Below are 51,297 nucleotides of genomic sequence, written 5' to 3' on the forward strand. Positions count from 1 at the left end.
GAAGCCAGGAAACCTTCAGACAGAGCAAATGGAAAAGGTCACTCGCGAGTCCGAAGCCGGGTAACCTTCGGACAAAGCAAGCGGAAAAGAGTGAAGCAGGGTCTGAAGCCGAGTAACCTTCAGACAAAGCAAGCGGAAGAGGTCACTCGCAAGTCCAAAACCGGGTAATCTTCGGACAGAGCAAACGGAAAAGGGCATAGCAAAGTCCGAAGCCGAGTAACCTTCAGACAGAGCAAACGGGAATGGTCACTCGCGAGTCCGAAGCCAGGAAACCTTCAGACAGAGCAAATGGAAAAGGTCACTCGCGAGTCCGAAGCCGGGTAACCTTCGGACAAAGCAAACGGAAAAGAGTGAAGCAGGGTCTGAAGCCGGGTAACCTTCGGACAAAGCAAACGGAAAAGGGTGTAGCAGAGTCCGAAGCCGAGTAACCTTCAGACAAAGCAAGCGGAAAAGGTCACTCGCAAGTCCAAAACCGGGTAATCTTCGGACAGAGCAAACGGAAAAGGGCATAGCAAAGTCCAAAGCCAGGTAACCTTCAGACAAAGCAAACGGAAAAGGGCACAGCAGAGTCCGAAACCAGGTAATCTTCAGACAAAGCAAACGCATATGACTCCATCAGAGCCCGAAGCGCCCCAAAAAAATATTAATCAATCGTTTGATTAATCCCAGTTTCCCCTGTTAAAACAACATATTAATAGGAATGAACTCTCCTTTGCAACTCCTGATAAAAATGATATAACGATAGATAAGGTCTATTACCATTTACGGAGGGATGAAGGATGAAGTGGAAGGTTGGCTGTATCCAGATGGATATTGCCTTTGGTGATCCGAAGGAGAACTTGAAGGCGGCTGAGGAGTGGTTTGCAAAGGCTGCAGCGGAGAATTGCACGCTTGTGGTTTTGCCGGAGCTTTGGACAACCGGCTATGATCTAACGCGACTGGATGAAATCGCCCATAAGGAAGGGGAAGACATCATTAAATTTCTCCAGGAGCAGGCAAGAAAGTACAGCTTCCATATCGTTGGCGGTTCGATTGCCAAGCAAACTAATGAAGGTGTGCTCAATACGATGTTTGTAGTGGATAAGGAAGGAAAGCTTGTGCATGAGTACAGCAAGCTTCATTTGTTCCAGCTTATGGATGAGCATCACTATCTGCAGCCAGGCAAGAATGAAACTCTGTTTGCCCTTGATGGCGAGTCTTTATCTAGCTTTATTTGCTATGATATTCGCTTTCCTGAATGGCTGCGCAAGCCGGTATTGCAAGGGGCGAAGGCGATGTTTGTTGTTGCCGAATGGCCAGAGCCTAGACTTGACCATTGGCAGACATTATTAAGAGCACGTGCCATCGAAAATCAATGTTATGTCATTGCCTGCAACCGCGCGGGAAAGGATAAAAATAACGTATTTGCCGGTCACTCCATGATCATCGATCCTTGGGGCGCTGTTATAGCTGAAGGAAGCAATCAAGAAGAGCTTCTCATCGGTGAGGTAGATTTAGGAGAAATCAGCTCGATCCGAAGCCGTATTCCTATCTTTGATGATCGCAGACCAGAGTTCTATTAAGAACGTTTCTGATAGCTAAATACTTTAAAAAGGAAGGGTGCAAAGCTTACCTAAAGCATTGCACCCTTCTCCTATTCCGAAAAACCAGCCAGATATTTAGCATATTTAAAAGGCTGGGTGACCACTTTTTTATATAACAGCTTATCTTTTAGATGGAGAGGGAAACGGTGATACGTATCAAGTGTATTTACCTCAAGAATCCAAACCTTTCCATGAATATCCACCATTAAATCGATTCCAAGATCTCCATAATTGCCATATTGATCAAATACATCGCAGATTTGAAAGGTAATCTCTTTCATCTCTTCAATTTTCCCTAATGCTTTTTCTTCATTCATACTAAATGCAAGCTGGAAGGCATCGATCCCTGAATGAAGAAAACCAGCCCTTGAAAAATTCGTAATAATACTGCCGCTCCTCCCGAATTTTCCGAAGATGCCCGTACACCCCCAAGTACCGGTTTCATCCTTTTGCATAATCACTCGAAAATCAATTGGTCTGTCTTGGTACCTCTGCATCTTAATCGCCTGCTGTGCAAGATACTCTTTACTTTTAAGCCCAGAAAACCACTCCTGCTGTTTCGATGAACTTTCCAAATGCATGACACTTAATCCAGATGCCTGTTTTTTGCGGGGGATTGCAACCATCCATCCAGAATCCGTTTGATCTGCTCGAACTACCCCTCTTGAAAGAGTTCCTTTTGTCGGTTTGATGTAGATGGAATGATATTTATCCAGCATGTCCGATAAAACACTGATATCCGTCAAAAGTTTCGTAGCAGGAAGGTAGGGCAGAAGCTTGGGGTTAGGGGAAAGACGTTTATAAAGCTCCCATTTATTGAATGACCCTCGTGAAAAGCTATTAAAAATACAATTCCCCATCTTACTGGATAAATCATCGAAAACAGCTTTCGGCATGGCTGTCCGATTATAGGCTGCACCTGGATAAGGAAACGTTCCCTTTTTCCATTGGCAAGAGTGGCTGCTTCCAGATGGATCAAAATAGTAGCCTTGAATAAGCTTATTTTTGATATCAATGGAATTCCATGCACAAATATAAATCAGCCCCCCAACATTTAAGTAATCAGAGAAGTAGGACCGATGTTTGTTTAAACTGGACCTGTTCATTTTCTTTTCATGTGAAAAAACAATAAAAGCGATAACCGGACCTAGTGAAAGAGTCCGGCCTTTTACCTTTAAATTGTAGGAAAGTGTATCAGGAATAGTGAATAGATCTTGCCAATGTTCAGGAAGGCCGATTATATCTGATGGAAAATCAGGGTTAACAGAAACTTGAACCATTTGTTCCCATGAACCAAATTGAAATGTCATGGATCCAGCGGAAATTCCGTGCTGATCGGCAATCTGGGGTGGTAATTGGATCTCATTATTTTCTTCTATCCATTTTATATACATGAATACCAACTCTTTTCAAAATGGTTGTCTAAGATAGAATATGAAACTTTGTCCAAAATGCTTTAGACGGCCGCTGAAATTAGACTGGACAAATAAACAAGCAATAAATATGACGAATGAATAAGCTATAGAGGAATAATATTTATGCACTTTTTAACGGGGTGTTATATATGTTGGATAAAAATCAAAGAGTAATTATTCTGGGAAAATGGGCATTCAAACGGATAGAAATGCGTGATAAAGAGATCTATAGTAATTTTATAAAAGATACACAATATCCAGCAGATTTATGGTCATCTAATTTCGATTATCTGTGGGCTGTTTCAAACCCAAAAAGAGAACTCGTATTATGGAAAGTTGTAAGTAATATGTTAGTAATATTTAAGCTTTCGAGAAGGAATGTGCTTCAGATCGCATTCCCGCCTTTAGGGAAAGGCTCTGCCGAAAAGGCTGCCAGAGTTCTGTTAAAATGCATGAAGTTTTGTGATAAATGGAACCAAGCAATAAAAGGGAAAACGCGGGTAAGGGTGGTAACTGAACAGCAGCTTGCATTCATAAAAACATCAAAGCTCTTTGAAAGGAAATTCAGCTATAAAAAGCTGTCCGGGGTTGATCGGCACATTAGTGTTGAAAAGATGATAAGTTTAAGCGGCAAGGAATTTAAGGATTTGAGAAACAACATTAACCGATTCCGCAAAAGCTGTCCCAATGCTATAGTAAGACCGGCTGAAGCTAAAGATTATCCAGCTTTGCTAGGCTTGAAAGAAACATGGAATCAGAGTTTGGGAGTAAAATACAAGCGAATTTGGGATGACCAATTTTATTTGAAGCTCATGAAGTTTTATCAAGAATTGGATCACATTGTACTTGTTGCCGAAAATGATGGGAAAATCATCGGAGTGGTTTCAGGCGGGATTCTTCCTCATGGCCAAGCCTGGGGGGCATTGTTAAAAAAACGGCCGGAATACCCCGGATTGTCTGAATTCCTTAATGTAGAGTTTGCCCGAGAAATTCACAAAATAGATCCATCAGTTGAGCTGATTAATTTAGGGACCGATTCAGGCAATAAGGGGGGCCTGCGGACTTTTAAAGATAAATTCCGTCCGACCCTTAATGCAAGAAGATATTCTTTATATTTAAGGCCACGTTAAAGGCAATGTTGACTTTAACCAAAGAGCGGAAATCAGCTGTCAAATTTAACAGAGAAATATTTAACAAACAGCGCTTAATATAGATCATCTTCCAAAAACTGTATTATTTTTACAGTTGCGCCGATAATATTTACCTTTTTGTTGCACACTATTCTTAATAATACCTTCAACAAAAGGGTAAGGAGCAACAATATGCATGTCGGATTGGCTATTATTACCTTATTAATCATGTATTGGAAGGGCGACTGGAGAAACCTCCCAAAATACGGCCTGACTATTTATTATATGATTGCATGTAATTTGCTGTATAACTTGTTTTGCAGCGATTATTTATTGTGGGAGTATAAGCCTGATGTTTTATTTACCTCACGCATTGTTTTAGAATTGATATATACCTTTATAACCTTACCTTCCGTTACGCTTTTGTATTTAACCCATTTTCCATACAGAAAGAAATTAAGCAAGCAGATGCTATACATGCTGCTATGGATTATTGTGACTTATGTAGTTTTTCTTCCGTTTATTAACGCAGGGGCGCTGGTGTTTCACCACGGATATGAACAATGGATGGACTTATTTTTCTATATAGTAATGTACAGCATGCTGCGGCTGCATCATACTAGGCCATTCTATACTTATTGCTTTTCTATTCTCATCATTATTTTTTTGCTATGGAGATTTAATGTACCATTTTATTAAAAAGATATAAATAAAAGGGGCTGGAGGAATTGGGGAGATCCATACTTGGGAAAAAATTAAAGCAGTGGATAGAAGAGTATCCGCTGCTAGCTGATATCACTCACTTAAAAGAAGTGTTCTGGCTAAATCCAAATTATCAGAAAAACACCGGTCCTTTACCATTTACCAACGAAGATATTAGGGAGGCCGAAGAAAGACTGATTCGATTTGCTCCCTATATCGCACGTGCCTTTCCGGAAACGGCTGAATACGGAGGCATTATTGAATCACCTCTCGTACCCATTCCAAATATGAAGCGGGAATTGGAGAAAATCTATCAAAATGACTTACCGGGCCAATTGCTTTTAAAATGTGACAGTCATTTGCCGATATCAGGCTCAATAAAGGCAAGGGGCGGCATTTATGAAGTGCTGGAATTTGCCGAGGAAGTTGCCATTAAGCATAAGATGCTAGCCTATGAGGATGATTATTCAATCTTAGCAGATCAAAAATTTAAGGATCTTTTTTCAAAGTATTCTATCTCTGTGGGCTCGACAGGTAACTTGGGGCTTAGTATTGGCATTATGAGTGCAAAGCTCGGGTTTAAAGTGTTTGTACATATGTCTGCAGATGCAAAACAATGGAAAAAGGATTTGCTTCGGGAAAAGGGTGTCACTGTTGTAGAGCATAATGCCGATTTCAGCGAAGCGGTCGCACAGGGAAGAAAACAGGCGGAAAAAGATCCAAATATGCATTTTGTAGATGATGAGAGCTCCCGTCACTTATTTCTTGGCTATGCAACAGCGGCAGGAAGGATTAAAAAGCAATTAGAGGATCTGGAGATAACAGTTGATGAGAATCATCCGCTGTTTGTTTATCTGCCATGCGGTGTTGGCGGAGGACCTGGGGGTGTTACCTTTGGCCTTAAGCAAGTCTTTGGGAATCATGTACATTGCTTGTTCTCTGAACCGACACATTCACCGTCCATGCTCCTTGGATTATTAACGGGAATGCATGATAAGGTTTCTGTTCAGGATTTTGGCATTGATAATAAAACAGAAGCGGACGGTTTAGCTGTAGGCCGGCCATCAGAGCTCGTTGGAAAAATCATTGATACACAGATTGGCGGAGTTTGTACGGTAGAAGATAATCATCTATTTGCCTGCCTGTCCCTTCTTGCCGCAGCGGAAGACTTAAATCTCGAACCATCAGCTTTAGCTGGCTTTGCTGGATACATACATTTGCTGCAATCGCAAACCGGAAAAGTTTTTATTGAAAATCAAGGGATGGACAGCCTTTTAGATCGTGCGGTCCATATCATTTGGGGCACAGGAGGCAGCATGGTTCCCGAAAGTGAAATGAAGGCATACATCGAAAATGGCCAGCAGCTGATACATCTGCTGAACTTATAATTCGTTCAATCGCAGGGAGGGAGTTTATTGGAAGACCGGTTATATTACAAAGATCAATATTTGAAAGCATTTACAGCAAGGCTCGTGAAACAAGAAAAGGATCCAAATGGAAGATGGTATGCTGTATTAGATCAAACGGCCTTTTATCCATCGGGGGGCGGGCAGCCTTTTGATACAGGAACCTTGAATGATAAAAATGTCCTTGAAACAGAAGAAATTGATGGGGAAGTCCGCCATTATCTTGAGGAGCCTTTAGAAGATTCCTGTAAAACAGTAGAAGGAAAAATTAATTGGGACAGACGATTTGACCACATGCAGCAGCACGCGGGCCAGCATATTTTAACAGCAGTTTTTGAGGACTATTTCGAAATTTCCACTGCTGCTTTTCATCTTGGAGAAGAGGTAGTCAGCATTGATCTCGACTGCCATGACTTAACTGAACAGCAAGCGCTGGCAGCAGAGGAGATGGCTAACCAGATTATTTTGGAGAATCGTCCCATTGAAACAATCTGGCCAGAAAAGAGCGAATTGCCGAAATATCGGCTAAGGAAGGCTCCTGCTGTTGATGAAAATATCAGACTCGTAATCATTCAAGAGCTTGATTACAACCCTTGCGGAGGCACGCACCCAAGGTCAACCTCTGAAGTGGGATCAATCAAGATCCTTGATTGGGAAAGACAAAAGAAAAAGATCCGTGTTTATTTTGTCTGTGGAAAAAGGGTTTTAACGCAGCTTCATGCAAAACAAAAAGTTCTAAAGGATTTAATCGGGCTATTCAACGCACCAGAACATGGCTTGGGAGCAGCTGCAAGACGAGTAATCAATCACGGTAAGGAACTGGAAAAATCATTGGATGAATTAAGGGAACAGCAAAGCCGATTTCAGGCAAAGGAACTGGCAGATAACGCAGCTGAATTTTATTCAGTGAAATTTATTGGGCATGTGTATCAAGACCAATCTATTCAGGAACTCCAAAAATTGGCGCGTGCAGTGGCAGAAAGTACTGCTGAGTCAGTCGTCTTATTAATTAATGAAAGCAATGAAAAACTTCAATTTGTCAGTGCAAAGGGATCAGCACCTTCCATAAGCATGAAACAGCTTTGTCAAAGCATACTCCCTTGGATTAATGGCAAAGGAGGCGGTTCAGATACATTCGCACAAGGCGGTGGAGAACCTGTATTATCAGGTAAAGAGTTCCTTCAAAGAGCAGAAGAAATCGTAAAGAAGGAATTAGAGAAAAGCCAAATATGTCTTTAGATTAAAAAGGGGTCCGGAATCATTTTTTCGGACTCCATGTTATTTTGGGAGATTTTTTTATCATGAATGCCTTACCAATATGAATATGGTTGTAAGAGAGGAGAAACAACTTTTAAAGGATGTGACATCATGCGGATAAAGCCAGCCCGTCTTAAAAAAGGGGATACGGTCGGGATCATTGCACCCGCGAGTCCGCCGGATTCAGAAAAACTGATGCGTTCGTTTTCATTTTTAGAGGAGCTAGGCTTGAATATAAAGCTTGGGAAACATGTGAATGATCAATACGGATATTTAGCTGGCAGGGATCAAGCCAGGTTAGATGATATTCATGCCATGTTTTGCGACAAAGAAGTAAAAGCCATTTTTTGTGCCCGAGGCGGGTATGGAACAGGGCGAATCGCCGCCCAGATGGATTATGTAGCCATTAAGGAAAATCCAAAGATTTTTTGGGGCTATAGTGACATCACCTTTTTGCACCTAGCTATTCGGAAAAGAACAGGGCTAATTACCTTCCACGGACCGATGCTCGCATCTGATATTGGCTCAGAAGAGGTTCATGAATTATCAAAGGAAGGATTTAAGCAGCTGTTTGACCCAATCATGATTCAATATACAAACGAAACATCCCCATTAGAAACAATAGTTGAAGGCCAGGCAGCGGGTGAAGTGACAGGGGGAAATTTGACCCTTATAACCAGCACACTTGGTACTCCATTTGAAATTGATACATGCGGAAAACTGCTTTTCATAGAAGACATTAGCGAACCGCCAAGGTCAGTAGACCGGATGCTGAACCAGTTGTATATGTCTGGAAAATTGACAGATGCGGCTGGGCTTATTATTGGCGATTTTAATGACTGTGTTCCCGGGAAGGGTCCTTCATTAAGTTTAGAGGAAGTGATCAGCCATTACGCCAAATTAGCCGGACGTCCTGCAATGAAGGGATTTAAAATGGGCCATTGCAGTCCCAATATAGCGATTCCGCTCGGGGCATCAGCAGAGATAGATACTTTCAATCAACGATTAATTGTTGAAAGCGGCATTTGTTAAAGAGGGGTGGTGGTTTCATGAAGATTAATCAAATTGAAACTTTTCGGGTGGCAATCCCCTTAAAAAAGCCTTTTAAAACTGCATTGAGAATTGTTTCAACAGCAGAATCCATTCTTGTTAAAGTAACCTGTGATAATGGGATAAGCGGCTGGGGAGAAGCACCGCCTACCACTGTTATAACAGGTGAAACCTTATCAAGTATTGAGGCGGCGATTCATCAAGTATTTAAACCGTTTTTAATCAATCGCAGCCTTTTGAATTATGAGGAAATTTTTCAAGACCTGCAGGTGATTCTTGTTGGGAATTCCAGTGCAAAAGCGGCTATCGACATGGCATTATATGATTGCCTTTCCCAATACTGCAGACTCCCGCTCTATCAGTTTTTGGGGGGATACCGCAGTGAAATTGAAACAGATTACACAGTCAGTGTCAATGACCCAAAGGAGATGGGGGAGGATGCTGTTTCCTTTGTGCAGCAAGGATTTAATGTATTGAAAATAAAAGTGGGAAAAGATGATATAAAAACTGATATTTACCGGATTCAAGAAGTTAGAAACAGGGTGGGTCACTCGATTAAGCTGCGCCTGGATGCAAATCAAGGCTGGAAGCCGAAAGAAGCCATTCGAGCGATTCGGAAAATGGAGGATTTGGGATTAGAAATTGAGCTTATCGAGCAGCCGGTAAAAGCCTGGGATATTACTGGTCTTAAGCAGGTGACCGAACATACAGACACATTGATCATGGCAGATGAAAGTGTGTTTACTCCCAAACAGGCCTATGAAGTCATCACAACAAGAAGTGCAGATTTAATCAATATAAAACTGATGAAGTCAGGCGGTATTTATCAGGCACAGATCATTAATCAGCTTGCGGAGAATTGCGGGATGGCGTGCATGGCGGGCAGCATGATTGAAACCACCATTGGAATTACAGCCGCAGCCCATTTTGCGGCCAGCAAGAAGAATATTACCCGTTTTGACTTTGATGCTCCGCTCATGCTGGCAAAGGAGATTATCGAAGGAGGTATTCAATACAGAGGCAGAAAAATTACACTGCCAAAGGATCCTGGCTTAGGAATTAGAGGGGTTCAAATAGAGAAAAAGGCAGAATGATTATGAAAATGAGAATTCTTCTCATATTTATTGACACTTTCCATTATTTATTGTTAAATGAAAGTAAGGTTGATAGTGAGATTCATTATCGCCATATTTTTTTGATTGTTAATGAGAATGATTCTTAATTAGGATGATTCTTAAGAAAAAGATGAAACTAAAAATAGAACAAATGCTAAGAATATAGATGATGAGGATTTCAAAATGAGACTATGGATATTAATAATCGCTGGCATTGTCCTCTCGTTCATATCGTTATTTATTGGGGCTATTAATATCACACCGATGGATTTACTAAATTGGGAATCAGATGAGACGCAAATTTTCCTGATTAGTAGGGTTCCTCGTTTAGTAGCGATCATTCTAGCGGGAGCAGGAATGAGTATAGCGGGTTTGATTATGCAAAGTTTAAGCAGAAATAAATTCGTGTCACCAACGACAGCAGGTACGTTAGATGCTGCAAAACTTGGGATACTAATCTCCATGCTGTTCTTTGCAAATGTAACTTATACACAGCAGATTATATTTAGCTTTGCATTTGCATTAATAGGTACACTAATTTTCATGCAAATCTTAGATAAAATTAAATTTAAAGATGCAATTTTCGTCCCATTAATCGGCATTATGTACGGGAATATCTTATCAGCCATTGCAACATTTTTTGCCTATGAGGCAGACCTTATTCAAAATATCTCATCCTGGTTAATGGGGAGCTTCACATTGATTATAGCAGGACGTTACGAGTTGCTATATCTAGCTATTCCTACTGTTATTCTAGCGTACATCTTTGCTAATAAGTTTACAGTTGCTGGAATGGGGGAAGATTTTGCGAAAAACCTCGGGCTAAGCTATAAGGTTGTTTTAAACACAGGTCTTGTCCTTGTAGCTATTATTTCAACAACGGTTGTATTAACGGTTGGGGTCATTCCGTTTTTAGGCTTAATTGTACCGAATATCGTATCGCTATATTTAGGGGACAATTTACGAAAGACGATTCCTCATACTGCTGCTTTAGGGGTTGTGTTTCTATTAATCTGTGATATTTTAGGCAGAATTATTGTCCACCCTTATGAGATTCCAGTCAATGTAACTGTTGCAGTAATCGGCAGTGCGATCTTCCTAATCATGTTATTTAGGGGGAAAGCATATGCGAAATAGCAGAAAACTGATACTCTTAGCCGCAATTGCCATTATTTGTATCTTGTTTTATGGATTTTATGATTTAAAAGGCGGATTTGATTATGCCTTCCCTAAACGAATGACTAGGGTATCGGCAATGGTTGTAACAGGAATTGCGATTGCGTATTCGACCGTTGTGTTCCAAACGATTACGCAAAACCGTATTCTGACGCCTTCCATGATGGGGATTGACTCAATGTATGAAGTCGTCCAAACATTAATCTATTTTTTCGCAGGCTCTATGTCTGTTTGGGTGTTAAATAAATATTTGAATTTTGGTGCATCGATTCTAGCAATGGTATTGTTTGCGCTCATCTTATACCGTTTCCTATTCAGGTCCGACAAACATCCTATCTATTTACTTCTATTAATAGGGATGATTATTGGCACACTGTTAGGAAGCCTCGTTACATTTCTGCAGGTCATGATTGATCCAGTCGAATATTTAAGTCTGCAAAGCCGGCTATTTGCAACATTTACAAATGTTAAGGCAGAGCTATTATATATTGCGATTGGTATTTTATTAATAGCTTTCATTTATGGCTATCTTATTATGGATAAGTTAGATGTTATGTCACTGGGCCGTGAAAATGCGATGAATCTTGGCGTCAATTACGACAAGATGGTCATGAACATTTTAATTTTATCATCGGTGCTCATTGCCACAGCTACCGCATTAGTTGGACCGATTACATTTTTCGGTTTAATCGTAGCGAACCTTGCTTATCAATTTTTAGTTACTTATAAACATTCGATTTTAATTCTTGGGGCAAGCTTAATGAGCGTAATAGCCCTCGTTGGCGGTCAGTTTCTTGTTGAACATATTTTTGAACTGCGTACCACATTAAGTGTCATCATAAACTTTGTCGGTGGTATTTACTTCATTTTCTTACTATTAAAAGAAAGTAGGTCAGCATGATGATTGAAATCAAAGGATTATCGAAGTATTTTGGGAAAAAGCCTGTAGTCGAGGATGTTTCAATTACGATCGAGCCAGGTACGATTACATCGTTTATTGGACCGAACGGTGCAGGTAAATCTACTCTGCTTTCAATGGTAAGCCGATTATTAGATGCTGATACCGGGGAAGTTCTGCTTGATAAAAATAATGTGAAAAAGTGGAAGTCTTCTGAGTTTGCAAAGCGTGTTTCGATTTTGAAGCAATCCAACTACTTAAATGTACGCTTAACTATTCGTGAGCTAGTAGCGTTTGGCCGTTATCCTTATTCAAAAGGGCGCTTTACAGATGAAGATGAAAAGTTCATTGACCAAGCTCTTGAATATATGAATTTAATCGACATCCAGGATATGTTTTTAGATGAACTATCAGGCGGTCAGAGACAACGTGCATTTATAGCGATGGTGATTGCCCAGGATACGGACTATGTCTTGCTTGATGAGCCATTAAATAACTTGGATATGAAGCATTCTGTCCAAATCATGAAGATTTTACGAAAGCTTGTGGATGAGCTTGGTAAGACCGTTGTCATTGTCTTGCATGATATTAATTTTGCATCCGTTTATTCTGATCGGATTGTAGCATTGAAAAATGGCAAGCTTGTAAAAAATGGTCCAACCCACGAAATTATTAATTCAGATGCTTTACGAGAAATTTATGATATGGATATTCCAATCCAAGAACAAAACGGCTGTCGAATTTGTGTTTATTTCAATTCACATGCTATTTGACCTAGGGGATTAGTCTCTAGGTCTTTTCTTATTAATTAGGGACATATCGGCTAATGGGGATTAAAGTTTGATGCGCAAAATGCATTATAAATTTTCCCATTTTTGTATTGACGGCAGGTAGTTATGTCTCTATAATGAGAATTGTTATCAACGATAATGATTCTCATTTTTAATTAAAAAATTTACATATGTATTAAAAGGAGAGGACACAATGAAAAAGTGGAAATTAGCAAGTGCACTGCTGGCACTAACTTTAGCTCTGGCTGCATGCGGAAATGATGATGAGGCAGCACCAGAAAAGGCAAATGAGACCAACGCTGCCGAAGAACAAGGAACGGAGACAGCAGCAGGGCAATATCCAATGACGGTATCTCCAACACTTACTGCAACTGAAACTGAAGAAGCGGGAGCAGTAGACTTTGAAGATGTAACATTTGACTCTATGCCAGAAAAGATTGTTGTATTTGATTATGGTTTTCTAGATACATTAGATGCACTAGGCGTTGAAGGAATTGTTGGGGTTCCGCAAGATTCTAGCTTGCCAGATAGCCTTGAAGCCTATGCTAGCGATGACTATGTAAATGTCGGAACTTTAAAAGAACCATTACTTGAAGATATCGCAGAAATTGGCCCAGACGCTATTTTTATTTCAGGCCGTCTGGCACCGTACTATGAGGAATTAAAGGAAATCGCACCTGTAGTATTTGTTGGAACATCTCAGGATGACTACTGGAATACATTTCTAGCATCTGTAGATGTTGCAGCTAAAATGTTTGGCAAAGAAGCTGAGGCAGATGAATACAAAGCAAAAATTGATTCAGCTTTAGAAGAAGTGAAGGCTTTATCTGGTAACTATAAAACTTCATTAGTTACAATGTACAACGAAGGGAAATTATCAGGTTTCGCATCAAACTCTCGATTTGGTTACATTTATGATATTTACGGCTTCAAACCAGTAACAGAAGATATCGCATCTTCTTCCCACGGCTCTAACTTTGGCTTCGAAGCAATTCTAGAATTTGACCCAGAAGTATTGTTCGTTATCGACCGTACAGCAGCGGTAGGCGGCCAATCAAATATCAATAAAGATATGGAAAATAAAATAATCCAGAAAACACAAGCATATCAAAACAAACGAATCGTTTATTTAGATGGTGTACTTTGGTACCTAAGCGGGGGCGGCTTACAATCTGAGCTTGAAAAAATCGAAGAAATTTTAGCTGAATTAAAATAGTATGAAAAAAGGCTGTTCGGAAAGTCAGTGAAAACTGATTTTCTGGCAGCCTTTTTACTGTCTAATAATTGGAGTGCCTTTTTCGGAGTCACTAGCAGTTCCAGCGTCATTAGCTATATTTTTAATCTTTTCTGGAAAAATTTCTGAAAACGCAGCTGCGGAATAGAAATCCCAATTAAGATGAGAATAATTCCAACGATTTGACCCGCGGTTATTTTTTCACCAAGAATAAGCATGGCAGCCGCAACTGCAGCTGGAAGCTCTGCAGAGCCAAGGATTGTTGCAAGACCTGCTTCGACTTTTGGTGTGCCAATCGCAAAAAGGACGATAGGGAAAATCGCTCCAAAAAAGGCCATTGGCAGACTAAACTTCCAAAGTCCTGAGAATTGGACCCCATTTTTAATAAGGAATGGGCCAAAAATAATCAGTAGGATTAGTAAGCCGCCCAGTGTCATAAAAATACTTCTTTGAAGGCTTGGGACACCTGGTGCCACTTTTCCGCTTGCAAACATGAAAATGGCGTAGCAAAAAGCAGCAAGGATGCCATAAAAAAGGCCGTCTGCTTGAAAATGGTGCTCCGTGCTAGATAAGAGCTTGCTTGCAAAAACTGTTCCTGCAATAAGGAAAATAACTGCAGCGATCTTTCCCTTGCCCGGCAGCTTTCTTTCGTAAATCGACTCTATTAAAATACCAATCCAAGTAAATTGAAATAAGAGGACAATCGCCAGTGAAGCCGAGGTACGTTCAAGACTTAATCCGTAAAAAATGCCTGTCAGACTTAAAGCTGTGCCAGTCAGCATAAGGCCTGCCGCCTGTCTGAAGGGGATTTTAACCCGCTTGATAAAAGGGATTGTTACTAATAATAGGATAAGGCCAAAAAGATATTGGCTACTGATTAATTCGTAGACACTATGCCCGGATTTCAGCCCTAATTTGACAATGGATGCCAAAACCCCGTAGCTGCACGCCCCAATAAATATAAAAAGAGAATACTTTACGTTTAACATTTCATAAGCTCCTTGATAGTGATATCAATGAATATCATATCATTTTTCCAAAAGCACAGTGGAAACGTTTTAGGTTGGGCTTTCAGAGTTATTGGAATCAATGGGTGGCGTTTGTGATTTTCCAAGTTCTCTATTGATAAAATAAAACCCGCTTAATGAAATAATGGTAAAGCCCCAGTTCAGCGCCTGGCGGAGAATAATGCCTTTATCAAAGGCTTCTACTCCGTATTGCTGAATCAGCCAAGTTTTTATGGCAGCAAGAATAATAAATTTAAGGGCAAAGCCCGCGGTGATCCAGTTAAATATGGATAAGATTCTTTTACTATAGAAAAGCTCTTCCATTTCGCCTCGGTCATTTCCTTGCAGCTCCACTAAATCGAGTGTCACGTATAAAAATATTGGCTTTTTCACCATTATGGTTACAAGAAAAATTGACCCAAGTATGTACGCATAAATCACATTATTCCATAAAAGCTGAATGGCTGATCCCGCCAGAACATCGATGAGGAAGGTAATGATTAAATTAGATAACAAAAAGAGTCCAAAGAAATTGACTTTCTTTAGCTCAAAAAAGCGGTACAGGCTATAAAGAATTCCTGGAATGGTGGAAATGATCATGGCTATATAATCACCGAGCAGATCGCGGCCAAGATTCCACACGGCCAAAGGGAGAACTACATAGAAAATGATATCAAGAACAACAACATTATTTTTCAACACTTCACTTCCTTTAATGAAATTCATATTTTAATAGTTCATTTTATAGAACGAAAATTCCTCCCGAAAAGTAAAAAAAAGAGCCAGTGTTTCTCTTCACTGGCTCTTCTCCCATTTCCCATTATTATCCTAAGTAGGCGCTAAGCATCCAAATATGTTTATCAAGCTGTCCAGTTAGTCCCACAGCCAGATCGTTGATGGCATCCTGGCCATTTTTATCTGCCAGTTCAGCCAGATCCTTAACTCCAACCTTTAATTGCTTATAGTCGGCTAAAAGGGCTGCCACCATCTCATTGGCAGTTTGTTCTTTATTTGCTTCCTCAATGACAGCTAGGCTTAAATACTCTTTCATAGTTGCTGCAGGTGTACCGCCGATGGCAAGAAGGGCTTCTGCTAATTCATCGACTGTATTTGCTGATTCATTATACAGCTCCTCGAATTTTTCATGAAGGGTAAAGAACAGTGGGCCCTTAACAAACCAATGATAGTGATGAAGTTTTGTGTATAAAACGCTCCAGTTAGCAATTTGTGTATTCATTGATGCATATAGATTTTCCATTAAGCATGACCTCCTAGTGGTTTCTTTAATTAAATTATAACAAATATAAAATTAAAATCAATACTTAATTATAATTATTATTAATTAATAATAGATAAAAATAAATCCCGGAGCTCTTTTCTCCGGGACTTTCAATTTAAGATTTATTCTTTTTCCTTTGAATAATGAGGTAGACAATATAGGCTGCAATCAGGATTGCACCGATAATCATGGTCAGCATTGAGAAGTTTTCCTCAATAAAAGGCATCGCTTTTTCGCCGAGAAGTATGATAATTGCAGCCTCGAGAAAGAAGCGGAGTCCGCGTCCAATAATGGACCAGATTACCAATACCCGCAGCGGGATTTGAGAAACACCTGAGAAAATCGTAAAGATTTTATATGGAACTGGTGTTAAGGCTGAAAATAGAATGGCCATTGGTCCATATTTATTAAAATAATATTCAACCTTTTGGATATTTTTTTCTGAAAAGAATTTTTTTAGAATGGGCCTGCCTAATTTCTTTCCGATAAACCATCCAAAGATTGCGCCAAGAACAGATGCAGCGGTTGTTAAAAAAGCATACCAAAGGGCGCTGTCAGGGTTTGCAATACCCATTGGAATTAAGACGAAATCCGGCGGGATGGGAAAAAACGAGGAATCAGCAAAGGACACAAAGAATAACCCTAATGCCCCATATTCCATTAGCCATTCTTCGATCGCATGTATGATTTCAGACATTGATTACTTTCTCCTTAAAAACAAACTAGACAAATTATATCATTTCCAAATCCTTTCGTCATATATTAGGGAGGATTAGCATTAAATAGGGGATTTTTATTACAATAATAGGTGAGGGATTATAATACGAGGAGACTTTATATGATTTTAATTTTGTTTTTTTTATTGGGAGCTGCAATTAGCGTGTTATCCGGATTCTTTGGTGTAGGCGGTGGTTTTATCCTTACGCCACTTTTGATGCTATTCGGGTATTCCCCAATCGAGGCTGTTACCACTAGTCTTTTATTTACACTTGGAACATCCTTTTCCGGAATTACTACACATATTCGACTAAAAAATATCATTTGGAAATATGGCCTGATTCTTGGCTTTAGCGGAGTTGTAGCCACCCAGCTTGCAAGGCCTTTTGTCTTATTGCTCGAAAGAAAGGGATGGGATGAAACGGTGATTCCGATCTTTTACATCATCCTTCTCGGTTATTTTGCAATAACCATGCTAAAACAGGGGAAAAAGGCGACAGCGCAACAAAGTGATTCCGCTAACCGGCCATCTATCATAAAAATGATTTTCATCGGAGCTTTTGCCGGATTTGTTTCCACGACTTTAGGAGTGGGCGGGGGATTTATTATTGTTCCTCTTTCAGTTGCCTTTTTGGGGCTCGAGCCTAAAAGGGCGGTTGGGACCAGCCTTTTTACCATTTTTATCATTGTTCCGGCAGCCTTTATTTCCTATGCGTTAACTGTGCCGATAGATTATAAATTAAGTCTGCTGCTTGTGGCAGGGGGGCTGATTGGTACATCCTTTGGAGCAAAGCTGACTGTATATTATGAGAACCGTGAAGTGAGCCTTCTATTGGGAACAGTCTATATTGCGACGCTGATCAGTGTAGCGCTAAAGCTGTTCAACCTTGGAATGGCTGGTCTGGTCATCCTTGGATTATTCATTGTCTATTTTTTAATTAGATCTGTAATGAAAGTACAGTTTTACAAAAGAAAAGTGAGGGAGTCCTCCTAAAAAAGGGCCTGATATTCCGCTTAAACTAGCGGCTATCAGGCCCTTTTTTATATTAAGATAAACTTCTTCGCTTTTTTTCATGCTTGGCTGGGTAGTTGGCATCCGATGAAAACATATAGTTTCTCTCATGATACTTAATGCTGAATATTAATCCCATGGCGAGCATATTGCCCATCAATGAGCTTCCCCCGTAGCTGATGAATGGCAGCGGAATCCCTGTAATTGGCAGCACTTGGATAGTCATGCCAATATTTTGGAATACATGAAAAGTAATCATGCTAATGATGCCGACACAAATATACGTATTGAACGGATCCTTTGAATCCATGGCGATTTTGGTTAAATGATAGATTAAGATAAAATACAGGCTGATGACAATGCTTCCGCCGATAAAGCCATATTCTTCGCCAATAACACTAAAGATAAAGTCTGTGTGGCTATCGGGAATGTACACTTGCCGATCACCGAAGCCTTTGCCTGTGAGCAGTCCTGATCCAATGGCCAATAACGATTTATAAAGCTGCATTCCGGCCCCTTGTCTAAACTCAACAGGATCCAGCCAGGAATAAATGCGGTAAAATTGATAAGTATCAACCTTTAGATATTTCTCCAGAATTTCGGGAGCTCTTATGGCAAGATAAAAGATAATACCTGCAAATACTCCCCCAAGACTATAAATGGGAACAATAATTTTCCATGAAATCCCTGAAACTAAGACGATTCCGGTGAAAATCGCAATGATGACAAGGGCTGTCCCCAAATCATCTGCAATAATTAATCCTAATGGAACAACTGTAAGAAGTCCCAGTTTTACTAATAAAATAAAATCCGTTTTCAGCGTCTTTACAATATACTTTTCATAATGGCTTACAATGACTTTGCTTAGCGCAATAATAAGGAAAACCTTGACAAACTCAGAAGGCTGGATAGATCCAAGCTTTGGGATCTTATACCAGAGCCTTGCTCCTTTAATTTCCGGAACAAGTGCTTCAGGTGCGATAAGAAGTCCGACTAGAAGCAAAATACCTATTCCATATAAGAACCAGCTGAGCCTCCTGATTTGCTCCATGTCGAAGTACATGATTCCTGCAATAATAATAATTCCGATGATATAATTTTTGATTTGGCTTATGACGAAGTTTCCCTCGTATTGCCCTGATGCTTGTCCGCTGTATATGGCTGTACAGCTGATTAGAAAAAATAAAAATAATAATAGACATAAGGTCCAGTCAAACCGATCCGATATTTTCATAGGTTTAGTCATCGTTATACACCTGTTTTTCGTTCAAAAGTTACATTCATCGTAACAAAGATGAAATACCCTAGCAATCAAAATGGGTAATGAATCAGTTCTGCACCGACTACATTAGGTGCGAAATAAACATCGTGGCAATTCCAAAGTATGCGACAAGCGAGAAAATGTCATTTAGTGTCGTAATAAGCGGACCTGAGGCGACTGCCGGGTCAATGTTAACCCGATATAGTACTAATGGAATAATCGTGCCTGCAAGGGTTCCGATGATTAAGGTCAGGAATAAAGAAAGCCCGACTACAACGCCCAATATAGCGCTGCCTTGCCAGATAAAAGCAATAAGCGAAATAAGAATTCCGCATACAAGTCCGATAATCAAGCTCACACCAAACTCTCTCATAATTAGCCTGGTAATGACCTTCTTATTAATATCATTGGAAGCAAGACCCCTGACAACAACGGCAAGAGATTGCGTGCCGGTATTTCCAGTCATCCCTGAAATCATTGGCATAAAGAAGGCTAATGCAACAACCTTTTGCAGTGTCTCTTCATAGCCGCTGATAATGCTGCCGGATAATATTCCGATAAATAAAAGCAAAATCAGCCATGGCAGTCTCCGATAGGCAGCCGTGAAGGCTTTTGTTTCGAAATCAATCGACTTTCCTGTGGCAGAAAGTTTCTCAAAATCCTCGTTAGCTTCCTGGATGACGACGTCGATAATATCGTCAACGGTGACAATCCCCATAAGAACATTTTCTTCATTTACCACGGGAATGGCCATGAAGTCGTACCGTTCAATCAGTCTTGCCGATTCTTCTTGATCGGAGGTTACCTGAACGGAAATCACACGCTCATACATAATATTTCTGATTAATTCGTCCGGTTCGGCTATGAGCAGGTCCCGATAGGAAACAACTCCAACCAGTTTTCGATCATGGTCGATGACATATAAGTAATTAATGGTTTCTGCAAATTCGGCAAACAGCTTTAATTTTCCAACTGCATCCATGACGGTATAGTAATCCCTTATCCAGACAAACCGGTTGGTCATGAGGCGCCCGGCAGTTTCCGGAGGATATTTCATGATGTCCTGAACAATCTGTGATTCACTTTTTTTCATTCCGGAAAGCAAGGAGGCAATTTTCTCCGGCGATAGTTCATCAAGCAAATCAGCCAAGTCATCATTGTCCATTAAATCAAGGACCTTACCTGTTTTTTCGATGCCCAATTTATTTAAGACATTCAGCTGATCTTCCTTGGTGAGCTCTTCGATTAAATCAGCCAGCCTGTCTATTTTCATGAAAATTAAAAAGCGTGCTTTATGCTTCTCTGGCAGGTTCTTGTAAATTTGTGCAATATCATATGGCTGAAGTTCATCAAGAATGGTTTCAAATTCTTTTTTCTTGTTATCCTTTAATGCCTTTATTATGTGAAGAGTGATTTGATCCTCTGACATGCTTTGAATCATACTTCTCACACTCCTTTCACTTAAGAGGGAATTCAAACAACAAATCCAGCTTATTATATAATAAATCCCATTAACATTATAAAAAATTTTGATCTTGCTTGGAAAGGAAGTATTATTACCATATTAAGGGCAAATGGCGATTTTGAAAGAAAAAGTTCAAATTGTTGTAAAAATTTTTCCTTAAATATGCAAAACTTTGATATTATTTAGATGAGTATTGCAGAAATTGGTTTCTTACTATCTTTTCGGGGGTTTCACCATTGAAAAAAAGGAATCATAGTATTCGGGATATCATTTATATTCATTTAAATGAACGTGATCAATACGTTCTTACATATGGTATTGAATTCCAGGAATTTGCCAAAAGTTTATTCTATTCGCTTAACAATCTTCTTTTGCTCAAGTCAAAATATGAGGATGGGGACTTTAATATGCATACCCTTCTCGAATATGTGCCTAAAGATAAATTGCCTAAGCTGATGGAAGAGGATGTTTATGGGTACGGCGATTTTTGCTGGATTGATTTTGAGGAGGAAGAAGACCTCAATGAACTTTCTGGGCAGGCCATTGCCGAACTTCTTTACTTGGGTCATTTAAAAGAACATCTAAAGCCGCCTTTTTACAATCATTTGGGAAACAGATACGTTTATTTGGCCCATGATGATGGGTGGATTAATAAAACCTATTACCATGATTTTGGGGACTTTTTTAAGATGATTGGCGAAGTAATACCGGGGAAGATGGCTGATTCCAAGGTGGAAAAGACATTGCTCGGAATAAAGAAGAAAAGATCTTATCCGCCAATTCCAATCGAAATTCTCCGGTCATTAAAGCAGCTTATGAGAGAGGGTGCGGTATTTTCAATTAAAGATAATGAGCAAAGCCGCACGAAGATTGAAATACCAATCTGGATTGCTGGCGATTTTTCCGATATGGATGAGATGTATGAGAATTATGAAGCAGTCTCAAAGGAGCCTTGCCATGCCAAGCTTGCTTTTGATAAAAAGCTAAGGGAATGGAAAGTGTATCTTTAAAACATTTTCATCAAAGAAAAATGATGTATAATAGAGGCATAAAAACTTTATATCATTATGAAAAAGGTGTCTATCAAATGCATTGTTAATTATCTGCATTTGAGGACTTAAAAGGGAAGTTGGTTAAATTCCAACGCGGTCCCGCCACTGTAATTGGGAGCTAAGCTGCAAATGCCACTATACAACAAGTATGGGAAGGCGCTGCTTTAAGCAATGACCAAAAGCCAGGAGACCTGCCTGATTTCTGCGCGCCATAACCTACGAGGATAGGAGGTGTTTGAAGCAATGGCTTACTTGTTCTTTACATTGCTAATTTCAAACATCTCCTTTTATCTTGGAGATGTTTTTTATTTGGCCTTTAGCTTTCGGTAAGGAGTTAATCAATTTGAAGACTAGAAAAATATTAGCTTACATTCTTGGAATGTGTTTTTTAATTTCATCAATATTATTGGGCATCTCTATTGGCACGGTCTCTGTTCCTGTCTGGGATATTGTATATATAATTAGCGCTAAGCTTTTTGGATTGCCGCCAAGTGATTCGATTAATCCAATGTATGTCAATATTGTCATGAATATCAGGCTTCCTCGGGTGCTTCTTGCTGGCTTAGTTGGCGCTTCATTAGCCATCGCCGGTGCTGCCTTTCAAGGGTTATTGCGGAATCCGCTTGCTGATCCGTATACGCTTGGTGTTTCTTCCGGTGCCTCAGTTGGTGCTGTGATTACCTTATTTTTCGGTCTGTCTATTCCATTCGCGGGAAGTTTTACCTTGCCTATTTTGAGTGTATTATTCTCCCTCATCACCATTTTCCTTGTGCTGCTGTTTGCCCGTAAAGTGGAGAGGTCCATGAAGGTTGAAACCATTATTTTAACTGGCATTATATTCAGCTCTTTCTTAGGAGCGATAATTTCACTCATGATTGCCTTAACAGGAGAAGAGCTAAGGATGATTATCAGCTGGCTTCTTGGCAGTGTATCCATGCGAGGATGGCCATATGTCCAAATAATCCTGCCCTTTTTCATTGCTGGCTCTGTACTGCTCCTTCTGAATGGGAGAGAGTTAAATGCCATGTCTTTTGGGGAAGAGCGTGCGAAGCATATCGGTGTAGACGTTCAGAAGCGAAAGATGCTTGTGCTGATCGCAGGCTCTATTCTAACTGGTTCAGCAGTAGCTGTATCAGGGACAATCGGCTTTGTGGGACTGGTAATTCCTCATTTAACAAGATTATTATGGGGACCTGATCATCGGCATCTATTGCCTTTGTCAATTTTAACAGGCGGAAGCTTTTTAATTCTTGCAGATCTGGCGGCAAGAACCATTATCACCCCAGGGGAGCTGCCTATCGGTGTAATTACAGCCATTATTGGGGCCCCAGTATTTGCAGTCATCCTCCTGAATAGACGTCCAGAAAGAAGAGGGTAAAGATGCTTAATGTTCATAAGTTAACTGGCGGCTATTCTTCTGCCGCTATCATTAAAGATGTATCCTTTGAGCTTGAAAAAGGCGAGCTTTTAGGAATTATTGGCCCAAATGGGAGCGGGAAGACAACCTTGATTAAAATGCTGACAGGTATACTTCCTTATGAAAGCGGCGAAATCGTTCTTAAGGGAAAATGTGTAAAGGACTACACTGCAAAGGAATTGGCGAAAATTCTTGCTGTTCTTCCCCAGCATTCCTTTCATTCGTTTTCCTATACCGTAAAAGAGACGGTCTCCCTCGGAAGGTATGCTCACCAAAAAGGCTGGTTTCAGTCCTGGTCGGAAAGAGACGAATCCATTGTAAACGAGGCCATGGATCAAACAGGAGTTATTTCATTTGCAGATCATTATGTACATGAATTGTCAGGGGGCGAAAGGCAAAGGGTTTACTTAGCCCAGGCTCTTGCTCAGGAACCGGAAATTCTGTTGCTAGATGAGCCGACAAACCATCTTGACCTGTCCTTTCAGAAGGAACTGCTTGATTTATTGCGGGGCTGGACAAGGGAAAGAAACCTGACCGTTATTTCAATTTTTCACGATCTGAACCTTGCTGGTCTTTATTGTGACCGTTTATTGCTTTTAGAAAGTGGCGAGGTTCAAATTGATCACTTGCCAAATGAAGTGCTCAAAGAGGATCGAATCCGCAAGGTTTATAGGACAGACATTCAAAAGCAGCCGCATCCAATAGTACCTGCTCCGCAAATAGTTTTATTGCCTGATCATGCGAGTGATGAACCAAGCGCATTCATTAATGAGGATCTCCTGGAACAATCGGATCAGCATATTGTCCTAAAATCCCCTATCCCGCTTCGTACAATGTCTTCTGGCGTAGTCGGTTCAGGAACAGGCTGGTATCAGGTGTTTGTCAACCGTCATGTCAGCAAGGATTATAATTGTGATGATCATAAGCAGGAAATGACAGCCTATTTGAAAAAAAATGGTTTTGAACCAAGTGATGCCGTCGGGATGATGACGGCTGTTGTACTAGATGATGTCAGCTTCAAGTACGTGGAGCAGGGTGATTTTTCTGTTTTCGTTGTGGTTACAGCAGGGGTCGGAAATGCCGTTGACGCTTCTAAAGGTACGGAGCACTGCTTTCACCCACTGCCTGGCACCATCAATACATGGGTGTTTGTCAATGGAGATTTAGCTGAGGAGGCTTTTATTCAAAGCATTATGACGGCTACCGAGGCGAAAGCTAAGGCCATGCTTGATCTGAAAATTATTGACCCTGTCACAGGAACGATTGCCACTGGAACTTCTACTGACAGTATTTTGATTGCCGCTTCGCAAAGGGGACAAAGGCATGACTTTGCTGGAACCATTACCCCTTTAGGGAAGGTAATCGGACAAACCGTTTATTCATGCACGGCTGAGGCAGTCCGGAAAAGCCGCAAAAGAGTGAAGAAATGATGCTATACCACTTGATTGCCCTAACGATTGCTGTTGTTATTGATCTTGCAGTTGGTGATCCTCCGAGTTGGCCGCACCCGGTCAAATGGATAGGCTCCTTGATCAATCAGCTTGAAAAGGGCTTGAACAGCGGGGAGTTAAAGAAGTTAAAAGGTCTCCTCATGCTTATCATGGTTCTGCTGACTGTCGGGGGGATTTCTGTTGGCATTGTTTATCTCTTCTATAGCATTCATCCGGCTATAGGAATTCTTGCAGAAGCATTCCTTATCTCTAGTACGATTGCCCAAAAAAGCTTAAAGGAAGCGGCCCTTACGGTATATGACCCGCTGGAAAAAGGCAGTCTGCCTGAGGCCCGTGAAAAGCTATCATATATCGTTGGAAGGGATACGGACCAGCTTGGTGAACCGGAAATCGTCAGAGCAGCTGTTGAAACGGTTGCAGAGAATATAAGCGATGGAATTACTGCCCCATTATTTTGGGCTCTTATTGGCGGAGCGCCGCTAGCACTAATATACCGTGCCGTTAATACATGTGATTCAATGGTTGGATATCGGAATGATAGGTACCTGGATTTTGGGTGGGCCTCAGCACGGTTTGATGATGTGCTGAACTTGATTCCAAGCAGACTGACCTCTATTTGCATTCTTTTAGGAAATCGGCCGCAATTTACCGGGACAAAAAAGGTGTGGGAAATTGTGCTGCGTGATGCGAAGAAGCACCCTAGTCCTAATTCAGGCTGGGGGGAAGCGGCCGTGGCGGCTATTTTAGGCGTCCAGCTTGGCGGAGTCAATTACTATAAAGGCATAATGTCAGTACGCGCCACTATGGGGCCAAGCCCGCCTTACGCTGAATTAAATAAAAGTCACATACTTAAGGTGAATCAAATTACATCAAAGTCGGTTCCGTTATTTTTGATGATGCTTTGGCTAGGGGGAATGTTCATTGAAATGGCCGGCACATGGATCTAATCCGCAATATTTATATGAAGCAATGAATCTTGTCATGCCAGAGGAAAAAATAGATTTTAGTGCAAACATTAATCCGTTAGGACCGCCTGCCCAATTAAAAAGGAATTGGCCGCAGCTGTTCGAGATGATAGCAGACTATCCTGATCCAAAAGGGAAATGCTTAAGGCGCAGAATTGCAGTGAAAGAGGATCTGAATGAGGAACAAATTTTAATAGGAAATGGCGGTGCAGAGCTGATTTCCCTTGTGGGAAGAATGCTAAGGGGAAAAAGAGCATTGATTATCCAGCCAGCCTTTTCAGAGTATGAAGCGGCCTGCCGGACCAATGGGTGCAGGGCAGATTCCTTTCTGCTAGAGGCTGGGCGCTGGGACCTAAATCTGGAGAAGCTTTGCAGCCTGATTATTCAGTATGATGCCGTATTCTTATGCAATCCATGTAATCCTACTGGGATTTATTATTCTAAATCTGAAATACAAACACTAGCTGAAACCTGCAAAGAACATGGATGTCTATTAATCATTGATGAGGCCTTTTATGACTTTGTCGCTGAATATGAATCTATTACTGATTGGGTAAAGGATTATGAACATATCATTATCATCCGGTCGATGACCAAAATGTTTGCCATTCCCGGATTGCGCTTAGGATATGTTATGGCAAGCGAAGCTATCATCCGAAAACTTGCCTGTATGCAGCCTCATTGGAGTATGAATGCTCTGGCGTTAAAAGCAGGGGAATGGTGTCTTGATAGTGATAAATATATTGAGGAAACCCGGGAGCTTATTGCGCGTGAAAGAAATCGTTTATTTGCATTTTTTGCAGAAAAACATTTCTTGAGCTCGCCATCAAGGGTAAATTTTTATCTTTTAAAAGATCCTTTGTTAGGTAACCAGCTGCCGCTCTTTGAATTTTTCCTCCAGCAGGGGATTATCCCAAGGCATACGATGAACTTTATTGGATTGGAAGGAGAATGGCTCCGCTTCGCTGTAAAAGGTCCACAGCATAACTATATTCTTATGGAGGCGCTTAAAAAATGGCGGAATCTTCCTTAATTTTTATCAGTGGCGGAGTCAGAAGCGGGAAGAGCTGTTTTGCCGAAAAACTTGCTGCTGATTATGCAAATAAGCAAAATGGACAGCTTCATTATATTGCCGCGGGGCAGGCAAGTGATTTGGAGATGGAAAATAGGATTGAAAAGCACAGGCATGATCGCAAGAAGAGCGGCTTACATTGGACGACATGGGAACAGCCTGTCGGGTTAAAAAAAATTGCGGGGAATTTTTTGAAGACTGATATTATTCTGCTTGATTGCTTAACTACATTATTAAACAATGAATTATTTAGCCATGCGTCTGACTTGAAGGATCAAGCCTTTCAACAGCAGGTGATGAATTCTATTATCGAGGGAGTCAATCAAATCAGGAAAAACGCCTGTGTGCTGATTATTGTCAGCAATGAGGTATTACATGAACCGCTGGGAAGTAATGAGCTTGTTCTTGCCTACAGCAAAATCCTAGGAAAGCTTCATCAGAGGATAGTAGAGAGAGCAAGCCAGGCATTTCTGATAGAAGCAGGCATTCCTTTGCTGATGAAAGGAAGGGAGCCGAAATGCAATGGCTAAAGGGCCTGCTGATTAATTTGCAGTTCTTCACTTCGATTCCGATACGCCTGGAGCTGCCGATGGATAATGTTCATTTAGAAAAGGCGATAAGATCTTTTCCCTTTCTTGGACTTATTCAAGGCGGCATCTATGCCTTTGTCCTATATGCTATTTCCAATTGGACACCTTTCTCTGTCCTGACAGCTGCCTTCTGTCTGTGGCTGGCAGGAATATTTCTTACGGGCGGCATTCATCTTGATGGATGGATGGATACCAGTGATGCCTTCTTTTCCTATCAGGAAAGGGAAAAACGGCTTGAGATCATGAGTGACCCGCGAACAGGGGCCTTCGGAGTTCTTTCTGTTATTGTGCTGTTAAGCTGCAGGTTCTTCTTCATTTATGAAATTATTGAAAGATTGAAGCCTGATTCTTATTGGCTGATCGCCTTATTGCCCTTTTTTAGCAAGATGGTCATGGGGGTGCTGCTAATAAAGGTGAAAAGTGCCAAAAAAGCGGGGCTGGGGTCGTTATTTAAGCAGGCAGCAAATAACAGAACATTGAAATCCTATCCAGTGTATTTGCTCATTTTGCTTATTCCTGCTTTCTTATACAGCCGAGAGCTGCTTTTGGAAATTCTGATTGTTTTTTGTGCATCATTGCTTATCCTGCTGTTTTTACATAAAAAAGTCGTGAGCTGGTTTGGCGGAATGACTGGGGATGTACTTGGGGCAAGTGTGGAAGGAACGGAGGTGCTGCTGTGGATGACACTCTGGCTATTGCATTATTTCGCCATGGGCTGACAGAGGCAAATAAGCGCCATGCCTATTTAGGCTGGTCAGATTCTAAGCTTTGTCCAAATGAAGGAAAAAAGATTTGTCCACCGGGATCCGCTTATGAGATTCTTTTTTCGAGTGATTTGGGCAGATGCCTTGAAACAGCAAAACTAGTGTTTCCTTTCATGCAGCCATTTATCTTGCCGGATTTGAGGGAAATTAATTTCGGATGCTGGGAACAAATGACGTATGAGGAATTAAAGGAGGATGCTGTTTATCGGCGATGGCTGTCAGACCCATTGACAGAAAGGCCGCCAGAAGGCGAAGCATTTTCCGAATTTACTGCAAGGGTAGATCGGGGATTTGAAGCAGCCATAAAGACGACGTTCCAGTCGAATGCAAAACGGGCAGCTATTATCACACACGGCGGGGTGATCCGTTTTCTTCTGACAAAATGGGCCCCTGAGAAAAAAGGATTTTGGGACTGGAAAATTGAATATGGGCAAGGCTATGAACTTATTTGGAAGCGTGATTATCTTAGGGAGGGAAAACGATGCATTTTATTACAGGAGGTTCCTTTAATGGAAAGTCAAAATGGGTAAAGGAATATTATCAATTAGAGGAAGCCTCTTATCGCTGGATCTCCTGTTATGAAAAAAGCTTCCCGTCCGATATCATGGCAACTATAGAAGGTGAAGATCTTTTAATTATCGAAGGTGTTGAAACGTTGCTGAAGGGATGGGCCTTAATGTTTGATCTTAATCAGTCGCGGAAGAAATGGCAGCTGCTGCTAAATCAATTAGCGGCATGGGAAAATCATGACTCTAAGCGAAAGGTCATATTAATAGGGACCGATATCACCAAAGGAATTGTACCTGTTTCTGAAAAAGAACGTAAATGGCGGGATCTAACAGGCTGGGCCTACCAGGATGCAGTTCAAGCGGCAAAATACGCTGATCTAATCTGGTATGGGATTAGCCAAAAAATAAAATAAGGGGCTGTTGAAAATGAAAATTTATACTCGTACAGGCGATAAGGGTAAGACAAGTATTATCGGCGGGAGAGTGGAAAAAGACGATATTCGCGTGGAAGCCTATGGAACAGTTGATGAGGTAAACTGCTTTGTTGGCCAGGCGGTGACACAATTAAGCCCAGAAAAATTCCAGGATGTGCTTGGCGATTTGGAGAAAATTCAGCATGAGTTATTTGATTGCGGCGGCGATCTTGCTAATGTGATGAAAAACCGAGAGCTCAAGCTGAAACAAGAGTCTATTGACTACTTAGAGAAAAAAGTGGATGAATATACGGACGAAGCACCCAATCTGGAACGCTTTATACTGCCTGGAGGAACCCCGGCAGCAGCGTCCATTCATATTGCCCGTACTGTAACAAGGAGGGCTGAAAGACTGGTAGTTTCCCTAATGAAAGCCGATCCTGAGGTTTCCGAAATCCCCTTGAAGTATTTAAATAGGTTATCAGATTATTTCTTTGCTGCCGCAAGGGTAATCAATTTCCGCTTGAACGAAAAGGATGTGGAATATATCCGCAGTGCCAAGGTCTTTCGCGATGTAAAGCCGAAGGAGGATAAGAAGTGAAAAGCTTAAGATTGGCTTTGATCAGCCTGCTGATCGCTCTTACAGTCATTGGAGCGGCCATCAAGATACCAGCTGTGATAGCGAGTGTGGCGTTAGACTCCTTTCCTGCCTTGCTGGCTGCTGCCCTTCTAGGCGGGCCGGCCGGTGCGGCTGTTGGTGCCTTTGGGCATTTGCTCTCTGCATTTTTAGGCGGAATGCCAATGGGGCCTTTTCATGGGATCATTGCCATAGAAATGGCGATTTTAGCCTTTGTTTTTTCATTAATTTACCGCAGGGGAAATAAGCGGCTGGCAGGAATGGTCTTCTTTCTGGGAAACTCGCTAGCGGCACCTGTCCCTTTTATTTTTTTCATGGGTACATCATTCTATTTTTCCATCGTTGGGTCTTTAATGATAGGCTCTGCGATAAATACAGCTATCGCACTTGTTTTAATTCCAAGGTTGGCACATCTGCTTAAGCCTATTCTTGTAAAGGCAAGTGCTCATCGTTGAGGGATGTTCAAGTGATTCCGTTCAGCAAAGGGGAGTCCATTATTATTGCGTGCGATAATAGCGGGGCCATTGGGGTCAAGGAAATGGATGCTGTTCATGTCCCTTATGAGATGGTTTCTTATTTCTGTTTCAGAACGGCGGTTATGGAATGTATGGCAGCTGGAGCTTCTCCCTTTGCTTTGACTGTGCAAAATTTTTGCGGTAATGCGGCATGGAAAGACCTAATGAATGGGATCAGCCAAGGTAAGAAGGAGCTGGGCATGGAAGGAATTTCGGTAACCGGCAGTACGGAAAGCAATTTTTCCCTTATGCAATCCGCGATTGGCATAATGGTCCTTGGCAAAAGGAGTAATAGTGTTATAGGCGAAGTGCCAATTACCGACAGGGTACAACTGGCTGTGATTGGTGCACCTTTAGTTGGGAATGAAGTAATGGAAAGAAAGCAAGAGATTGCCCCGCTGTCCTTATTCAAACAGTTCTGTTCCATGCCGGATATTGTTTTGCAGCCGGTAGGATCAAAGGGAATTCTATATGAACTGAATCAGATTTTCGCTGATAGAGGCTTCGAGGAGCACATGGTCCAGGTCCAGACAACGATAGACCTGAAAAAATCCTCAGGACCATCTACATGCTTTATTATTGCTTTCCCAAAGGAAAAAGCGGGGGAAGTTCAAACAATGGCAGGCCAATATTTTCATGAAATAAACATAGAATTGAAGTGAGAAAGTTGCTAAATGTATATGTCGCAAGACACGGAGAAACGCAGTGGAATACCGAAATGCGTTCACAGGGAAGACTGGATTCAGCTTTAACAGAAAAAGGAATTAAAGATGCTCTTTCTTTAGGAGACCGGCTAAAGGATATAGACTTTGTCAGAATCCTATCCTCGCCCAGCGGAAGAACCGTTAAAACAGCTGAGCTTGTGAAGGGTAACAGGGCCATACAGCTGGAAACGGATGAACGGTTGATGGAAATTGATTTAGGGGTATGGCAGAGGTTAACGCAAAAGGAGATAGAAGAACGCGACCCTGAAGCCTTTTATGCCTACTGGAATGACCCTTCCTCATTTAGAGGTGCAAAAGGAGAAACCTTTCTTGATGTCCTCCATCGAGTGGATGAGTTTTTTGCAGATCTGCAAAAGAGCCTATCATCCGGCAATGTCCTTGTTGTCACACATGGCGTGGTCATCAAAGCGCTTTACCTGCTTTGCCGAAAGTGGAATATTGATCAAATTTGGGCGCCGCCGTTTATCCATGGTACAAGCTTAACCATTGTAAGAATAGAAGAAGGGAAGATGGAACTTCAGCTTGAGGGATGTACGAAGCATTGCAAGGAATCATAGAAAAGGGCGCAGAAATTAAATCTGCGCCTTTTTCTATGCTGTCAGCTAGCTTTAGCTGTCTGCTGCAGCTTGGATATTGATTTTTTGCAGCTTACTTTGTCTGCGATGACAGTTATGGCGCCATCACCGGTTACGTTACAGGCAGTTCCGAAGCTGTCTTGTGCTAAATAAAGAGCAATCATTAATGCAAGCATGGTGTCGGTAAATCCCAGCATGGATTCAAGCAGGCCGAGGGCAGCCATAACGGCACCTCCAGGAACTCCGGGAGCTGCAATCATTGTAATGCCAAGCATTAATATAAACGGAAGTAATGTAGAAAAACTTGCTGTCTGTCCCTGCAGCATCATGACAGCAATGGAGCAGCTGACAAGTGTAATCGTACTTCCGGATAGGTGAATCGTCGCTAATAAAGGAACGGCAAAATCAGCTGTCTTTTCACGTGCGCCAATTTTTTTAGCATGTTTTAATGTAACGGGAATGGTCGAAGCAGAAGACTGTGTTCCTAATGCTGTGAAATAGGCAGGGAGCATTTCTTTCAACATTTTTAGCGGGTTTTTCCTGGCTGCACTTCCTGCCACTGAATATTGAACAAGCAAATAAATAATATGAAGAGCGATAATCATAACAAATACTTTGGCAAATACGCTCATGATGGCACTAACTTGTCCGCCTTGAGTCATGTTCGCGAAGATACCAAAAATATGGATCGGCAATAAAGGGATAATCGTCTTTTCGATTAACTTTTCTACGATATCACGGAAATCATTCATAGCGTTTTGCAGGGCATCCCCTTTAATGGATGCTAACCCTAATCCAATTGTAAAGGCCATAAGCAGCGCGGACATGACACCCATAATAGGCGGCATATCCACCGTAAAATAGGGTGAGAGCAAAGCTTCTTCCGGATTTCCAAATTCTTTTAAACTTTGATTCTTTAAAATGACTGGGTAGAGAGTTGTAGCGGTAAAGTAGGCAAATAGACCGGCAATGATTGTTGAACCATAAGCGATCCCAGTTGTAATGCCAAGAAGCTTGCCCGCCCCTTTTCCCATTGTTCCAATTCCAGGTGCGATAAATCCGATAATGATCAGAGGAATGGCAAATCCCAGGAAGTTGCCAAACAATCCGTTAAATGTGGCAAAAATTTTTGTAAGCCAATCTGGAGAAACCAGACCAACGGCAATACCTAATCCTATGGCTAAAATTATTCTAGGGAGTAGTCCAAACTTCTTCATTGTGTCCTCCTTAAATGAACAGTTGTATTCTTTAGGTGGATTATAACGTATTTTTAGAGGGAAGTTAATAAAAAATTACTATCTAATAAAAAGCAAAATGATTATATTAATTCTGAACATTTGTGGGGACTTTTTAAATATCTTTGATGAATATATATTTACTAAGGGGTCTAAGATGATTCTGTTCAAATGTTGAAATTATATTAAAATAATTAAATGAGAGGGAATGGATGATTAGATAAGCAAGGAACAAAAATAAAGGTTTCGCTGAGCTAGTCTATTTCATAAATATAAAGTGGCGGGCTTTTGTCATGATTATGAAAAAATTCCTCAATAAATCACACCTTAATCACTCCCTTTATTATTATGTGTAGTGTTAAAATAGGTAGTGATTTGAGAATTGGAGGTTCCAAGTACTTATGAAAACGAAAATTGGTTTATTGTATGGCGGAAAGTCAGCTGAGCATGAGGTATCCATGCAGACAGCTATGGCCGTTATAAAGGCGCTGGATTTAGAAAAATTTGAAATACACCCTATATATATTACAAAGGAAGGAAGCTGGAATAAGGGACCCCAGTTATCTGAACCCGTTGAAAACGTAAAAGAGCTTGCGTTTTCCGGCGAAGAAGCTTTGTCCCCTGCGGTGTTGGCACCGGCTATTTTTCAGTCAGGCGATCAGCAAGACAGTTCATTTGATGTCATCTTCCCGCTGCTTCATGGCCCAAATGGGGAAGATGGAACAGTTCAGGGATTGTTAGAGCTTTTAAACCTCCCGTATGTTGGAAATGGCGTTCTTTCCTCTTCTGCAGGAATGGATAAAGTAATCATGAAAAATATATTCTCACATGCGGGGCTTCCTCAAGTGAAATATAACTGGTTTATTCGCAGTGAGTGGGAAAATGAGAAGGAAAATGCCTATCAGAAGGTTGAAAGCGAACTTGGCTACCCATGTTTTGTAAAACCGGCAAACCTTGGATCAAGCGTAGGCATAAGTAAATGCACCAACAGAGCGGAATTAGAACAGGCATTTGCTGAAGCTTTCCAATATGATCGTAAAATTATCATTGAAGAGGGCGTACAAGCGAGAGAAATTGAAGTTGGTGTCTTGGGCAATGATGCTCCAGAATGTTCAGTGCCTGGAGAAATTGTTCCTAAAAAGGATTTTTACGATTATAAGGCAAAATATCAGGATGGAAATACAGCCTTAATTATTCCAGCAGAAATTAGCAATAAAGAGTATTGCGAATTAAAGGAAATGGCGATTACTGCGTTTAAGTCTTTGGATTGCTCCGGACTAGTCCGTGCAGACTTCTTTTTAAGCCGAGAAGGAAAATGGTATATTAACGAGGTAAATACAATGCCAGGCTTTACACCATTCAGCATGTTTCCGCTGCTATGGAAGCATACAGGTGTTGATTACCCGCAGCTAATTGAACGCCTTGTTCAATTAGCGATAGAAAAGCATGCTGAAAAGCAGCAGATTAGATATACATTAGAATAGCAGGAAACACGGCATATATGCCGTGTTTCTTATATACATAAATTAAAAAGGGAGGGCTTGCATATGATCAGGAAAACCCTGTTGGAAGTTTCTCAAATGATAAAGATAGAAAATGATATAGCAGAGTTTCATGAATTAGAGATAAACGGTATAAGCATTGATTCAAGAAAGATAGGTGCCGGTAATTTATTTGTTCCTTTTAAAGGTGAACATTCGGATGGTCATCGATTTGTTGAGGATGCAATTAAAAAAGGGGCAGCTGCGGCGATTTGGCAAAAGGATGTTCCTAATCCGCCAGAGCATTTGCCGATTTTAATCGTTGAAAATACATTAATTGCATTACAGGAACTGGCAAGGAGCTATCGAAATCAGCTCGATGTCAGGATAATTGGCATTACAGGAAGCAATGGGAAAACGACAACGAAAGACATAACGGCCAACCTCCTGTCGCTCAAATATAAAGTTCAGAAAACAGAAGGAAATTATAATAATGAAATTGGGCTCCCCTTGACAATTCTGGGATTAGATGAGGATACCCAGGTGGCGGTTCTAGAGATGGGCATGAGCAGCAAGGGAGAAATTGATTTTCTTACCCAGCTGGCACAGCCGGAAGCGGCGATCATCACAAATATCGGCGAGTCCCATTTGCTTGATCTCGGTTCAAGGGAAGGAATAGCTGAAGCAAAATGGGAAATTGTAAACGGGTTAAAAGAGAACGGGCTGCTTGTTTATAACGGGGATGAACCTTTATTGGAAAAACATGCGGAAAATTGCCTAAACCATATTTCAATGAAGACCTTCGGCAGAAGCGGAAAAAACGACTGGTACCCAGTGGCCATTGAACAAAGTGATACAGGAAGCGCATTTAGAATTAATGCTTCTTCCATAGAATTTTATCTGCCTGTATTAGGGATTCATAATGTTTTAAATGCCATAGCAGCGATGACAGCAGCAGAGCATTTTGGGGTTTCTTTTGAAAAAATGAATGATGGCTTTGCGGGGCTAAAGCTGACAAATATGAGAACAGAATTAACTCAGGGACAAAAGGGCGAAAAGATCATTAATGACGCTTATAATGCAAGTCCAACTTCGATGCATGCAGCGATAGAACTTATTTCAAATCTGCCTGGATATAAGCGGAAAATCCTCATTCTTGGTGATATGCTGGAATTGGGGCCATCTGAAAAAGATTTTCATTTAAAAATAGGCGAGTCCATTGATCCGGAAAAAATCAGCTATGTGTTCACATTTGGAAAACTTGCCGAGTTTATTGCCAAAGGTGCATTGACCAGACTGCCTTCGGAGCGGGTCTTTTCCTTTATGGATAAACAGCAGCTTATTGAAACGCTAAAGAATTATGTCGATGAAGAGACAATCGTATTGGTAAAAGCTTCAAGAGGTATGAGGTTAGAGGAAATTGTTAAAGAGCTTTAGTGAAAAAGATAAAACCAAAGGTTCCAAAATAAGGCATTTATATTGGAACCTTTCCCAGTTCATACAAAATATAACCTTGTTTAAACCACCTTGCCACGTTGCAATCATCCTCGTGAAATGTTAAAATAAAATTTAGCAACAAATTGGAATTCCTTTTGAAACTTGGACATACTCCTTTTGGAGAATGTCTTTTTTCACTTTCTTATCGAACTAAGCCGGTGTGGAACACGATTTTGTTCAAAATTTAATTCGCTTCTCATGATATGTCGCCGGAACAGGCATACTATAAATGATCAGATTCCCGCCTAATTTTTTCAGAAGGTTATAGGCTGTGAGTGAACTCTTCTCTGCAATTTCTCAGCCGTTATATTGTCTAGAAGAGTACACTCATAGCTTATTCAAGGAGAATTTCCCTTACTATAAAATAATATTTAACAGTATTTAGAAGGAGAATGAAAACATTGACAAAGTTTCAAGATCTGGGCATTAGCTCTGCAACAATGAAATCTTTAAAAAGAATGGGGTTTGAAGAGGCTACCCCTATTCAAACGCAAACGATTCCACTAAGCCTTGAAAATAAGGATTTAATCGGACAAGCACAAACGGGGACAGGAAAAACTGCAGCGTTTGGAATTCCGATGATTGATAAAATTGACCTAGACAAAGATGTTATCCAGGGGATTGTTATTGCACCTACACGTGAGCTTGCTATCCAAGTTTCAGAGGAATTATACAAAATTGGCTATGGCAAGAGAATTCGTGTATTGGCAATTTACGGCGGACAGGATATCAACCGTCAAATTCGTGCGCTAAAAAATAAACCTCATATTATTGTTGGTACACCTGGACGTCTTTTGGACCATATAAACCGCAGAACATTGAAGTTAGAAAATGTTCAGACTGCCATTCTTGATGAAGCGGATGAAATGCTGAACATGGGATTTATTGAGGATATCGAAGCGATTTTGTCAAAAATTCCTGAAGAACGCCAAACATTACTCTTCTCAGCAACCATGCCTGCGCCTATCCAGCGTATGGCTGAAAGGTTTATGAAAGATCCTCAAGTCGTTCGAGTGAAAACAAAAGAAATGACTGTTCCGCAAATTGAACAGTATTATATTGAGGTTCAGGAAAGAAGCAAATTCGATATTCTATCAAGACTTCTTGATATTCAATCCCCAGAGCTTGCCATTGTATTTGGCCGCACAAAAAGAAGAGTAGATGAGTTATCTGAAGCATTAAATCTAAGAGGTTACAATGCGGAAGGGATTCACGGGGATTTAAGCCAGGCAAAACGCATGTCTGTATTAAGAAAATTCAAGGAAGGCTCCATTGATGTTCTTGTGGCAACAGATGTAGCTGCCCGAGGTCTTGATATTTCTGGCGTTACTCACGTATACAACTTTGATATCCCGCAGGACCCTGAAAGTTATGTTCACCGAATCGGCAGAACAGGCCGTGCTGGTAAAACAGGGGTAGCGATGACACTTATTACTCCACGGGAAAAATCTTATTTGCAAGTGGTTGAAAAGACGACAAAGAGAAAGATGGATAAGATGAAGCCGCCAACATTGGATGAGGCTTTAGAAGGGCAGCAGCGGGCAGTTATGGAACGCATTCTGCAATCAATTGAAGCAAATAATCTTCAGTATTATAAACAAGCAGCAGAAGAGCTTCTCGAACAGCAGGATGCAACAACTGTTGTTCAAGCGGTATTAAAAATGCTGACAAAAGAACCAGATACAACTCCTGTTAAACTAACAGAGGAAAGACCGCTTCCGATGAAAAGGGAACGCCGAAATGATGACCGCAAATCATACAATCAAAGAGGCAGACAAAAAGCCCCTGTACGTTCAAGAAAAAGCCATTCAGGAAAACGCACAGAACGCAATAGCGGACAAAGATCAAAACAATATTAATCATCTAAGAGAGAGCACTAAGCGTGTTCTCTCTTTTTTTATGGATATTTTTAAATTGCGAAATTCTACAAATGCCAAAATAGGTCAAATGTAATATACTTAAGAAGAATCAGAATTATGTATTTGGGGGAGGGTTTTAATGGTACTTGAACCGCAGAAAAGAATATCGGCAAAAGCTTTATCTGTCTGGAGAATTTCTGGTGCCCTCCTGAGTATTTTTGCTTTTTTGCTTGCTGGAGGAGTGATAGGGCTGACGATCGCTTTTGATTGGCCGATGTGGATTGTTGGTGCTGCACTACTGTTTTTTGCGGCCTTTATATACATATTTGTGATGTTGATTCCTTCTTTAAAATGGCGCCGCTGGAGGTATGAGGTTCGGGAAAATGAAATTGAACTCATGTCTGGGGTCATTGTGATCAAACGGACCCTGGTGCCGATGATTCGGGTACAGCATGTGGATACACGGCAAGGACCGCTTTTGAGGAAATACCGTTTGGCAACTGTAGCTATTTCAACAGCTGCAACGGTTCATGAGATCCCAGCATTGGAAATTGATGAAGCGGAAGAGCTTAGGTTTTTTATATCCAACCTTGCGAGGGTGGCTGATGAGGATGTCTGAACCTAGAAGGCTTCATCCGGTTTCTACTATCGCCAACTGCTTGAAGCAAATAAAGGAATTAATTATTCCATTTTTGGTGTTTGTGGTGTTCGGGAGCAGAAGCGATATATTTCAGCTCGTGATTTCCGTTGTTATCCTTGCGTTTGTTCTCATATCCGGAATTTTAACCTGGCTGAGATATACCTACCGCTTAGAAGAAGGGGAACTAAGGATTGAATACGGGGTTTTTGTCCGCAAGAAAAGATATATTCCATTTGAAAGAATACAAAGCTTGGATTTATCTGAGGGGATTCTTCAGCGGCTGTTTGGTTTAGTGAAAGTAAAGGTGGAAACAGCCGGAGGATCCAATGAAGCGGAAGCGGTGCTCACGGCAGTTTCGAAAGAAGAGGCTAATAGTATAAAGGAAATTGTCTTTTTTGCTAAGCGTGACTCACGGGAAAAGGAGGATCGCGCTTTTGAAAAAGGCTGTGAACAAATCCTTTATAAAATTTCACTGCAGGAGCTTTTCCTGCTTGCCTCTACGTCTGGCGGGGTAGGTGTGGTGCTGTCCGCTGTTTTGGCCTTTGTCTTTCAATTTGAAGAATTTATTCCTTATGAACAAATTTTTCGCGGCATCGAGGATGTTGTATCTGACGGTATTTTTTTCATCAGCATAATCATATTTATCGGCTTTTTGATTGCCTGGCTGATTGCCTTAATTGGAACAATGATTAAGTATTCCGGTTTTACCCTTATTAAGAAGGATGAGGAGCTAATAATCTCAAGGGGGCTGCTGGAAAAGAGGCAGCTGACGATACCCTTGCAGAGGGTTCAGGCGGTTAGGATAAGCGAAAACCTAATCAGACAGCCATTGGGGCTTTGTACGGTATATATGGAAAGTGCTGGGGGATCTAATGCCGATAAAGAAAATGCCAAGGTAATGGCTTTACCGGTCATTAAGAAAAATTGTGTCGCGAGTCTATTATCTGAGCACCTGGCTGACTATGAGCTTGAACCAGTTATTAGGCAAGCTCCCAAAAGAGCTCTAGGAAGGTATGCAGTAAGAGGGCTGCTAATTGTTCTGCCGGTAATAGCTGCTTTGGTCACGTTTTTTCGCCCGTGGGGATTGCTCGCAGCCATACCTATTCTTCTTTTATCGTTCCTTTGGTCATTCATCTCCTACAGGGATGCTGGCTGGAATATTCATCACCAGCAGCTGACTTTAAGGTATCGAACTATTATTAAAAATACTGTAATGATGAAGAGAAACAAAATTCAATCCTTGAGCATGCATGAAAGTATCTTCCAAAGAAGAGGGAATTTAGCTACTATTCGTGCCTCTGTTCTGTCTGGCTTGGGCGGTTCTGGCGGCAAGGTTAAGGATCTGGATAAAGAAGATGTGCTAGCCTCGTATAAATGGTATTCCTATACAAAATAATGCATTCATTATAGTCTCAAAAAATACATTAGAGGTGATTTTATGTTTGGCTCCAAAAAGAAGGCTACCGAATTAGAACAGGAAAACGCAGATTTAAAAAGACAGCTTAAGGGGTTCCTCGAAAAAGCACAGCAAAATGAAGAATATCTTAACAGCTTTGTTGATAACTTTTTCAATGAATTAAATTTTACGATACAGCAGCATGAAATGGTGAACGGCCAGCATAATGTCCTTGCAGATTTGGTCGGCAAAATCATGGAACGCTTTGAAACAGTAAATGACATTAGTAAGAGATCATACGATAAATCAATGGGATTGCATGAAATGGGAAAAAGCCTGATTGAATCCTCTGTTGACATGGTTCAAAAGTCCAATGAAGGAAGAGATTCAGTCAGCAAGGTGGAAGGCTTGATTGCAAAGCTGGGGGAGCAATTAACTGAGACCTCAATGAAAATGAACCAATTAAATGAGCGTTCAAAGGAAATAGAAATGATTGTTAAAGTCATTAAGGAGATTGCGGATCAAACGAATTTATTAGCGCTGAATGCCTCTATTGAGGCGGCAAGAGCTGGCGAGCATGGAAAGGGCTTTGCGGTTGTAGCAGAAGAAGTCCGTAAGCTTGCAGAAAATACAGCGGAAAGCACCCATAATATTAGTGTGCTGACACAAAATATCCAAAAGGATATCGAAGGTTCACTCCAGTCAACGAAGTTGAGTACGGGGCTCATTGAAGATGGAATACAGCTAAGCGCAGATACCACCGGTAAAATTGATTATATTCTTACCGTGATGAACGATGTTCAATCAAAGGTAAATGATGTTATCAGCACAATTGAAGAACAAAGAGACTGTTCAAACCAAGTGATGAATGAGCTTAAGGGCACAAAGGCCACCTTTGAGGAAGCAAATGAAATGATAATTAGGCATATTAATGATGCGAGTGTAGTAGACGAAAAGCTAGAGGACGGCATTAAACAAATCAGTGAGCTGAATAACTGGGGAAAACTTCTCAAAGAACATGAGGAGAAGATTAGTTCATGAAAAAAAGAGGCTGAAATAGCCTCTTTTTTATCTTTTAGCTGTATTTAAGCTTAATGCTAAATTTAACCGCTAAGTTGATCTTCGCTGCAGGCGCGTAGACTCCTGGGGGATCAGCGTTGAAGTGAGACCCCGCAGGAGCGTGTGCTCCGAGGAGGCTCGCAAAACGCCCCCCGGAAAGCGAAGCGCCTGGAGAGGAAATCAACGGTCAAATTTATCAGAGCCTATCTTTTATTGCTTTTTAATATCATGACACCTAGTAAAAAACCTGCAAGAAGACCAAATAAATGTGCGATGATATTAATATTTGGCTGTAAAAAGGTCATAATTAAGGCAACAATTGTAATTGTAATGATGGTTTGAGAGTTTGCTTTAGAAATAAGCTCCTTTTTGAAAACAGTAATGGCAGCAAAGTACCCAAACAAGCCAAAAATAGCTCCGCTTGAACCAACATGAACATAAGTTAATGGTTCGATGAGATAGGTGGCAAGATTAGCGGCAATTCCTGAAAGAATATAAATAAAGATAAATTTACCTTTCCCTTGCATCTGTTCAAGGGCAGGGCCGAATAGAATAAGGGAAAAACTATTGAATAGCATATGAGAAAAGCTCCCATGCATAAAGACAGGAGTTAAAAGCCGCCAATACTCGCCCTTAGCGATATAAAGATTTACCCCTGCGAAATGTTCATAAAACCACAAATTAGGAAATATCGGTAAAATGGTAAGCAGATACAGAGTAATATGAATAGCGACAATGACAGAAACAATCGGATAAAAGCGTAAAAATTCCTTAAAACTTTCTGTTCTTGTAAACATGCAGCTCTCCTTAACACTTTTTATAGACATCTTATAATATTGTTTATGCTTTCGTAAAAATAAATAGAAGGAAGATGAAAAATGATTTCAGGCATTGGAATAGATATTGTTGAAGTGCAGAGAATAAAAAAAATTTACCACAGACAGGAAAAGTTTGCTGACCGAATCCTAACTGAAAAAGAAAGGTCCGTTTTTAATGAATTGACAGATGAAAGAAAAACTGAATTCCTTGCAGGGAGATTTTCGGCCAAAGAAGCCTTCTCCAAGGCATACGGAACCGGAATCGGCAAAAGCCTTTCTTTTTTAGATATAGAAATTGAAAAAGATGAAAACGGAAAGCCGTTCATCGTAAAACCCCTAAAAAAGGGTGTCCACCTATCTATTTCCCATAGCAGGGAATATGCTGTGGCTCAAGTAATAATAGAAGAGTAGCTTATGCGAACTGAGTTGGCTGGAACGAAAAGGCGCGAAGACTCCTGTGGGAGTACGGTTTAGGGGAGACCCCGCAGGAGCAAGGCGACGAGGAGGTTCCCCGAAACGCCCACGGAAAGCGTAGCGCCTGAAGTGGAAGCCAACGGTTACAAAGAAAAAAATTTAAAGCTTGTCATCACCCCTAGCATATTTCGAAAGGTTGTCTCATATATTCATAGTGCAATAGGAGACAAGTACGTTGAAACATACCAAAAGGGGTTGAAAGAATGAGGAGAAAGTGGTTTTTGCTGCTCGCTGGGCTTCTGGCTATTCTTGTATTATCTGCTTGCGGAGCAAAATCGCAGGCTGATGTCACTAAGGAATTGAATAAAAAGGTTGAGGAAATGAAGAGCTATAAGGCTAATGCCACTATGACTCTTAAAATGGGTGCTGAGGGGCAGACCTATGAAATTGAAGTATGGCATAAGGATCCGTCCTATTACAGAGTTAATCTGAAAAATCCGCAAAAGGATCAAAGTCAAATGATTCTTCGCAATGATGAGGGAGTATTTGTACTTACACCAGCATTAAATAAAAGCTTCCGTTTCCAAAGCGATTGGCCGCAAAACAGCAGCCAGGCCTACTTATATGAATCATTAGTTAAAGATATTATGGAAGATAAAGAGGCCAAGTTTACAGCTGCCAAGGATCATTATGTATTTGAAACAAAAACAAGATACCAAAACAATCAGATGCTTCCAACACAAGAAATCAAGCTGAAGAAATCTGATTTATCTCCTGTAAGCGTAAAAGTAATGGATCCAGATAAGAATGCACTGGTTACTGTAGAATTTACAGATGTTAAATTTAATGCAAGCTTTGATAAATCAGACTTTGACATGAAAAAGAATATGACAAGTGCTCAGTTGTCAGTTCCTGTGATGGCAGAGCCAAGCGATAAAGAGTTTTCTGTTAAATATCCTTCAGAGCTGCTTGATGCTAAGCTAATTGATCAAAAAGAAGTAGACACTGAAGATGGAAAACGTGTCATTTTAACATATGATGGGGAAAAGTCATTTACTCTTGTACAGGAACAAGCTACTGTAATGCCTGTATCTTCACTTACAACAGTTAAAGGGGAGCCGATTGATTTAGGCTTTACGATCGGTGCACTTTCAGATAATGTTGTTTCTTGGACTTACCAGGGTGTGGATTATATGCTCGCTTCTAATGAATTATCAGAGGATGAGCTTGTAATGGTTGCACGCTCTGTTCAAGAAGGCATGGTTAAATAAGAACTTTCTTGTGAGGGCTCTTTTAAAAAAGGGCCCTTTATTTTTTTGGAAGACACTCCAGGCGCTCCGCTTTCCTTATTGACATCCCTTATCTTTTAGTTTGATAATCGAAGATATAAAAAAGACCCAAATTAAAGGATGGAGAAAATCATGGATAGTCAATCTTCCTTCTACCGGGATACATGGGCGGAAATAAACCTTGACCATATCTCATATAATGTAAAAAGCTTGAAAAAGATGCTGCCAACTAATGTACAAATAATAGCTGTAGTTAAAGCCAATGCGTATGGGCATGGTGATGAAGCTGTAGCTCAAACCGCTTTAGAATCTGGTGCATCCTATTTAGCCGTGGCCTTTCTGGACGAGGCCCTTGCACTCAGGAAGAAAGGAATTGCGGCACCAATCCTGGTTCTAGGCGCCAGCCGGCCAGAGGATAGCAGCATTGCTGCAAAACATCACATCACGCTTACTGCCTATCAGGCACAATGGATGGAAACTGCGAAAAGTCACCTTCAAGAAAATCAAGAATTAGCTGTTCATCTTAAGCTTGATACGGGGATGGGCCGAATTGGAATACGAAGCAAAGAAGAGCTAGAGGGAATTGAAGCTGCTGCTGCCCGGGATTCCCGAATTCATATTGAGGGAGCTTTCACACATTTTGCTACAGCGGACGAGCTTGATACGAGTTATTTTCAGCAGCAGATGCAGAAGTTTAAAGAAATGATCTCTTGGTTTAAAGTTAGGCCAGAAATGATTCATTCCGGGAACAGCGCGGCGTCTTTAAGATTCCCTGAAACCCATTTGAATGCGGTCAGAATGGGGATAGCTATGTATGGATTATCGCCCTCGCCTGAAATCGCAGGTGAGCTGCCTTTTCCATTGAAGCAGGCATTTGCCCTTCATACTAAAATCGTCCTTGTGAAAAAGGTGCCAAAAGGAAGCAAAATTAGCTATGGTGCAACCTATGAAGCAAGTGAAGATGAATGGATTGGCACGCTGCCAATCGGATATGCTGATGGATGGATACGGAAACTGCAGGGACAAGAGGTTCTGGTAAACGGGGAGCGGGTTCAGATTGTCGGAAGAATTTGTATGGATCAATGTATGATCAGACTGCCAAAGGAAGTACCAGCAGGAACACTGGCTACACTGATCGGACAGCAGGAAAATGCCGAAATAACGGTTGATGAAATAGCGCAAAAGCTTGAGACCATCAATTACGAAATCACCTGCATGATCGGTACAAGGATCCCGAGAGTGTATAGAAAAGACGGCAAAACGGCCGGGATTATCAATTCGATCTTATAAATGAGGCTTTGAAAAGGTCAATATTAACAGAACAAAAAATTTTATCATGTTTTCAAATTTCCTGGATATATATAAATTGGCATCATAACAAAAATCATGCATAAAAGCATAAAATTTAAGCCCATAATACAAAAGAATTATCAAATCCCCTTTGCATTGGGCAGGAATGATGATAATATTAAAAATGGTAGAATAAAAATGGTGTGTAGTGATGGTGGAGGTGTTTGTTTGTGTCTGAGTCCAGCGCAACAACGGAGATCATGGTAAAATTACCGCAACATCTTATTACCGAGTTGGATGGCTTTGTAAAGCAGGAAAACGTAAATCGCAGTGAATTCATTTATCAGGCAACGAAAATGTATTTACGCGAACGGAAAAGAAGACAGATTCGTGAATCCATGAGACGTGGCTATATGGAGATGGCGAAAATAAACTTGACGATTGCATCTGAAGCATTCCAAGCAGAATTCGAGGCAGAACATACAGTTGAACGTCTAGTAAGCGGAGGGTAATCCCTTGATTGTAAAACGTGGCGACGTTTATTTTGCAGACCTATCCCCAGTTGTTGGTTCAGAACAAGGTGGCGTCCGTCCAGTGCTTGTCATCCAAAACGACATCGGGAATCGGTTTAGTCCCACAGTAATTATTGCAGCAATCACTGCTCAAATTCAGAAAGCTAAGCTGCCTACTCATGTTGAAATTGATGCGAAACGGTATGGCTTTGAACGGGATTCAGTCATCTTATTAGAGCAAATTCGTACAATTGACAAACAGCGTTTAACCGATAAGATCACCCATCTGGACAGCGAAATGATGGAAAAGGTAGATGAGGCTCTACAGATTAGCCTGGGTCTTATCGAATTCTAATATGACAATTACGCTCTAATAATGGGGCGTTTTCGTTTTGTTTAAAAAAGGTTTTTATACTATTATTTAATTCTTCAAAGGCAAGCATCTATATGCTTGTCTTTTTTTATCCATTTGGGCATACTTTTGCAGCAGATAGGGTCTTTTTTAAAAAATAGGAATTTATTTGATATGATGTTTATACATAGATAATAAAGGGTAAGTAAATGGCAATTGATATGTAAAGAGGTGGGTCAGTCATGAATATATCAATCAATATCAATGAGGATGGAAAGACTGTTAGGGTTCAAGTTGGCGGAGAGCTTGACGCATATACCGCCCCAAAGCTTCGTGAAGAACTATTTCCTTTAACTGAAAAAGAGGAAATCAATATGGTTATTGACCTTTCAAAGGTTTCCTACCTGGATAGCACAGGACTGGGAGTTTTTGTAGGGGTGTTTAAAAATGTTCGGTCTAATAATGGGAAATTTAAAATTACAGGCTTATCAGATCGGTTAATGAAACTTTTTGAGATCACAGGTCTAGCCAATATTATTGATTTAGAAACTCAGTTAGAAGGTGAAGCAAATTGAGTCAATCCTTTGATTATATTGAGATTAAAATTCCGGCTAAACCGGAATATGTCGGGGTTGTTCGTCTAACGCTTTCAGGAATCTCCAGCCGGATGGGATTTGCCTATGAAGATATTGAAGATATAAAAATTGCTGCAAGCGAAGCCTGCACGAATGCGGTACAGCATGCCTACAAGCAAAATGAGCAAGGTGAGATTGTTGTCGGATTTGGATTGTACGAAAATCGCCTCGAGGTTATGGTGGCCGATAACGGAAAGAGCTTTGATTTTTTGGCTGCCAAGCAGCGGATCGGAAAATATAATCGGGATGATTCAGTTGAATTTTTGCGCGAAGGAGGCTTGGGCTTATATTTAATTGAATCCCTCATGGATGAGGTGAGAATCCATAATAAAGATGGCGTAACAGTCTTCATGATTAAGTATCTAGAAGGAGAGCGGGTGGAGAGGAATGAAAAAACATTCTCAACCTAATCTAAAAACCAAAGAGGAAATAAATGATTTAATTAAAGCCTATCAGCTTCATAAGGATGAGAATGCCCAGGAGATGCTTGTACAGCATTATCGAAATCTTGTTGAATCTATCGCAAGGAAATATTCCAGAGGGAAATCCTTTCATGAAGACCTTTTACAGGTTGGGCTTCTTGGACTGCTTGGCGCTATTCGGAGATATGATGAGTCGTACGGTAAAAGCTTTGAAGCCTTTGCTATTCCAACGATTATTGGTGAAATAAAACGGTTCATGCGTGATAAAACATGGAGTGTCCATGTGCCAAGAAGGATTAAGGAATTAGGCCCAAAAATTAAATCTGCCATTGAAGAATTGACTACTCGTTTGCAAAGGTCCCCAAAAATCCAAGAAATTGCCATTGAGATTGGTGTGTCTGAAGAAGAAGTGCTTGAAGCAATTGAAATGGGCAAAAGCTATCAGGCGCTTTCTGTGGATCATTCAATTGATGCTGACTCAGAAGGGGGAACTATTACTTTACATGATATTGTGGGAAGTGTAGATGAAGGATATGAAAAGATAAATCAGCTTCTCGTTTTAGAAAAGGCGCTGCATGTACTGACCGAACGGGAAAAAGAAATAATTCAATATACGTTTTTGGAAAATATGAGCCAGAAAGATGCCGGAGAGAAATTAAACATATCACAAATGCATGTTTCGAGGCTGCAAAGAAGAGCCATAAAGAAATTAAGAGATGCAATTTATGAAGAATCGAGTAATTTTGAAATCGGTTAATGATTATTTGGCAATTATAGATATATGAATACAGCTTGCTCAGGATGAGGTGGGCAGGCTTTTATTTGATTGGTAAAATAAAAGGGACTAAATGTGCTGGAGGTAAGCTTTTTGGAAACAACACTACATAAACAGGACGAAATATTTGGCAAAATTGCATCTGAGCTGTCCATTTCACGAAAACAGGTCAAAAATACCATCGGCCTGCTTGATGAGGGAAACACAGTTCCTTTTATTGCCCGTTATCGGAAAGAACAGACGGGTGCTTTGGATGAAGTGCAGATACGTGATATCATGGAGCGCTGGCAGTACATACAAAACCTTGAACAGCGTAAAACTGAGGTTATCCGCTTAATTGATGAACAGGGAAAATTAACTGATGAACTGAAAAAAGCTATCGAAAAAGCCGCTAAAATGCAGGAAGTAGAGGATCTGTACAGGCCTTATAAGCAAAAGCGAAGGACAAAAGCAACGATTGCAAAGGAAAAGGGATTGGAGCCGTTTGCCCAATGGCTTTTAACCTTTCCTCTTTCTGTTTCTGTGGAGGACAAAGCCAGTGAATTTCTCTCTGAGGAAAAAGAGGTTTCATCTATTGCTGATGCCATAGCAGGAGCGAAAGACATTATCGCTGAATATGTGTCTGATGATCCAGAGAGCAGAAAGTGGATCCGCCATCAGACAGCAAAATCAGGAACAATTGAATCTGAGATAAAAGATAAAACCATAGATGAAAAGAATGTCTATGAAATGTACTATGCGTATGAAGAGCCAATCGCTAAAATTGTTCCTCACCGCATTTTGGCCTTAAACCGCGGAGAAAAAGAAGGGGTCTTGCGCATCAGTGTAAAGCCAGATAATGAGTTTATTCTGAAATACCTTCATAAAAAGTGGATTAAAAATGAACAATCAGAAGCGGCTTCTCATGTTAAGGAAGCTTATGAGGATGGATATAAACGGTTAATTCAGCCATCTATCGAAAGGGAAATCCGGAATGAATTAACAGAGAAGGCGGAGGAACAGGCAATTTTAATTTTCTCTGAGAATCTTCGGAATTTATTATTGCAGCCTCCTTTAAAAGGGAAGATTGTTTTAGGTGTGGACCCTGCCTATCGGACAGGCTGTAAGCTTGCCGTTGTAGATGAAACTGGAAAGGTCCTAAAGATATCAGTCATTTATCCGCACCCGCCTGTTTCAAAAAGGCAGGACGCGAAAAAGCAAATCATCGATATGCTAAAAACTTATAAAGTTGAAATGGTCGCAATTGGAAATGGAACGGCTTCGAGGGAAACAGAACAGTTCATTGCCGAAATATTAAAAGACTTTAATGATATTTATTATTTAATTGTCAATGAAGCCGGAGCTAGTGTCTATTCAGCATCTGATCTTGCAAGAGAAGAGTTCCCGGATCTGCACGTTGAAGAAAGAAGTGCAGTTTCCATTGCACGACGGCTGCAGGATCCATTAGCCGAACTGGTGAAAATTGATCCAAAGTCAGTTGGAGTAGGTCAATACCAGCATGATGTTTCGCAAAAAAGGCTGTCAGAATCACTGACTTTTGTTGTGGAAACAGCTGTTAACCAGGTAGGGGTCAATGTAAATACGGCTTCATCAGCCCTTCTTCAGTATGTATCAGGACTATCTAAAGCCGTTGCGAATAATATTGTGAAAAAACGTGAGGAAGATGGAAAGTTTTCAAATCGCAGCCAGCTGAAAAAAATCCCCCGCCTTGGAGCAAAAACCTATGAACAGGCCATTGGATTCTTAAGAATTATTGATGGCGGTGAACCTCTAGATCGGACAGGAATCCACCCTGAAAGTTATTCTGAGGTAAATAAACTGCTTAAGAAGGCAGGATTTCAATCAAGCGATTTGGGTTCGGAAGAGCTAAAAGCCTCTTTATCGGGTTTGGATATTTCCGATACAGCTAAGGAATTAGGTATTGGTGAATTAACCCTAAAGGATATTATTGATGCTTTAGTAAAGCCTGAAAGAGATCCTCGGGATGAACTGCCAAAACCGCTTCTGAAAAAGGATGTCCTGCAGCTGGAAGATCTTACGCCTGGCATGGAGCTCCAAGGGACAGTAAGAAATGTTGTTGATTTTGGCGCGTTTGTTGATATTGGCGTCAAACAAGATGGGCTTGTTCATATTTCAAAGCTGAGCAATAAATTTGTTAAACATCCATTAGATATTGTTTCGGTAGGAGATGTTGTGACTGTCTGGGTCGATTCTGTTGATAAACACAAAGGAAGAGTATCGCTAACGATGCTACCGCCGAATGAATAGATGTTGAAGGCGCTTGTTCTTTTAGCGCCTTCTTTTCTTCTTCCAGCACCATTCCTGGCTAGGCTGAAGAATTTCTTATGAACAATGCTTTTTTCTATAAAAGAACCAGCATTGGTTTAGAAGTTTAATTTGATATCGGTCCTTTTCAAAGAAAGCGCGCTTCATCTGGTTTTGAAACCATGTAGGCATCTGTCTACCTCCCTGATGTATTCTCCAAAGAAGAGGGTATATATAATTTATGCTATAATAGGTTGTCATGTTTACTTTTTTCATATTTTTAAAGGGGAAAAAATTATGGATGAGCAGGATTTGCAAAGACTAGTAGAGGAGATATCTTGGGAAAGCTTTGGGAAAAATTTTTTACATAAAGCATGCTTTAATCCAAGATTAAGGACCACCGGCGGCAGATATATGCTAGGCAGCCATAACATTGAAATAAACCCCAAGTATTTAGAACAGCTGGGACACAATGAGGTCATCGGCATCATTAAGCACGAGCTTTGTCATTATCACCTACATCTCGAGGGAAAAGGGTACAAGCACCGGGACCAGGATTTCAGACAACTGATGCAGAAGGTAGGAGCGCCGAGATTTTGCTCGCCGTTGCCTGAAAAGGAAAACAAAAAGGGGAGCAAAAGAATACTTATTTATGTCTGCAAAGAATGCGGTCAAGTCTATCAGCGGAAAAGAAAAATTAATACCCAAAAATATGTGTGCGGAATATGCAAAGGAAAATTAATTATGAAAAGGGAATTGACAATAGGATAAGGTGTAGTTTATAGTATAAAACCTAGCCTGTTAACACGATAAAACTTAGCAAAAAAATATTGACAATTGTTGTTGAGGTTTTTATAATTGTAAGAGTCGATAAGCTGAAAGGCTTTTAAAACATGCTTAAATAGCTTGTAAATTATTATTATTCCGCAGTAGCTCAGTGGTAGAGCTATCGGCTGTTAACCGATCGGTCGTAGGTTCGAATCCTACCTGCGGAGCCATTTTTGGGGAAGTACTCAAGAGGCTGAAGAGGCGCCCCTGCTAAGGGTGTAGGTCGCGTAAGCGGCGCGAGGGTTCAAATCCCTCCTTCTCCGCCAGATATTCATATATGGCCCGTTGGTCAAGCGGTTAAGACACCGCCCTTTCACGGCGGTAACACGGGTTCGAATCCCGTACGGGTCATTTTAAAAATTGTTGATGGTCCGGTAGTTCAGCTGGTTAGAATGCCTGCCTGTCACGCAGGAGGTCGCGGGTTCGAGTCCCGTCCGGACCGCCATTTACATGAATGGGCTATAGCCAAGCGGTAAGGCAACGGACTTTGACTCCGTCATTCGTAGGTTCGAATCCTGCTAGCCCAGCCATTTTTGAGCATCTGTCTTCAATCATCAATAGATATGATGCAATTTTCATTCGAGCCATTAGCTCAGTCGGTAGAGCATCTGACTTTTAATCAGAGGGTCGAAGGTTCGAGTCCTTCATGGCTCACCATTAAAATATTGCGGGTGTGGCGGAATTGGCAGACGCACCAGACTTAGGATCTGGCGCCGCAAGGCGTGGGGGTTCGACTCCCTTCACCCGCACCATGATTTTCCACTTGAGATTTCCGGTGATTATGGTATAATATTATTTGTCGCCGATCAAATGCGGTCGTGGCGGAATGGCAGACGCGCTAGGTTGAGGGCCTAGTGGGGGCAACCCCGTGGAGGTTCAAGTCCTCTCGGCCGCACCAGCTATATGTTTTACGGTTAGTGAAACGCTATTAATTTAGCGCCCGTAGCTCAATTGGATAGAGCGTCTGACTACGGATCAGAAGGTTATGGGTTCGACTCCTTTCGGGCGCGCCATGATATTTATTTTACGGGAAGTAGCTCAGCTTGGTAGAGCACTTGGTTTGGGACCAAGGGGTCGCAGGTTCGAATCCTGTCTTCCCGACCATTGATATCTTTTATATTATGCGGGTGTAGTTTAGTGGTAAAACTACAGCCTTCCAAGCTGTTGTCGTGGGTTCGATTCCCATCACCCGCTCCAAAATAGTTCTTTGAAAACTAAACGAAACAGAAACGCCAACGTAAATTATTTGTCCCTTATGGGACTAAAAACCGAGCTATATCAACTCTTTATTGGAGAGTTTGATCCTGGCTCAGGACGAACGCTGGCGGCGTGCCTAATACATGCAAG

General features: G+C 41.0%; 51 protein-coding genes, 11 tRNA genes, 1 rRNA gene and 1 riboswitch. Of the genes, 53 read left to right on the forward strand and 10 right to left on the reverse strand.

All coding sequences use genetic code 11. From position 1 onward, the window contains the following. The first annotated feature begins 779 nt into the window (after positions 1-779). Positions 780-1,562 carry a carbon-nitrogen family hydrolase gene (locus AC1Q59_RS19740; protein WP_492367582.1) on the forward strand — a complete coding sequence of 261 codons (783 nt, stop codon included), beginning with the start codon at positions 780-782 and terminating at the stop codon, positions 1,560-1,562. Between the two features lie 71 nt (positions 1,563-1,633). On the opposite strand, the gene AC1Q59_RS19745 is transcribed toward AC1Q59_RS19740, so the two are convergent. Then, positions 1,634-2,977: a YheC/YheD family endospore coat-associated protein gene (locus tag AC1Q59_RS19745; RefSeq protein WP_492367583.1), complete on the reverse strand. Its 1,344-nt coding sequence runs from the start codon at positions 2,975-2,977 to the stop codon at positions 1,634-1,636. Positions 2,978-3,147: 170 nt separating this feature from the next. Here AC1Q59_RS19745 and AC1Q59_RS19750 point away from each other — a divergent pair, with 170 nt between their 5' ends. The 10 genes from AC1Q59_RS19750 to AC1Q59_RS19795 all read left to right on the forward strand — a co-directional run bounded on the left by AC1Q59_RS19750 (position 3,148) and on the right by AC1Q59_RS19795 (position 13,739). Beyond that, positions 3,148-4,128 (forward strand): phosphatidylglycerol lysyltransferase domain-containing protein, encoded by a 981-nt coding sequence (locus AC1Q59_RS19750; RefSeq protein WP_492367584.1) that lies wholly within the window; start codon positions 3,148-3,150, stop codon positions 4,126-4,128. A gap of 192 nt (positions 4,129-4,320) precedes the next feature. Continuing rightward, the gene (locus AC1Q59_RS19755; protein WP_492367585.1) at positions 4,321-4,827 is read left to right on the forward strand and encodes a CBO0543 family protein; all 507 of its coding nucleotides are present in this window, start codon (positions 4,321-4,323) and stop codon (positions 4,825-4,827) included. Positions 4,828-4,856: 29 nt separating this feature from the next. Next, positions 4,857-6,218: a D-serine ammonia-lyase gene (gene dsdA / locus AC1Q59_RS19760; protein ID WP_492367586.1), complete on the forward strand. Its 1,362-nt coding sequence runs from the start codon at positions 4,857-4,859 to the stop codon at positions 6,216-6,218. A gap of 27 nt (positions 6,219-6,245) precedes the next feature. Further along, positions 6,246-7,475 (forward strand): alanyl-tRNA editing protein, encoded by a 1,230-nt coding sequence (locus AC1Q59_RS19765; RefSeq protein ID WP_492367587.1) that lies wholly within the window; start codon positions 6,246-6,248, stop codon positions 7,473-7,475. A gap of 129 nt (positions 7,476-7,604) precedes the next feature. Next, positions 7,605-8,525 carry a S66 peptidase family protein gene (locus tag AC1Q59_RS19770; RefSeq protein WP_492367588.1) on the forward strand — a complete coding sequence of 307 codons (921 nt, stop codon included), beginning with the start codon at positions 7,605-7,607 and terminating at the stop codon, positions 8,523-8,525. A 17-nt stretch (positions 8,526-8,542) separates the two neighbouring features. Beyond that, the gene (locus tag AC1Q59_RS19775) at positions 8,543-9,637 is read left to right on the forward strand and encodes a mandelate racemase/muconate lactonizing enzyme family protein (protein ID WP_492367589.1); all 1,095 of its coding nucleotides are present in this window, start codon (positions 8,543-8,545) and stop codon (positions 9,635-9,637) included. 204 nt (positions 9,638-9,841) lie between these two features. After that, complete coding sequence (locus tag AC1Q59_RS19780; RefSeq protein WP_492367590.1) at positions 9,842-10,795, forward strand: ABC transporter permease; 954 nt, start codon at positions 9,842-9,844, stop codon at positions 10,793-10,795. Beyond that, positions 10,785-11,735 carry an iron chelate uptake ABC transporter family permease subunit gene (locus tag AC1Q59_RS19785; protein ID WP_492367591.1) on the forward strand — a complete coding sequence of 317 codons (951 nt, stop codon included), beginning with the start codon at positions 10,785-10,787 and terminating at the stop codon, positions 11,733-11,735. Before AC1Q59_RS19780 ends, AC1Q59_RS19785 begins: the two co-directional genes overlap by 11 nt. Further along, complete coding sequence (locus AC1Q59_RS19790; protein WP_492367634.1) at positions 11,735-12,505, forward strand: iron ABC transporter ATP-binding protein; 771 nt, start codon at positions 11,735-11,737, stop codon at positions 12,503-12,505. The genes AC1Q59_RS19785 and AC1Q59_RS19790 overlap by 1 nt, the downstream gene beginning before the upstream one ends. A 211-nt stretch (positions 12,506-12,716) precedes the next feature. Further along, positions 12,717-13,739 (forward strand): siderophore ABC transporter substrate-binding protein, encoded by a 1,023-nt coding sequence (locus AC1Q59_RS19795; RefSeq protein ID WP_492367592.1) that lies wholly within the window; start codon positions 12,717-12,719, stop codon positions 13,737-13,739. Between the two features lie 113 nt (positions 13,740-13,852). Here AC1Q59_RS19795 and AC1Q59_RS19800 read toward each other — a convergent pair whose 3' ends face one another. The 4 genes from AC1Q59_RS19800 to AC1Q59_RS19815 form a co-directional block, all read right to left on the reverse strand. Then, entirely contained in the window at positions 13,853-14,746 is an 894-nt protein-coding gene (locus AC1Q59_RS19800; RefSeq protein ID WP_492367593.1) for an EamA family transporter, read from the reverse strand. Positions 14,747-14,815: 69 nt separating this feature from the next. After that, complete coding sequence (locus AC1Q59_RS19805) at positions 14,816-15,463, reverse strand: VC0807 family protein (RefSeq protein ID WP_492367594.1); 648 nt, start codon at positions 15,461-15,463, stop codon at positions 14,816-14,818. Positions 15,464-15,587: 124 nt separating this feature from the next. Then, positions 15,588-16,022 (reverse strand): Dps family protein, encoded by a 435-nt coding sequence (locus AC1Q59_RS19810; RefSeq protein WP_492367595.1) that lies wholly within the window; start codon positions 16,020-16,022, stop codon positions 15,588-15,590. A 136-nt stretch (positions 16,023-16,158) separates the two neighbouring features. Beyond that, a complete protein-coding gene (locus AC1Q59_RS19815) occupies positions 16,159-16,740 on the reverse strand; it encodes a YqaA family protein (protein WP_492367596.1) in 582 nt (193 codons plus the stop codon). A 141-nt stretch (positions 16,741-16,881) separates the two neighbouring features. Between AC1Q59_RS19815 and AC1Q59_RS19820 the strand changes: the two genes are divergently transcribed. Beyond that, a complete protein-coding gene (locus tag AC1Q59_RS19820) occupies positions 16,882-17,754 on the forward strand; it encodes a sulfite exporter TauE/SafE family protein (protein WP_492367597.1) in 873 nt (290 codons plus the stop codon). A gap of 52 nt (positions 17,755-17,806) precedes the next feature. Here AC1Q59_RS19820 and AC1Q59_RS19825 read toward each other — a convergent pair whose 3' ends face one another. Both AC1Q59_RS19825 and mgtE read right to left on the reverse strand, forming a co-directional pair. Next, positions 17,807-19,018, reverse strand: a complete 1,212-nt coding sequence (locus tag AC1Q59_RS19825; protein ID WP_492367598.1) for an FtsW/RodA/SpoVE family cell cycle protein — start codon at positions 19,016-19,018, stop codon at positions 17,807-17,809. A 97-nt stretch (positions 19,019-19,115) separates the two neighbouring features. Next, positions 19,116-20,474 carry a magnesium transporter gene (gene mgtE, locus AC1Q59_RS19830; RefSeq protein WP_492367599.1) on the reverse strand — a complete coding sequence of 453 codons (1,359 nt, stop codon included), beginning with the start codon at positions 20,472-20,474 and terminating at the stop codon, positions 19,116-19,118. Between the two features lie 260 nt (positions 20,475-20,734). Here mgtE and AC1Q59_RS19835 point away from each other — a divergent pair, with 260 nt between their 5' ends. From AC1Q59_RS19835 to AC1Q59_RS19895, 13 genes are all read left to right on the forward strand, one after another. Beyond that, positions 20,735-21,508, forward strand: coding sequence for a hypothetical protein (locus AC1Q59_RS19835; protein ID WP_492367600.1), 774 nt, complete (start codon positions 20,735-20,737; stop codon positions 21,506-21,508). 47 nt (positions 21,509-21,555) lie between these two features. Further along, a riboswitch (cobalamin riboswitch) is annotated at positions 21,556-21,763 on the forward strand. A gap of 166 nt (positions 21,764-21,929) precedes the next feature. Next, positions 21,930-22,928 carry a FecCD family ABC transporter permease gene (locus AC1Q59_RS19840; RefSeq protein WP_492367635.1) on the forward strand — a complete coding sequence of 333 codons (999 nt, stop codon included), beginning with the start codon at positions 21,930-21,932 and terminating at the stop codon, positions 22,926-22,928. A 2-nt stretch (positions 22,929-22,930) separates the two neighbouring features. After that, positions 22,931-24,397 carry an adenosylcobinamide amidohydrolase gene (locus AC1Q59_RS19845; RefSeq protein WP_492367601.1) on the forward strand — a complete coding sequence of 489 codons (1,467 nt, stop codon included), beginning with the start codon at positions 22,931-22,933 and terminating at the stop codon, positions 24,395-24,397. Beyond that, positions 24,394-25,365 carry an adenosylcobinamide-phosphate synthase CbiB gene (gene cbiB / locus AC1Q59_RS19850; RefSeq protein WP_492367602.1) on the forward strand — a complete coding sequence of 324 codons (972 nt, stop codon included), beginning with the start codon at positions 24,394-24,396 and terminating at the stop codon, positions 25,363-25,365. Before AC1Q59_RS19845 ends, cbiB begins: the two co-directional genes overlap by 4 nt. Beyond that, positions 25,340-26,416: a threonine-phosphate decarboxylase CobD gene (cobD, locus tag AC1Q59_RS19855; protein ID WP_492367603.1), complete on the forward strand. Its 1,077-nt coding sequence runs from the start codon at positions 25,340-25,342 to the stop codon at positions 26,414-26,416. The genes cbiB and cobD overlap by 26 nt, the downstream gene beginning before the upstream one ends. Next, positions 26,398-26,985 (forward strand): bifunctional adenosylcobinamide kinase/adenosylcobinamide-phosphate guanylyltransferase, encoded by a 588-nt coding sequence (locus AC1Q59_RS19860; protein WP_492367604.1) that lies wholly within the window; start codon positions 26,398-26,400, stop codon positions 26,983-26,985. Before cobD ends, AC1Q59_RS19860 begins: the two co-directional genes overlap by 19 nt. Beyond that, positions 26,973-27,764, forward strand: coding sequence for an adenosylcobinamide-GDP ribazoletransferase (cobS, locus tag AC1Q59_RS19865; protein WP_492367605.1), 792 nt, complete (start codon positions 26,973-26,975; stop codon positions 27,762-27,764). Before AC1Q59_RS19860 ends, cobS begins: the two co-directional genes overlap by 13 nt. Continuing rightward, on the forward strand, positions 27,722-28,339 hold the full coding sequence (locus tag AC1Q59_RS19870) for a histidine phosphatase family protein (RefSeq protein WP_492367606.1): 618 nt from the start codon (positions 27,722-27,724) through the stop codon (positions 28,337-28,339). Before cobS ends, AC1Q59_RS19870 begins: the two co-directional genes overlap by 43 nt. Next, complete coding sequence (locus tag AC1Q59_RS19875) at positions 28,291-28,731, forward strand: bifunctional adenosylcobinamide kinase/adenosylcobinamide-phosphate guanylyltransferase (protein ID WP_492367607.1); 441 nt, start codon at positions 28,291-28,293, stop codon at positions 28,729-28,731. The genes AC1Q59_RS19870 and AC1Q59_RS19875 overlap by 49 nt, the downstream gene beginning before the upstream one ends. Before the next feature lie 13 nt (positions 28,732-28,744). Beyond that, entirely contained in the window at positions 28,745-29,332 is a 588-nt protein-coding gene (locus AC1Q59_RS19880; protein WP_492367608.1) for a cob(I)yrinic acid a,c-diamide adenosyltransferase, read from the forward strand. After that, positions 29,329-29,823 (forward strand): ECF transporter S component, encoded by a 495-nt coding sequence (locus AC1Q59_RS19885; RefSeq protein WP_492367609.1) that lies wholly within the window; start codon positions 29,329-29,331, stop codon positions 29,821-29,823. The genes AC1Q59_RS19880 and AC1Q59_RS19885 overlap by 4 nt, the downstream gene beginning before the upstream one ends. Further along, positions 29,820-30,545, forward strand: coding sequence for an ATP-binding protein (locus AC1Q59_RS19890; protein WP_492367610.1), 726 nt, complete (start codon positions 29,820-29,822; stop codon positions 30,543-30,545). The genes AC1Q59_RS19885 and AC1Q59_RS19890 overlap by 4 nt, the downstream gene beginning before the upstream one ends. After that, entirely contained in the window at positions 30,542-31,165 is a 624-nt protein-coding gene (locus AC1Q59_RS19895; protein ID WP_492367611.1) for a histidine phosphatase family protein, read from the forward strand. The genes AC1Q59_RS19890 and AC1Q59_RS19895 overlap by 4 nt, the downstream gene beginning before the upstream one ends. Before the next feature lie 41 nt (positions 31,166-31,206). Here AC1Q59_RS19895 and AC1Q59_RS19900 read toward each other — a convergent pair whose 3' ends face one another. Next, on the reverse strand, positions 31,207-32,400 hold the full coding sequence (locus tag AC1Q59_RS19900; RefSeq protein ID WP_492367612.1) for a dicarboxylate/amino acid:cation symporter: 1,194 nt from the start codon (positions 32,398-32,400) through the stop codon (positions 31,207-31,209). Positions 32,401-32,819: 419 nt separating this feature from the next. On the opposite strand from AC1Q59_RS19900, the gene AC1Q59_RS19905 reads away from it, so the two are divergent. From AC1Q59_RS19905 to AC1Q59_RS19930, 6 genes are all read left to right on the forward strand, one after another. After that, entirely contained in the window at positions 32,820-33,902 is a 1,083-nt protein-coding gene (locus AC1Q59_RS19905; protein ID WP_492367613.1) for a D-alanine--D-alanine ligase, read from the forward strand. 63 nt (positions 33,903-33,965) lie between these two features. Then, the gene (locus AC1Q59_RS19910; RefSeq protein ID WP_492367614.1) at positions 33,966-35,336 is read left to right on the forward strand and encodes a UDP-N-acetylmuramoyl-tripeptide--D-alanyl-D-alanine ligase; all 1,371 of its coding nucleotides are present in this window, start codon (positions 33,966-33,968) and stop codon (positions 35,334-35,336) included. A gap of 461 nt (positions 35,337-35,797) precedes the next feature. Then, positions 35,798-37,255, forward strand: coding sequence for a degradosome RNA helicase CshA (gene cshA, locus AC1Q59_RS19915; protein ID WP_492367615.1), 1,458 nt, complete (start codon positions 35,798-35,800; stop codon positions 37,253-37,255). 139 nt (positions 37,256-37,394) lie between these two features. Continuing rightward, positions 37,395-37,874 (forward strand): PH domain-containing protein, encoded by a 480-nt coding sequence (locus AC1Q59_RS19920; protein WP_492367616.1) that lies wholly within the window; start codon positions 37,395-37,397, stop codon positions 37,872-37,874. Then, positions 37,867-39,291, forward strand: a complete 1,425-nt coding sequence (locus AC1Q59_RS19925; RefSeq protein WP_492367617.1) for a PH domain-containing protein — start codon at positions 37,867-37,869, stop codon at positions 39,289-39,291. Before AC1Q59_RS19920 ends, AC1Q59_RS19925 begins: the two co-directional genes overlap by 8 nt. 42 nt (positions 39,292-39,333) lie before the next feature. Further along, complete coding sequence (locus tag AC1Q59_RS19930) at positions 39,334-40,332, forward strand: methyl-accepting chemotaxis protein (protein WP_492367618.1); 999 nt, start codon at positions 39,334-39,336, stop codon at positions 40,330-40,332. Between the two features lie 221 nt (positions 40,333-40,553). Here AC1Q59_RS19930 and AC1Q59_RS19935 read toward each other — a convergent pair whose 3' ends face one another. Next, positions 40,554-41,147 carry a rhomboid family intramembrane serine protease gene (locus tag AC1Q59_RS19935; RefSeq protein ID WP_492367619.1) on the reverse strand — a complete coding sequence of 198 codons (594 nt, stop codon included), beginning with the start codon at positions 41,145-41,147 and terminating at the stop codon, positions 40,554-40,556. Between the two features lie 81 nt (positions 41,148-41,228). Here AC1Q59_RS19935 and acpS point away from each other — a divergent pair, with 81 nt between their 5' ends. From acpS to AC1Q59_RS19980, 9 genes are all read left to right on the forward strand, one after another. Beyond that, the gene (acpS, locus tag AC1Q59_RS19940) at positions 41,229-41,579 is read left to right on the forward strand and encodes a holo-ACP synthase (protein WP_492367620.1); all 351 of its coding nucleotides are present in this window, start codon (positions 41,229-41,231) and stop codon (positions 41,577-41,579) included. 266 nt (positions 41,580-41,845) lie between these two features. After that, positions 41,846-42,853, forward strand: a complete 1,008-nt coding sequence (locus AC1Q59_RS19945; protein ID WP_492367621.1) for a LolA family protein — start codon at positions 41,846-41,848, stop codon at positions 42,851-42,853. A gap of 150 nt (positions 42,854-43,003) precedes the next feature. Continuing rightward, positions 43,004-44,161: an alanine racemase gene (gene alr, locus AC1Q59_RS19950; protein ID WP_492367622.1), complete on the forward strand. Its 1,158-nt coding sequence runs from the start codon at positions 43,004-43,006 to the stop codon at positions 44,159-44,161. A 230-nt stretch (positions 44,162-44,391) separates the two neighbouring features. Continuing rightward, a complete protein-coding gene (locus AC1Q59_RS19955; RefSeq protein ID WP_492367623.1) occupies positions 44,392-44,673 on the forward strand; it encodes a CopG family ribbon-helix-helix protein in 282 nt (93 codons plus the stop codon). A 4-nt stretch (positions 44,674-44,677) separates the two neighbouring features. Beyond that, on the forward strand, positions 44,678-45,028 hold the full coding sequence (gene ndoA / locus AC1Q59_RS19960) for a type II toxin-antitoxin system endoribonuclease NdoA (protein WP_492367624.1): 351 nt from the start codon (positions 44,678-44,680) through the stop codon (positions 45,026-45,028). A 239-nt stretch (positions 45,029-45,267) separates the two neighbouring features. Beyond that, entirely contained in the window at positions 45,268-45,600 is a 333-nt protein-coding gene (locus AC1Q59_RS19965; RefSeq protein ID WP_492367625.1) for an STAS domain-containing protein, read from the forward strand. Continuing rightward, on the forward strand, positions 45,597-46,070 hold the full coding sequence (gene rsbW / locus AC1Q59_RS19970; protein ID WP_492367626.1) for an anti-sigma B factor RsbW: 474 nt from the start codon (positions 45,597-45,599) through the stop codon (positions 46,068-46,070). The genes AC1Q59_RS19965 and rsbW overlap by 4 nt, the downstream gene beginning before the upstream one ends. Further along, entirely contained in the window at positions 46,048-46,839 is a 792-nt protein-coding gene (sigB, locus tag AC1Q59_RS19975; protein WP_492367627.1) for an RNA polymerase sigma factor SigB, read from the forward strand. Before rsbW ends, sigB begins: the two co-directional genes overlap by 23 nt. Before the next feature lie 111 nt (positions 46,840-46,950). Then, on the forward strand, positions 46,951-49,125 hold the full coding sequence (locus AC1Q59_RS19980) for a Tex family protein (RefSeq protein WP_492367628.1): 2,175 nt from the start codon (positions 46,951-46,953) through the stop codon (positions 49,123-49,125). A 75-nt stretch (positions 49,126-49,200) separates the two neighbouring features. Here the strand turns inward: AC1Q59_RS19980 and cmpA are convergent, their stop codons facing one another. After that, positions 49,201-49,314, reverse strand: a complete 114-nt coding sequence (gene cmpA, locus AC1Q59_RS19985; protein ID WP_492367629.1) for a cortex morphogenetic protein CmpA — start codon at positions 49,312-49,314, stop codon at positions 49,201-49,203. A 105-nt stretch (positions 49,315-49,419) separates the two neighbouring features. On the opposite strand from cmpA, the gene AC1Q59_RS19990 reads away from it, so the two are divergent. The 13 genes from AC1Q59_RS19990 to AC1Q59_RS20050 all read left to right on the forward strand — a co-directional run. After that, positions 49,420-49,893 (forward strand): SprT family protein, encoded by a 474-nt coding sequence (locus AC1Q59_RS19990; RefSeq protein ID WP_492367630.1) that lies wholly within the window; start codon positions 49,420-49,422, stop codon positions 49,891-49,893. Between the two features lie 152 nt (positions 49,894-50,045). Then, positions 50,046-50,120 (forward strand) — tRNA-Asn (locus tag AC1Q59_RS19995). Between the two features lie 5 nt (positions 50,121-50,125). After that, a tRNA-Ser gene (locus tag AC1Q59_RS20000) sits at positions 50,126-50,216 on the forward strand. Between the two features lie 13 nt (positions 50,217-50,229). Then, a tRNA-Glu gene (locus AC1Q59_RS20005) sits at positions 50,230-50,301 on the forward strand. A gap of 17 nt (positions 50,302-50,318) precedes the next feature. Then, positions 50,319-50,395: transfer RNA gene (locus AC1Q59_RS20010), tRNA-Asp, on the forward strand. 10 nt (positions 50,396-50,405) lie between these two features. Further along, positions 50,406-50,480, forward strand: a tRNA-Gln gene (locus AC1Q59_RS20015). 51 nt (positions 50,481-50,531) lie between these two features. Then, positions 50,532-50,607 (forward strand) — tRNA-Lys (locus AC1Q59_RS20020). A 10-nt stretch (positions 50,608-50,617) separates the two neighbouring features. After that, positions 50,618-50,702, forward strand: a tRNA-Leu gene (locus AC1Q59_RS20025). A gap of 60 nt (positions 50,703-50,762) precedes the next feature. Next, positions 50,763-50,848: transfer RNA gene (locus AC1Q59_RS20030), tRNA-Leu, on the forward strand. 38 nt (positions 50,849-50,886) lie between these two features. Beyond that, a tRNA-Arg gene (locus tag AC1Q59_RS20035) sits at positions 50,887-50,963 on the forward strand. A gap of 14 nt (positions 50,964-50,977) precedes the next feature. Next, positions 50,978-51,054, forward strand: a tRNA-Pro gene (locus tag AC1Q59_RS20040). A gap of 19 nt (positions 51,055-51,073) precedes the next feature. Beyond that, positions 51,074-51,147: transfer RNA gene (locus AC1Q59_RS20045), tRNA-Gly, on the forward strand. A gap of 89 nt (positions 51,148-51,236) precedes the next feature. Continuing rightward, positions 51,237-51,297, forward strand: a 16S ribosomal RNA gene (locus tag AC1Q59_RS20050); the annotation flags it as partial.

The organism is Cytobacillus sp. MT66 (genome assembly GCF_058792595.1).

Excerpts from the sequence above, each read along its gene's own strand:
- AC1Q59_RS19740 (WP_492367582.1), top strand. The coding sequence starts at position 780 with ATGAAGTGGAAGGTTGGCTGTATCCAGATGGATATTGCCTTTGGTGAT.
- AC1Q59_RS19745 (WP_492367583.1), bottom strand. The coding sequence starts at position 2,977 with ATGTATATAAAATGGATAGAAGAAAATAATGAGATCCAATTACCACCC.
- AC1Q59_RS19750 (WP_492367584.1), top strand. The coding sequence starts at position 3,148 with ATGTTGGATAAAAATCAAAGAGTAATTATTCTGGGAAAATGGGCATTC.
- AC1Q59_RS19755 (WP_492367585.1), top strand. The coding sequence starts at position 4,321 with ATGCATGTCGGATTGGCTATTATTACCTTATTAATCATGTATTGGAAG.
- AC1Q59_RS19770 (WP_492367588.1), top strand. The coding sequence starts at position 7,605 with ATGCGGATAAAGCCAGCCCGTCTTAAAAAAGGGGATACGGTCGGGATC.
- AC1Q59_RS19775 (WP_492367589.1), top strand. The coding sequence starts at position 8,543 with ATGAAGATTAATCAAATTGAAACTTTTCGGGTGGCAATCCCCTTAAAA.
- AC1Q59_RS19780 (WP_492367590.1), top strand. The coding sequence starts at position 9,842 with ATGAGACTATGGATATTAATAATCGCTGGCATTGTCCTCTCGTTCATA.
- AC1Q59_RS19785 (WP_492367591.1), top strand. The coding sequence starts at position 10,785 with ATGCGAAATAGCAGAAAACTGATACTCTTAGCCGCAATTGCCATTATT.
- AC1Q59_RS19790 (WP_492367634.1), top strand. The coding sequence starts at position 11,735 with ATGATTGAAATCAAAGGATTATCGAAGTATTTTGGGAAAAAGCCTGTA.
- AC1Q59_RS19795 (WP_492367592.1), top strand. The coding sequence starts at position 12,717 with ATGAAAAAGTGGAAATTAGCAAGTGCACTGCTGGCACTAACTTTAGCT.
- AC1Q59_RS19800 (WP_492367593.1), bottom strand. The coding sequence starts at position 14,746 with ATGTTAAACGTAAAGTATTCTCTTTTTATATTTATTGGGGCGTGCAGC.
- AC1Q59_RS19810 (WP_492367595.1), bottom strand. The coding sequence starts at position 16,022 with ATGGAAAATCTATATGCATCAATGAATACACAAATTGCTAACTGGAGC.
- AC1Q59_RS19815 (WP_492367596.1), bottom strand. The coding sequence starts at position 16,740 with ATGTCTGAAATCATACATGCGATCGAAGAATGGCTAATGGAATATGGG.
- AC1Q59_RS19820 (WP_492367597.1), top strand. The coding sequence starts at position 16,882 with ATGATTTTAATTTTGTTTTTTTTATTGGGAGCTGCAATTAGCGTGTTA.
- AC1Q59_RS19825 (WP_492367598.1), bottom strand. The coding sequence starts at position 19,018 with ATGACTAAACCTATGAAAATATCGGATCGGTTTGACTGGACCTTATGT.
- mgtE (WP_492367599.1), bottom strand. The coding sequence starts at position 20,474 with ATGATTCAAAGCATGTCAGAGGATCAAATCACTCTTCACATAATAAAG.
- AC1Q59_RS19840 (WP_492367635.1), top strand. The coding sequence starts at position 21,930 with ATGTGTTTTTTAATTTCATCAATATTATTGGGCATCTCTATTGGCACG.
- AC1Q59_RS19845 (WP_492367601.1), top strand. The coding sequence starts at position 22,931 with ATGCTTAATGTTCATAAGTTAACTGGCGGCTATTCTTCTGCCGCTATC.
- cbiB (WP_492367602.1), top strand. The coding sequence starts at position 24,394 with ATGATGCTATACCACTTGATTGCCCTAACGATTGCTGTTGTTATTGAT.
- AC1Q59_RS19860 (WP_492367604.1), top strand. The coding sequence starts at position 26,398 with ATGGCGGAATCTTCCTTAATTTTTATCAGTGGCGGAGTCAGAAGCGGG.
- cobS (WP_492367605.1), top strand. The coding sequence starts at position 26,973 with ATGCAATGGCTAAAGGGCCTGCTGATTAATTTGCAGTTCTTCACTTCG.
- AC1Q59_RS19875 (WP_492367607.1), top strand. The coding sequence starts at position 28,291 with ATGCATTTTATTACAGGAGGTTCCTTTAATGGAAAGTCAAAATGGGTA.
- AC1Q59_RS19880 (WP_492367608.1), top strand. The coding sequence starts at position 28,745 with ATGAAAATTTATACTCGTACAGGCGATAAGGGTAAGACAAGTATTATC.
- AC1Q59_RS19900 (WP_492367612.1), bottom strand. The coding sequence starts at position 32,400 with ATGAAGAAGTTTGGACTACTCCCTAGAATAATTTTAGCCATAGGATTA.
- AC1Q59_RS19905 (WP_492367613.1), top strand. The coding sequence starts at position 32,820 with ATGAAAACGAAAATTGGTTTATTGTATGGCGGAAAGTCAGCTGAGCAT.
- AC1Q59_RS19910 (WP_492367614.1), top strand. The coding sequence starts at position 33,966 with ATGATCAGGAAAACCCTGTTGGAAGTTTCTCAAATGATAAAGATAGAA.
- AC1Q59_RS19920 (WP_492367616.1), top strand. The coding sequence starts at position 37,395 with ATGGTACTTGAACCGCAGAAAAGAATATCGGCAAAAGCTTTATCTGTC.
- AC1Q59_RS19925 (WP_492367617.1), top strand. The coding sequence starts at position 37,867 with ATGTCTGAACCTAGAAGGCTTCATCCGGTTTCTACTATCGCCAACTGC.
- AC1Q59_RS19930 (WP_492367618.1), top strand. The coding sequence starts at position 39,334 with ATGTTTGGCTCCAAAAAGAAGGCTACCGAATTAGAACAGGAAAACGCA.
- AC1Q59_RS19935 (WP_492367619.1), bottom strand. The coding sequence starts at position 41,147 with ATGTTTACAAGAACAGAAAGTTTTAAGGAATTTTTACGCTTTTATCCG.
- acpS (WP_492367620.1), top strand. The coding sequence starts at position 41,229 with ATGATTTCAGGCATTGGAATAGATATTGTTGAAGTGCAGAGAATAAAA.
- AC1Q59_RS19945 (WP_492367621.1), top strand. The coding sequence starts at position 41,846 with ATGAGGAGAAAGTGGTTTTTGCTGCTCGCTGGGCTTCTGGCTATTCTT.
- alr (WP_492367622.1), top strand. The coding sequence starts at position 43,004 with ATGGATAGTCAATCTTCCTTCTACCGGGATACATGGGCGGAAATAAAC.
- AC1Q59_RS19965 (WP_492367625.1), top strand. The coding sequence starts at position 45,268 with ATGAATATATCAATCAATATCAATGAGGATGGAAAGACTGTTAGGGTT.
- sigB (WP_492367627.1), top strand. The coding sequence starts at position 46,048 with ATGAAAAAACATTCTCAACCTAATCTAAAAACCAAAGAGGAAATAAAT.
- cmpA (WP_492367629.1), bottom strand. The coding sequence starts at position 49,314 with ATGCCTACATGGTTTCAAAACCAGATGAAGCGCGCTTTCTTTGAAAAG.
- AC1Q59_RS19990 (WP_492367630.1), top strand. The coding sequence starts at position 49,420 with ATGGATGAGCAGGATTTGCAAAGACTAGTAGAGGAGATATCTTGGGAA.